The sequence below is a fragment of the Phreatobacter sp. GW821-FHT04C01 genome, from assembly GCF_059420385.1.
Map to the genome: position 1 here is coordinate 57,672 of NZ_JBWKTP010000008.1, position 56,700 is coordinate 114,371.

Here is a 56,700-nt window from a genome sequence, read left to right on the forward strand (position 1 = left end):
TTTGGAAGAGGCTGATTTACTGCTGCGCCTGCGGCTGCTGGCCGAGTGCGACCTGCGCGCCGGCACCATCGCGCTGATAGATGTCATCGCGGAACTGGACCATGCCGTCCGGGTCTGCCCAGGCGGTGATGTAGACCCAATAGACCGGCACCGGCTGAAGCGGACGGGCGTCGATGCGATCGACGGTGCGGAAGATGCGATCGATTTCCGAGCGGGTCCACTGGGTGCCCTGCAGGATCCAGGCGATCAGCTCACGGACGTTCTGGATACGCGCGCAACCCGACGAGTGAAAGCGCTGGTCTTCGCCGAACAGGCCCTTGGAGGGCGTGTCGTGCATATAGACGGCATGGGCGTTCGGAATGTTGATGCGCACATTGCCCATCGAATTGCCCTCGAACGGGTCCTGGCGGAAGCGATAGTTCATCGCGTCCATCGAGTTCCAGTTGATCGAGGTCGACGCCACTTCCTGGCCCTGGCCATTGAAGATGCGGATGCGGTTCTTGGTCAGGTAATCCGGCTCGGCCTGCATTTTCGGGATCAGGTCCTTGCGGATGATCGAAGCCGGCACCGTCCAGTAGGGATTGAAATTGATATCGGCGACGCGGGTCGAAATGACCGGCGACTGGCGGTCGGCCTTACCGACCACGGCGACATGGCGCGACACGACCGCACCATTCTCGACCGCTTCGGCCTGGGCGGCCGGAATGTTCAGGACGATATAGCGATTGCCGAGGAAACCCGAATAGGCGCGCACGCGGACCAGATTGGTCTCGAGCTGGCGCAGCCGCATCTCGGCCGGAACGTTCAGGGCCGCAAAAGTCGATTCACGCACCTGGCCGTCGGGCGAGATGCCGTGACGGACCTGGAAGCGCTTCACCGCCGTGTCGACGAAACTGTCGAACACGTCGGAGCGGCCGACATTGCCGTCGAGGTCGCCGGTCGCCATCAAACGGTCGCGCAGAAGCACCACGGCCGGACGGCGCGTGCCGATGCGCAGCCGCTCGCCGGTCGGGATGGGCCGCCAGCCACCACGCGAAACGATGTTCTGATACTGGCCGATCGCCTGTTCCAGCCCCTGCACGGTGTGCGGCCCCAGAACCGGGAAGGTGTTGCGGGTGGACCGCGAACGCGAGCCCGCATCGAAGCTGTCGCCCCACTCGGCCGTGCTGGCACCACCACGCACACCCTGCGCCAGGGCCCAGCTGTTGCCCGCGGCCAATGCGCCGATCGAGACCATCGAGCCCAGCACCAGGCGACGGCTGACCATCTCGGATCCAGGGACAGAGGATTTGTTTCGCGACACGCAGGGCTCTCCGGCTGTTCGGCTGGGGCTCTCGACCCGCCGTCGGCTTGGAATGAACACCATGTTCGTTAAGGAAAACGATATGGCGACCTTAAGGCAGCTAGTAGTGCAACCATTGTGACCAACTCAAGGCGAGCAGAGCAAAGCTGCCCCGCAAAGCCGCGGGAACAGGCAAGACTGTCGCCATTCGGCCACGCCGAAACCGCTCCGTGGCGCGCCCCCGAATGGCGCAGCCGCAGGCGACAGGCGTTCGAACCACTTGCCGCCCGCGGCCGGCTCGGCCGGGGTGGTGGGCGCGGTCAGCCGCATCGCGACCGGCCGTCGCGCGAAAACCGAGGCGAATGCGCGCAGCGGCAAGGCTTTCCGGCCAGCAAGCGTTAGCCTTCTTCGGCGGTGGCAGTTGCGCTGTCCATGGATCCCTGGTGGAAATGCCGGCTCGAAGCGCAAGCCAGCCACGACGAAGCAAAGCCGCCCATCATGCGTTGGCTCTCCGTCCCTTGACCGGAGGATCCAGTGCGGCAGTTTACCTTTGATGTGATGGACGGCCCGGCCGTCGAATTCAGCGAGACGCGAGCCTTTCCGGATATCGCCGCCGCCCGGATCTATGCGGAGCAGCTCGCACGCGGCGCTCATGCGATGCGGCGCGACGTCGAAGGCTGGCGGATCGAACTCTGCGACGCGGACGACAGGATCGTCGATACCCTGCAGGTGATGGACTATTGTTTGCCCAACCGCCCTTCCCGCCTCTCGGCCGGCGGACGCATCGTGTCGGGCCAAGGCCGGAGAGCCCAAGACCGGAAAGGCCAGGACCGGACCGACCAACATCGGGCGCGAGAGACCCAAGGACGCATCGCCTGAGCCGAACGAGGCCATAGCGGGCGCCCCCGGCGAGGGGGAGCGGCGAACCTCGGCGCGCGCGCCATTCCGCCCATGGGGGCCATCGAGACCGGACAGGTTTTTCACCCGAACGGCAAAAGGCCCGGCTCTTCAGCCGGGCCTTTTCGCATTGCGTCAACAGGGATCAGTCGCCGGGGCGATCGCCGTCACCGTCGAACCAGAGGCCGGTCCCGACGATGGAGAAAGCGTTTTCGGCGAGCATCACGACCAACGCGATGCCGGCGAGAGCCACGGGCCAATCAGGCAGAACAGACATCATGGTGAGGCGCCTCGCTCAGAGCCGATAGAGGATCTGGTCGGTCCAGAAGCGCTCGAGCCGCAGCAGCGCCTTGTTCAATCCCTTGAAATCGTCGAGCGAAATGCCGCCGACCTGTTCGACGGTGCGCACATGCTTGGCATAGAGCGCGCCGACGACATCGGCGACCTCGTGGCCCTTGTCGGTCAGGCTGATGCGGACCGACCGGCGGTCGATGCGCGAGCGCTGATGCGACAGGTAGCCCATCTCCACCAGCTTCTTCAGATTGTAGGAGACGTTGGAGCCGAGATAGTAGCCCTTGGTGCGCAATTCGCCGGCGGTCAGTTCGCGATCGCCGATATTGAACAGCAGCAGCGCCTGCACCGCGTTGATGTCGGAACGGTTGCGCCGGTCGAACTCGTCCTTGATCACGTCGAGCAAGCGGCGATGCAGCCGCTCGATCAGGGTCAGCGCCTCCAGATAGGCCGGGCTGATCGCCTCGAAGCGCTCCTGGCGCTCCGGCGAGATCGGGGGAGCCGCGATGTCGCGGGTCTTGGCAGCCGTAGTCATGTGACGCCTCTTGTCCTGTTGCGGGTGCCGGAGCGTTTTTGCCCTCGGCCGGGCGGCCCTGTTTTCCGCCCGTTGTCGACACCCAAGCTAGACCCGCGAGTTTTAAGAGCCGCCAAAAAAACAAGATGAAGACGGTTTAACCCTCTCAGGCTGAACAAGATCTTGAATTGATCTTTTGAAAATCTCTTGTTGTCTCTTCATAAACCTCATGCAATCGCAGCAAGGAACGATTCACGATCCGAACCGTGGTCTTGCGGGGCTTGGGCCGAATTGGGTCGGAAAGTGCATGGACGACGGCAAGAGACCATCAACCATCGGCCCCGGGGAGAAAGGTTCAATCGTCGCTCCGACGTTTATACTTCCTTGAGCATCCCCCAAGGGGAGCATTTTAGCGAACAGCTTCCCGTGGGGAAGATGGGTATCGGAAAAAGCCGCAGGGACAGGCGGTATCGGGATGAGGGAATGGCGAATGGGGGATGAAGCGAAACGCTCCGTGCGCGTAAACCCTGGTCCGCGTCTTCGCGGGAGAGGATAGCGCCACATAGCGAGACGCGAACGCGTCTCTCGCTCGCGTCTCGCTATGTGGCGCCGGGTGAGTGTTTGAAGCGGACCGGGCCTTCAATTCCAGGCGGGAATGCTCGGCACGAGCGGACGCAACCGCCCTTGTACCCGGGCCGCTGCCGCGGCCACCGTCTCCCACGAAGGCACGGGACAGGGTTCACGCAGCCTGTCCGGCGGGCCACGCGCTCCCTATTCGCCATTCGCTACGCGCAATTCGCCTCGTTCACTTGCCGCGCAAGAACCGCACGATGCCGGAAAAGTCGGTGGCGCCGTCACCCTGGGCGGCGAACAGGCCGTAGAGCGCGGTCGCCTCGGCGCCGAGCGGGGTCACCGCGTTGGCCGAGCGCGCGGCATCCTGAGCGAGCTTCAGGTCCTTCAGCATCATCGCCGCGGTAAAGCCCGGCTGGTAATCGCGATTGGCCGGGCTGGTCGGCACCGGGCCGGGCACCGGACAATAGCTGGTGAGCGACCAGGACTGGCCGGACGACTTGGACGCGATGTCGAACAGCTTCTGGGCGTCGAGGCCGAGCTTCTCGGCCAGCACGAAGGCTTCCGAGGTGGCGATCATGGTGATGCCGAGGATCATGTTGTTGCAGATCTTGGCGGCCTGGCCATTGCCGGGGCCGCCGGCGTGAACAATGGTCTTGCCCATCGCCTCGAGCAGCGGTTTCGCCCGCGCGAAAGTGTCGTCCTCGCCGCCGCACATGAAGGTGAGCGTGCCGCCGGCCGCGCCGCCGACACCACCGGAGACCGGCCCGTCGAGCATGGCGAAGCCCTTTTCGGCCGCCGCCTTGGCGACGGCGCGCGCCGTATCGACGTCGATGGTCGAGGAATCGATCAGCAGCGCGCCGGCCTTGGCCTTGGCGATGATGCCCTGGGGACCGAGATAGAGCGCGCTCACCTCGCGCCCCGAGGGCAGCATGGTGACCACCACGTCGGCGCCGGAGACCGCGTCGGCGATCGAAGCCGCCCGTTCACCGCCGGCCTCGACATGGCGGGCGATGGCGGCCTCGGTGACGTCGACGCCGACGACCTTGTGGCCGGCCTTGACGAGATTGGCGGCCATCGGCCCACCCATGTTGCCGAGACCGATAAACGCGATCGTGCTCATGATTTCCTCCAGTGCGATTCTTGCAGTGCGGTTCTTGCGAAGGCCTCAGTCGCCGGTTCCCTGGTCGATCTGGCGGGCGGCCATGGTTGCGGCAATGACGTAGAAGACGATCAGCGCGATATCGACGAGCGAGGCGACCAAGGGGCGACCGGCGGTCTGCACCCAGCCCTGGATGCCGATCGGCGCCGAAACATCGATCGCCAGCGCCACCAGGGCGGTGATGATCCAGACCACGCCGCCCCAGGCGGCGGTGAGCCAGAGGCCGACGCCGGCGACCAGCTGGATCACGGCGAAGAAGATGGTGGCGGTCTGCAGGCCCGGAGCCAACTCTTCGAAATCGACGCCGTCAAGGGTCTGGAAGCCGCAGATCACCGCCCATTGCGACAGGCCGCGGCCGAGCGCCAGCAGGGCCAGGGCGCGCAGGAACCAGGTGAGGATGCGGACCCAGTCCAGCCGCGCCTCGACATGGGCCTGGATCGGCGCGTCGCCGCTGAGCCGCGGCTTGGTGGTGCTCACGACGACGATCCCGCCGGCGGTACGAGTTCGCCCGACACCAGCGGCGCGAAATGGGCCTGGACCATGGCCTCCGTCACCGCCTCGAGGCTTTCCGGCTGCCAGCGTGGCCGGTTGTCCTTGTCGATGATGACGGCGCGCACGCCTTCGTAGAAATCATGGCCGCGGCAGACCCGCGAGACGATGCGGAACTCGGTGATCATGGCCGCCTCGAAGCTCATGGTCCTGCCGGCCCGCACTTGCGCCAAAGCGATCTTCAGCGAGGTCGGCGACTTCTGGCGGATGGTCGCGGCCGTCTCGGCCGCCCAGGACGGCTTCGGCGTGCCGTCGCCGGCCGATGCCTCGTGCGCCGCCTCGTCGTCGAGCGCTGCCAGAACCTGCTCGACCGTATCGAAGCGGAAGCAGCGATCGATGGCGGTGCGCCGGCTGGTGATCGATTGCGGCACGGTGGACGAGCGGGCAAAGGCTTCCAGCGTCGAATCGACCGCATCGACCCGGGTCAGCGCATCGATCAGATCGGGGAAATCGGCCGAGGCCACCGCATGGGTGGCAAGCCCGGTGGAGAGCGCATCGCCCTGTTTCATGCGCGCGCCGGTCAGCGCGAAATAGCTGCCGATCTCGCCGGGAATGCGCGGCAGGAAATAGGTGCCGCCGACATCGGGGAAGAAGCCGATGCCGACTTCGGGCATGGCGAAGGCGAATTTCTCGCCGGCGACGACATGGCTGCCGTGAACCGAAACCCCAACCCCGCCACCCATGACGATGCCGTCGACAAGCGCCAGGAACGGCTTCGGATAACGCTTGATCAGGATGTTGAGCTCGTATTCCTCGCGCCAGAACTGCAGCGCTTCGTCCTGCCGGCCGGCCTTGCCGAGGTCATGCAGCACCCGGATGTCACCGCCGGCGCAGAAGGCACGGTCTCCCGCCCCCATCAGCACGACGCGGGTGACGGCGGGGTCGGTAGCCCAGGCTTCGAGCGCCGGCCGCATGGCGCGCACCATGGCGAGCGTCAGGGCGTTCAGCGCCTGTGGCCGGTTCAGCGTGATCAATCCGGCCGTGCCACGCCGTTCGATCAGCACTTCGGTGGTGTTCGGGTCGGATTCGGATGTGGTCATGAGCCGGTTGTTATCACGTGCCGAGGATGTCGCGCGAGACGATGACGCGCATGATCTCGTTGGTTCCCTCCAGGATCTGGTGCACGCGCACGTCGCGCAGGATGCGCTCGATCGGATGATCGTTGAGATAGCCGTAGCCGCCATGCAGTTGCAGGCAGCCGTTGACCACCTCGAAACCGACATCGGTGGCGAAGCGCTTGGCCATGGCGGCGAGCGTGGTGGCGCGCGGCTCCTTGGCCCCCACCGCGACCGCCGCGCGACGGACCATCAGGCGCGCCGCCTCCAGCTCGGTGGCATAGTCGGCGATGCGGAAGCGCAGCGCCTGGAAGTCGCTCAAAGGCGAACCGAACTGCTGGCGGTCCTTCATGTAGTCGACGGTGCGATCGAGGCAGAACTGGGCGCCGCCGAGCGAACAGGCAGCGATATTCAGCCGGCCGCCGTCGAGGCCCGCCATGGCGATCCTGAAGCCCTGGCCCTCCTCGCCGACCATGTTCTCGGCGGGCACGCGGACATTGTCGAAATCGACCACCGCGGTCGGCTGGCTCTTCCAGCCGAGCTTCTTCTCCTGCGCGCCGAAGCTCAGGCCGGGCGTGTCCTTCTCGACCACGAAGCAGGACACGCCGCGCGCGCCCTCGCCGCCGGTGCGCGCCATCACGACATAGATATCGGAACGGCCGCCGCCGGAGATGAAGGCCTTGGCGCCGTTGATCACGTAGGAATTGCCGTCCTTCACCGCCCGCGTGCGCAGCGACGCGGCATCCGAGCCGGCCCCGGCCTCCGTCAGGCAATAGCTGGCGAAAGTGGTCATGGTGCAGAGGTCGGGCAAATAGCGCCGGCGCAGGTCCTCGTGACCATAGGTGTCGATCATCCAGGCGGCCATGTTGTGGATCGAGACATAGGCCGTGGTCGAGACGCAGCCCTTGGCGAGCTCCTCGAAGATCAGCGCCGCGTCGAGCCGGCTCAAGGCCGTGCCGCCGACATCGTCCCTGACATAGATGCCGGCGAAACCGAGGGCAGCCGCCTTGCGCAGCGTGTCCTCGGGAAAGATCGCGCCGGCATCCCAGTCGCGCGCATGGGGTTCGAGTTCGGCGCTGGCGAAGTCGCGCGCGACGCCCTGGAAGGCCAGCTGTTCCTCGGAAAGAGCGAAATCCATTGGCGGTCTCCTCCGCCAACGGCATAGGAGGCCTTTGCCGGTGCGGTCAATTCAGCCGCCCGGCAGAGGCTCCGATAGCGTGGAGTGCCTGGCGCTCAACGATTGCCCATGGCGTTTTTCACGGCGCCGATAATGGCCAGCAGCACGCCGCCGCCGACGCCGCCGGACACCAGGCTCGACAGGATGCCGCTCACCGACAGGCCGCCACCCGCGAGCAGCCCCGGCAGAACCGCCGAGACGATCTGGCCACCAATACCGCCGCCGAGCAGACCGCCGATCGAATTGACCAAAGTGCCCTGGTCGAGGCTCGGCGCCGACTTGCCCGCGACATTGCCGCCGATAGCCCCGGCGATAAGCTGGATCAGGATAGGAAGAAGAGTTTCCATCGCTTGTGCTCCCGTTCGCTTCGCGCGACTCGGCACCCCGGCCAAAGCCGCAGGTTGAATGAGACACAGAAACAGACAAAGTGACCAGCCCTCGCCGAATACGTATCGCAAATCAGCATTTGCGGGACTGTTCCCGCCGATACCGGAGTGATAGGGCTTTGGGATCTTGCAAGACTGTTGGGTCCTGCAAGACTCTTGGATCCTGGAGCGGGATGCGCCCCGCCGAGAGGAACAAAACCGCGCCCCGACGCGAGGAAGAAAACGATGCCGATCCGTGCGCTCCGTGGCCCGCAACCCCTGCCGGCCACCGCCACCGCCGAAAAACTTTCGCTCAGCACGCGCCTGAGGCGCAATCGCAAGGCCGATTGGTCGCGCCGGCTGGTGCGCGAGCACGTGCTGACCACCGACGACCTGATCTGGCCCCTGTTCCTGATCGACAGCCAGGATGCGCGCACGCCGATATCAAGCATGCCCGGCATCGATCGCATCACCATCGACGAGGCGGTGCGCGAGGCGGAGCTTGCGGCACGGCTCGGCATTCCCGCGCTCGCCCCCTTCCCCTATGTCGATCCGGCGCTGCGCGATCCCACCGGTTCGGAGGCCGAGAACCAGCACAACCTGATGTGCCGCGCCGTGCGCGCCATCAAGCAGGCGGTGCCCGAGATCGGCCTGATCACCGATGCCGCGCTCGACCCCTATACCTCGCATGGCCATGACGGCGTGATGACCGAGGACGGCCGCATCCTCAACGACCCGACGGTGGCGATCCTGTGCCGCCAGTCGCTGGCGCTGGCGGAAGCCGGCGCCGACTGTATCGCGCCCTCGGACATGATGGACGGCCGGATCGGCGCCATTCGCCAGGCCCTCGACGAGGCCGGTTTCGAAGACACCCAGATCATGAGCTACGCGGCGAAATTCGCCTCGGGCTTCTACGCGCCGTTCCGCGACGCGATCGGCACCAAGACGACGCTGATCGGCGACAAGCGCACCTATCAGATGGACCCGGCCAATACCGACGAGGCGCTGCGCGAGGTCGAGATCGACATCGCCGAAGGCGCCGACATGGTGATGGTGAAGCCGGGCATGCCCTATCTCGACATCTGCCGGAGAGTGAAGGACGCCTTCGGCGTGCCGACCTTCGCCTACCAGGTGTCGGGCGAATACGCGATGATCGAGGGCGCCGCGCGCGCCGGCTATATCGACGGCGAACGCGCCATGATGGAAAGCCTGATCGGCTTCAAGCGTGCGGGCTGCGACGGCATCCTGACCTATTTCGCGCCGCGCGCGGCGAAGATCCTGGGCGGCGGGTGAGCGGCGTGAGATCAGTTCGAGACTGTGGAAAGCGCCGATGAATCAACCCTCTCCCATAGGGAGAGGGTGGCAGCGTCAGCTGCCGGGTGAGGGGTCGTACCGATCCGAACTCATGCCGATGCTCGGGCCGCATGTCGCCGCATCCGGAGATGGACATCCCCTCACCCGGCGCCTGACGGCGCCCCCCTCTCCCTCTGGGAGAGGATTGGTCGAGACCTGTGCCGCCTTCCTTCGCTTACCCCTCCTCCCCCTCCTCGTCTGCCTCCTGCTCGGCGCCTGCGCCAGCATCGTCGAGCCCGATCACTTGCGCATCTGTCGCGACGTGCTGCCGGCGCTGCATGCCGAGGGCAGCCAGATCCGCGAGAGCCGCTACGGCCCGGTGGCGGCGCTGAAGAATACGGTGCGCATCGACTATCTCGTGCGCGAGCCCGGCCAGCCGAACCTCGCCCATCACGTCATCTGCGGCTTTGCCGGCGGCGGCACCGACGCCGCCCGTTTCGAGCTTGTCCGGCTCAGCACCGAACGAGGCGACCTCGGTCCGGTGCGGCTGCTGATCCTGAAGCGCTGGTGGCTCGGCGATGCCAGGATGACGGCGGAGGCGGCGGCGCGCCGCCAGAGCCAGGCGGCCGTGCCCGAAATCCCCATGGTCTTCGCCTACGCCCTGCAGCAAGGCGCCAACGGGCTGGCCCCGGCAGCGCTCTATGGGCTGCTGGCCGCGGCCTATGCGCTGGTCTATGGCCTAATCGGCCGGATCAACCTGGCTTTCGGCGAGATCGCTGTAGCCGGCTCCTATGCCGCGGTCGGCATCGTCGCCGTCGCGGCCGCCAGCTTGGGCCTCGGCGCGGCGCTCGCCCTTGCGCTCGCCGCCGGCGCGATCACCGCGGCCGCCACCAACCTCGCCATCGGCCGGGCCGTGGTCGTGCCGATCGTCGGGCAGAAGCAGAGCGGCCAGGCCGTGCTGGTGGCGACCATCGGTGTGGCGGTCGCGCTCGGCGAGGCGCTCCGGCTGACCCATGGCTCGAGCGCGCGCTGGTCGCCGCCGATCGCCTCGGATCCGATCCCGCTGGTCCGCTCGGGCGATTTCGTCACCACGGTCACGCTCAACCAGATCGGCGTGGTCGGCTTCGCGCTCACCGTCGCGCTCGGGCTGGTCTGGCTGATCGGGCGCTCGGCCTTCGGCCGGTCCTGGCGCGCCTTCGCCGACGATCCCGGCATGGCCGCGCTGTTCGGGGTCGATCCGGGCCGGCTGGTGGCCGCGACCTTCGCGCTGGCCGGTGGCGTCGCCGGGCTTGCCGGCTTCGCCCATGCGGTGCATTTCGGCTCGGCGCATTTCGCGCTCGGCACGGTGTTCGGCCTGAAGGCGCTGGTCGCAGCGATCCTCGGCGGCGTCGGGTCGGTCCCCGGCGCCTTTCTCGGCGGCATCGCGCTTGGGCTCGCCGAAACCGCCTGGTCAGGCTATCTGCCTATCGAATGGCGCGATCCGGCGGTCTATATCGCGCTCGTGCTGCTGATCGTCGTCAGGCCCAACGGCCTGTTCGACACGAATGGGAGACCGGTGTGACGCTGTCCTTTGCCGAAATCGAAGCCGCCCGCGAGACGATCAAGGGCCGCGTCATGCGCACGCCCATGCTGGCGGCGCCAGCGCTTTCGGCCCTGACCGGCGCCCAGGTCTTCATCAAATACGAGAACCTGCAGGTCACCAATTCGTTCAAGGAACGCGGCGCGCTGGTCAAGCTCGCCAGCCTGACGGAAGCCGAGCGCCAGCGCGGCGTCATTGCCATGTCGGCCGGCAACCACGCCCAGGCAGTGGCCCTGCACGCCAACCGGCTGGGCATCCCTGCGACCATCGTCATGCCGATCACCACGCCCTTCGTGAAGGTGGCGGCGACCCGCACCCACGGTGCCCGCGTCGTGCTGGACGGTGAAACGCTGGTCGAGGCGCAGGCGCGCGCCGAGGCGATCCAGGCGGCCGAAGGCCTGGTCTGGGTACATCCCTATGACGACCCGCATGTGGTGGCGGGCCAGGGCACCATTGCCTGCGAGATGCTGGAGGACATGCCCGATCTCGACATGCTGGTCATCCCGATCGGCGGCGGCGGGCTGATCGCCGGCAATGCGCTGGCGGCAAAAGCGATCAAGCCCGGCATCGACGTTGTCGGCGTCGAAGCCTCGCTCTACCCCTCGATGTGGAACGCCGTGCATGGCGAGGACCGGCCGTGCGGCGGGCCGACGCTCGCCGAGGGCATCGCGGTGAAATTCGCCGGCAAGACCACCATTCCGGTCGTCCGTGACTTGGTCTCCGACATTGTCCTGGTCAGCGAGAGCCAGCTGGAACGGGCGGTCAATCTTTGCCTGACCCGCCAGAAGACGATTGCCGAAGGCGCGGGGGCCGCAGGCATCGCCGCCCTGCTCGCCGATCCCGCCAAATTCCGCGACAAGCGCGTCGGGCTGATCCTGACCGGCGGCAATATCGACCCGCGCATCCTCGCCTCCATCATGGTGCGCGAGCTCGAACGCGAGGACCGTATCGTCGCCATCCGCATGACCATTCCCGACCGGCCCGGCGTGCTCGGCATCATCGCCACCCTGCTCGGCCGCATGGGCGCCAACATTCTCGAAGTCGAACACCGCCGGCACTTCCTCGATACGCCGGCGAAAGGCACCAAGCTCGACATCACGATCGAGACGCGCGACCACGGCCATGCCCAGGAGATCCTGGCGGCCCTGGCGGCGGAGGGCCTGCCGGCGACACGCATCGGCTCGGGCAGCGACGACGTCAGCTGATCAGCGCCCGAGCTTGCGCTGGATGCACTGCTCGACCTGCGGCAGGAGCCGCGCCGGATAGCGGTCGCGTGGCGTGGTGGGGCCAAAGCCCAGCTCCTGCCAGCAGACGGCGCGCGCCCGCTGCGGCGTCAGCGCGCCGCCACGTTGCTGCGCCTGCATCTCCTGGGGGTGCGATGGGCCGGCCATGGCAGGACCGGAAACCAACAGGCCGGCCAGACCGGTCGCCGCGAGCACTGCAAGGCGGATCATGCGAAACCTCCCACCGACTTTGGTGAGCCGAGTGTGCCGGCCGATCGCGCGAGAAAAACCCGCCAAATGGAGGGGAACCCCAAATAAGCTTGCGATGACGCCGAGGGACGGCAGCGCCTGGGGCGAGATCGAGACGACACTGGCCGCGCCCCACGCCGCATGGCGCGCCAGGCGAAACCTGGCCATCCTGTCGAGATGGCATGAGCGTGCCGCAGCCACCGTCGAAATCCGATCGTGCGATGCCGCGGGTTTTCCCATGAACGACGGTGCCCGTCGCGGCATGCCAGCCATTTTTGGCGCGCGCCTGCCCTTGTGATCGGCCCGACCATCGCTATCGTATGAAAGAGGGGCCGGATGGGTGGCGTGGCTCCGATTCCTGTGCGAGCCCGACCGTGACCCAGCAACCGCGCGATACCCCCCAGTTCTACCTGACGGCCCCGACCAACTGCCCCTATCTGCCGGGCCAGTTCGAACGCAAGGTGTTCACCCATCTGGTCGGGCCGCGCGCGCCGGGACTGAACGACATCCTGACCCAGGGCGGGTTCCGCCGGTCGCAGTCGATCGCCTACCGCCCGGCCTGCGAGAACTGCCGGGCCTGCGTGTCGGTGCGGGTGCCGGTCAAGGATTTCCGCATGACCCGCTCGTTCCGCCGGGTGATGAAGGGCAATGCCGACCTGATCGGCGAGATGCGCGCGGCGGTGCCTACCTCGGAGCAATATTCGGTGTTCCGCGCCTATCTCGACTGGCGCCACCGTTCCGGCGGCATGGCCGACATGACCGTGCTCGATTACGCGCTGATGGTCGAGGACAGCCACGTCAATACGCGCCTCGTCGAATATCGCCGACGCGATATCGACAGCGGCGTCACCGGCCGGTCAAAGGGCGATCTGATCGCCTGCGTGCTGACCGATATCCTCGCCGACGGGCTGTCGCTGGTCTATTCGTTCTTCGAGCCGGAACATCAGGCGCGCTCGCTCGGCACCCTGGTCATTCTCGATCACATCGCCCGCGCCAAGGCCATGGGCCTGCCCTATGTCTATCTCGGCTATTGGGTCGAGGGCTCGCGCAAGATGGACTACAAGGCCCGGTTCCTGCCGCAGGAGCGGCTGCATCCGGAAGGCTGGCAACGGTTCGACGGACCGGTTGCTTAGGCGAATAGCGAATAGCGAATAGCGAATAGCGATGAAGCGAAACGCGCGGTGCGCGCCAACCCTCTCCCGCGAAGGCGCGGGCGAGGGTTCGCGCGACGGCGCCGCCTATTCGCCACTCACCATTCGCCCGACTCAACGGAACGGCGGCGAATATTGCAGGCCGCCTTTGTTCCACAGCTGGTTGGCGCCGCGCGGCAGGCCGATGCGGCTGCCGGCGCCGAGGTTGCGGTCGAAGCTCTCGCCGTAATTGCCGACATGGCGGATGATCCGCACCGCCCAATCGCGCGACAGGCCGAGCGTCTCGCCGAAATTGCCGTCGACCCCGAGCAGGCGGCGGACCTCCGGGTTGGCGCTGGTCAGGTGCTCCGACACATTGGCCTTGGTGATGCCGAGCTCCTCGGCCGCCAGCATGACGAACAGGCTCCAGCGGACGATGTCGAACCATTGCGGATCGCCCTTGCGCACCCAGGGCCCGAGCGGTTCCTTGGAGATGATCTCGGGCAGGACCATGTGGTCGTCGGGATTCTGCATCAGGAAGCGGTTGGTGGCGAGCTGCGACATGTCGGTGGTGTAGGCGTCGCAACGGCCGTTCTCGTAGGCCTTCGACACCTCGTCGAGACTGCCGAAGGTGACCACCTTGTAGGTCAGGTTCTGGGCGCGGAAATAGTCGGCGAGATTGAGCTCGTTGGTGGTGCCCTGCGAGACGCAGATGGTGGCGCCGTTGAGGTCGCGCACCGAGGCGAGACCCGCCGACTTGCGCACCAGGAAGCCCTGGCCGTCGTAATAGCTGATGGCGGTGAAGGCCAGGCCCTGGCCGATCTCGCGGCCGATCGACCAGGTCGTGGTGCGCGCGAGCACGTCGATATTGCCGCCCTGCAGCGAGATCAGCCGGTCCTTCGAGGCCAGCGGCAGATAGCGCGCCTTGTCCGGATCGTCGAAGATGGTGGCGGCCAGCGCCCGGCAGAAATCGGTGTCGAAGCCTTGCCAGACGCCCTTGTCGTCGGGCTGCGAGAAGCCCGGAACGCCCTGGCTCGCGCCGCATAGAATGAAGCCGCGCTCGCGGATCTTCTGCAGCGTGTTGCCCTGGGCGGAATTCTGCGCGAGCGCCGGCACGAGGCCGAACGCGACGGCGGCGGACGCCGCCATCAAGGTCTTCAGGATCTTCATCTGGCTTCGGTTCCCGCTGGTCGCGCGGCTTAAGCTGCCGCGTCGCCAGCCATTCAACCGAACTTGTTGTTCTTGGGGAAGCCCTTCGGCGGCAGACGGCCGGCATCGGCCCGGTTGCCGACCCATTCGCCGAGATCCTTCTCGCCGACCGTCCAGGTCCGGTCGGAGGAATCCTTCCAGGTGAGGCCCTCGGCGAGCGTGAAGGTCTTCAGGTCGGCGAGGCCGCCGCCCTTGTATTTCTGCAGGCGCACGCCCTTGCCGCGGGTCATTTCCGGCACCTGGTTCAACGGGAACACCAGGAGCTTGCGGTTTTCGCCGATGACGGCGACATGCTCGCCTTCGACGAAACGAATGGCGACGAGCTCGTCGGGCGTATCGACGCCCATGACGCCCTTGCCCTTGCGGGTGTTGGCGACCAGGTCGTCCTCGGCGACGACGAAGCCGCGGCCGTCCTTGGAGGCGAGCAGCACCTTGCGGCCGCCCTTGAACTGCACGACCTCGACGATGTCGTGCTCCTGCTCGAGATCGATCATCAGGCGGATCGGCTCGCCGGCGCCGCGTCCGCCCGGCAGCTTCGAGCCCTCGAGCGTGAACACCTTGCCGTTGGTTGCGAAGACCAGGAGCTTGGAGGTGGTCTCGGCGAAGAACGAGATCTTCAGCCGGTCGTCGGTCTTGAAGGTCAGCGTCGAGAGGTCCTGGACATGGCCCTTCAGCGCCCGGATCCAGCCCTTTTCGGAGACCACGACGGTGATCGGCTCGCGCTCGACCAGAGCCTCGGCCATGGCGCCTTCGTCATGCTCTGTCGCCTCGCCGAAGGTGGTGCGGCGCTTGCCGAGCGGCGTGTCCTTGCTGAACTGCTTTTTGACCTTGCTGATTTCCCAGGTGATGGTCTTCCACTGCAGCGCTTCCGAACCGATCAGCTTGACGATGCCGTCCTTCTCCTTGGACAGCTCGTCATGCTCCTTGCGCAACTCGATCTCCTCGAGCTTGGCCAAGGACCGCAGCCGCATGTTGAGGATCGCCTCGACCTGCACCTCGGTCAGCTCGAACCGGGCGACCAGGGCCTTTTTCGGCTCATCCGCGGTGCGGATGATGCGGATCACCTCGTCGATATTGAGATAGGCGATGATCAGGCCGGCCAGCACTTCCAGGCGGCGCTCGATCTCGGCGAGGCGATGGCGCGAGCGGCGCAGCAGCACGTCGCGGCGATGGTCGACCCATTCGCGCAGCACCTCTTTCAGGCCGACGACCCGCGGCACCTTGCCCTGCATCAACACGTTCATGTTGAGCGGGATGCGGCTTTCGAGCTCGGTCAGCCGGAACAGGCTTTCCATCATCAGTCCGCCGTCGACATTGCGCGATTTCGGCTCGAAGACGAGCCGGATATCCTCGGCGCTCTCGTCCCGGAAATCGGCGATCAGCGGGAGCTTCTTGTCGATGATCAGCTCGGCGATCTTCTCGATCAGCCGGCCCTTGGTGACGCCATAGGGGATCTGGGTGACGATGATCAGATAGGTGCCGCGGCCGGTATCCTCCTGATGCCAGCGGGCCCGGGTGCGGAAGCCGCCGCGGCCGGTGGCATAGGCCTCCTCGATCGAGGCACGGCCCTCGATGATGATGCCACCGGTGGGAAAGTCCGGGCCGGGCACATGGGCGACCAGGTCGCGCGTGGTGCAGTCGGGATTGGCGATCAGGTGCAGGGCCGCGTCGCAGATCTCGGCGGCATTGTGCGGCGGGATCGAGGTGGCCATGCCGACCGCGATGCCCTGGGAGCCGTTGGCGAGCAGGTTCGGGAAGGCGCCCGGCAGGACGACCGGCTCGTCGTCCTCCTCGTTATAGGTCTTGCGGAAATCGACCGCGTCCTCGCCGATGCCCTCGAGCAGCAGCGCCGCGACCTCGGTCATGCGCGCTTCGGTATAACGATAGGCCGCGGCGTTATCGCCGTCGATATTGCCGAAATTGCCCTGGCCGTCGACCAGCGGGTAGCGCTGGGCGAAGTCCTGGGCGAGCCGGACCAGCGCGTCATAGACCGACTGGTCGCCGTGCGGATGGTATTTACCGATGACGTCGCCGACGATGCGCGCGCACTTCTTGAACGCCGTGCCCGGGTCGAGCTTCAACAGCCGCATGGCGTGCAGGATGCGCCGATGGACCGGCTTCAGGCCGTCGCGCGCGTCCGGCAGCGCCCGGCCCATGATGGTCGACAACGCATAGGAAAGATAACGATCTTCCAGCGCATCGCGCAGATTGATGTTCTCGACGCCGTCTTCGCCGCCACCGGGCGGCAGGATACGTTCGCCCATGTTCGTGCCTCGCGAATCGGGGGAAGGTCAGATCCACTGAATAGGCGGCGGAGGCAAGGGGAACAAGCGATGAACCTCCGGCGATCGCAAATGGCCGGTGGATTACCCGGCCCTTCCGGTCACGACGAAAAGCCCCCTGCCGGTCCGGCCGGAGCCGCGACAACATGACACTTCCCCCTGCCCGCCTCTTTTCACCGTTTCGCCGCAGCCTAATTGTCAAAGGAACCGCGCAGCCGAACCGACAGTGACCGAGGAGCCCCCTTGAACAGCGGCGACACCAGTTCCACCGCTTCCACCGCGCCCGGCCCGGCGCTGGACGACGTCATCCTGCTGCCCGTGGTCCTCGCGGCGGTGGTCGCCAGGCGGCTGGCGAGGGCGACGCTTTCGCTGCTGGTGCAGATGCTCGACATCCTGTTCCCGCTGCTGCTCCAGCTGATGCGCTTTCCCCTGTTCACCCTGCGGATCATCGGCGACGGGCTGGCGCGACTGGCTCAGGCCATTGTCGGGTTGCTGCCCTTGCCTGGAGACAGGAGCCGGATCTGGCGCGAGGCGCTGCGGCAGGGCTGGGCCTGGCTCAGGCAACGGATCAGCTATCATGCCTTCGAAGAAGCTGTGCATCACGCGTTCGAAGCCGGCATGGCCTGGGTGTTCAAGACCTGCAAGACGCTGTCGCCGCGCACCGCCCTGCTGGTGATCATCGCGGCGGTGCTGTGGATCCCGATTTCCTTCGGCGCGGCAACGGCCGCCCATGCGGTGCTGATCGCCAAGGCGGCGACGCTGCCGTCATGGATGCAGCTGCTGCACGGTGTCGCCACGGTTCTCGCCAAGACCAAGCTGCTCGTCCTGCCGGTCTATCCGGCGGCCTGGCCCCAGGCCCGGCGACATCCGGCCGTCGGCACGCTCCTGCGCCTTTGCCAAAGGCTCGCCGCGCTGCCGATGATGCAGAAGCTCGGGCTGCGCTACCGGCAGACGGACGGCGCCGTGACCCGGGCTTTTTTGGCCGTGCGGCGGACCGCCCGGGCGATCGGCTTGACCGGTTTCTGGAGGTCCGCGTCGCGGTTGCTGCGGGCCTCGGCCGCGGCCGTCGGCGAAATCGCGAGCCGGGCAGCGGCCGGCATGGTGGGCGTGCTGGTGCGTGCCCCGCTCGTGGGGCCGGTCGTCGCGCGCTACGTGGCGCATTACGAGAGCACCCGCAGCGCCCATCCGGAGACGATCAGCGCGCGCACGAAGTCGTTCTTCGACCACTGGTCGGTCAAGTTCACCGCCGAATATTACGAGGCCCGCGAGGCCGCCGGGGCGGCCGGCGCGCCCAATGCGGGCCATGGCGGCAGGCCGCACTGATCGGGGCCGGCGGGCGCGGGGGCCTTGCCTCGAGAGGCCTCGGGCCTTCGGGGCAAAGGCGGCTATCGGAACATCACGCCTGGGGGCTAAGTTAAAGCCTCCAGAGACACCGACGACTCGATGAGAGCCCTCCGATGATCCACCGCCTTGTCGCCGCCCTGCTCGCCCCCGCCCTCACCGCGCTCGCACTGACGCTGCCCGCCCTGGAGGCCAGGGCCGCCGGCGACCGGCCGGACCTGATCTTCCGCCGCTCCACCGTGTTCCGCCTGCTGTCGCCGAACGACAAGCTCGCCACCTATGGCATCGACGACCCGAATGTGGAGGGGGTGGCTTGCCATTTCACCGTGCCGGAAAAGGGCGGCTGGGCCGGCACTTTCGGTTTCGCCGAGCAATTGTCCGACGTTTCGCTGTCGTGCCACCAGATCGCGCCGATCCGGTTTCGCACCCGCTCGGGCCAGGGCGACGTGGTGTTCTCCGAAGGGCGCTCGTTCTTCTTCAAGCGCGTGCAGATCGTGCGCGGCTGCGATGCCGCCCGCAACGTGCTGGTCTACATGATCTATTCCGACAAGCTGATCGACGGCTCGCCGCAGAACTCGACCTCCAGCGTGCCGATCATGCCGTGGGGCGCCAATGGCGACGTCCAGCGCTGCAGCGAGTGGATCCAGTAGGGCCGCGCCGACGAGATCACCCCGGCTGCCGGCAAATGGTGCGATTGAAGCTTGCGCGCGCCGGCAGGCGCTTGCGCGTGCAGGCCTGTTCGCACAGCTTTTCGAACTCGTCTGCCTGGAACCGCTGATACAGCCCGCGCATCGCATTGACGATCCGCTGGTTCGCCATCGACAGGCCCGAGACCCCTTCCGAGCACGCGGCATCCATGCGGGTACATTCCCGCAGGGCCTGCCGATACAGACTTTCGCAATGCTCGCCAGTCAGCCGCAGCGGCCCCACCGCCGGACGCGCCTCGAAGGTCAACTCGCCATTGGCGAAGGTCATCGAGCGGATCTTGCCGTCGAAATAGGGCAAGCTGATCGAGAAGGAATCCGGACCGGTCCTGCGCGGCGTGCCGTTCGACCAGCTCGCCTCGAACGGACCCGCCTGATAGCGCACATTGCCTGCCGACTGCACGATGAAGCGGGTCGAGGGAATTCCGCAGGCGGACCCGCCGCAATCCTCATCCAGCAAGACGACCGTATGGTTCTGCAGCACGATCGGCTGACCGGCGAAGGTCAGCTGGTCCTCCTCGGTGCAATAAAGCTGCTGACCACCTGAAACCGCGCATTTTTTCCCATCGTTGCTGGTGATTTCCAGGGTTCCGAACGACGTGGTGACCCTCAAATCATCGGCACGGGCGAGGGTCATTCCGAGAAGCCCGAAGGCCATCACTGCAAAAATCGTCAAGCGCACTGGTACAAACCTTCTTGCCCGCGCGCCGCATGCCGACGAATGACCCGCGGTCCACGGGCTGATCGTACCGGGCAATTGCGCGACGCTCTAAAACGTTCTTTTTATGTTCTCAACGCGAATGCACGTCAAGATGGTCGGCGCGCTTCGCGCAAATGTGGCGGTTGCGCGAACCCTCGCCCACGTCCTCGCGGGAGAGGGTTCGTGCGCGCTGTTCTCTCTCCCGCTTGACGACATCACGCCAATCTGCGCTATCTCACCGCCATGAACGGTTTCTCGACCATTTCCGGGATTATTTGCGGCTGAGCGATAGCGCTGGCCGGCAGACGTTCTTTGCCTCTACTCTGGAAGCAAAAGATCCCTCCCCGGCCAGCGGAGCGCTCGAGCTTTGCGAGGACGGCCATGACGATCAGGCTCTACAACACGCTCACACGATCGAAGGACGTCTTCCGTCCGATCGACGAAGCGAATGTGCGCATGTATGTCTGCGGGCCGACCGTCTATGACGACGCTCATATCGGCAATGCGCGGCCGGTGATCATCTTCGACCTGTTGTTCCGGCTGCTGCGCCACACCTATGGCGCCGATCACGTCACCTATGCCCGCAACATCACGGACCTCGACGACAAGATCAACAAGCGGGCCTATGAGCGCGGCATTACCATTCGCGAGCTGACCGAGGGCACCACGGCGCGCTTTCATGCGGCCATCGATGCGCTGGGCGCGCTGCGTCCGACGGTGGAGCCGCGCGCCACCGATCACATCGCTGAAATGAAGGCGATCTGCGAGCGGCTGGTCGCATCCGGCCATGCCTATGTCGCCGAAGACCATGTGCTGTTCTCGGTGCCCTCCATGCCCGATTACGGCAAGCTGTCGAAGCGGCCGCTCGACGACATGATCGCCGGCGCGCGCGTCGATGTCGCGCCCTACAAGCGATCGGAAATGGATTTCGTGCTGTGGAAGCCGTCGCGCGAGCCGCACGAGCCGGGCTGGCCGAGCCCCTGCGGCATCGCCCAGCCGGGCCGCCCCGGCTGGCATATCGAATGCTCGGCGATGAGCTGGAAGCACCTCGGCGAGGTCTTCGACATCCATGGCGGCGGCATCGACCTGGTCTTCCCCCACCACGAGAACGAGGTCGCGCAGACCACCTGCGCCTTCGGCCATGCGGTCATGGCCAATGTCTGGATGCATAACGGCTTTCTGCAGGTGGAAGGCGACAAGATGTCGAAAAGCCTCGGCAATTTCGTCACCATCCAGGAACTGCTCGACGGCTGGGAGGGCAAGGCCTGGCCCGGCGAAGTGCTGCGCCTGACCATGATGAAGGGACACTACCGCCAGCCGATCGACTGGACGGTGCGGGCCATGGAGGAGAGCTGGAAGACGCTGGAGAACTGGTACCGGGTCACGGCGGGCGTCACGCCCGGCACCGTGCCGGCGCCCGTGCTCGAGGCGCTGGCCGACGACCTCAACACGGCCAAGACCATTGCCGAGCTGCATGGACTGGAAAAGCGTGGCGATGCCGCCGGCCTCGCCGCGGCGCTGGCGCTGATGGGCTTCGACGGCAGCCGCGCGGTCGAGCTGACCAGCGCCGAGGCCGAGGACGAGAAGGACGTGGCGCGGATCGAGGACATGGTCGCGGCCAGGCTTGCCGCCCGCAAGGCCAAGGATTTCGCCGAATCCGACCGGATCCGCGACGATCTCGCCGCCATGGGCATTCAGCTGAAGGACGGCAAGGACAAGGTCACGGGCGAGCCGATTACCACCTGGGAGGTGGCGCGCTGAGCGCCCCTCCCGCCGGCGGTCGCGCTTCCGCGTCGCCCGCATGGCTCAGCTCCCGTCCTTTCCGTTCCAGTGCTCGACCATCAACGCCCCAGGCGGGTCGATCGCCTCTCCAAGGCCGCGTCATGACCGAACGCCCGACGACCGAACGTCTCTATCTCTTCGACACCACCTTGCGCGACGGCGCGCAGACCACCGGGGTCGACTTCACCCTCGACGACAAGCTCAAGATCGCGGCGCTGCTGGATGATCTCGGCCTCGACTATATCGAGGGCGGCTATCCCGGCGCCAACCCGACCGACACCGCCCTGTTCGCCGAAAAGCGTTCGCTTCGCGCAGGCTTCACCGCCTTCGGCATGACCAAGCGGGCGGGTCGCTCGGCCGCCAACGATCCGGGCGTCGCGGCGCTCCTGGACGCCAGGGCCGACGCCATCTGTTTCGTCGCCAAGGCCTGGGATTATCATGTCCATGTCGCCCTCGGCGCGACGCTGGACGAAAACCTCGAAGGCATCCGCGACTCCGTCGAGGCGGCCAAGGCGCGCGGCTTCGAGGTAATGCTCGACTGCGAGCATTTCTTCGATGGCTTCAAGGCCAATCCCGATTATGCGCTGACCTGCGCCCGGACCGCCTATGAGGCCGGCGCGCGCTGGGTGGTGCTGTGCGACACCAATGGCGGCACGCTGCCCGAAGAGGTCTCCGAGATCGTCGCCCAGGTGATCGGCCACGTCCCCGGCGACCATCTCGGCATCCACGCCCATAACGACACCGAGCAGGCGGTGGCCAATTCGCTGGCCGCGGTGCGCGCCGGCTGCCGGCAGATCCAGGGCACGATGAACGGGCTCGGCGAGCGCTGCGGCAATGCCAATCTCGCCTCGATCATCCCGACCCTGCTCCTGAAGAAGAGTTATGCCGACCGCTTCAGCATCGGCGTCAGCGCCGACAAGCTCACCCATCTGACCAGCGCCTCGCGCAAGCTCGACGAATTGCTCAACCGCTCGCCCAACCGCCACGCGCCCTATGTCGGCGCCTCGGCCTTCGCCACCAAGGCCGGCATCCATGCCTCCGCGGTGATGAAGGAGCCGGAGACCTATGAGCACGTGCCGCCGGATCTCGTCGGCAATCGGCGCCATGTGCTGGTCTCCGAACAGGCCGGCAAGTCGAATGTGCTGGCGGAGCTGGAGCGCGTGGGCCTGACGGTGGCCAAGGACGACCCGCGGGTCGCGCGCATCCTCGACGAGGTCAAGGAACGTGAGAGCCTGGGTTACGCCTATGAGGGAGCGGACGCCTCGTTCTTCCTGCTGGCCAAGCGGATGATGGGCGAAGTGCCCGTGTTCTTCGAGGTCGAGCGTTTCCAGGTCAATGTCGAGCGGCGCTGGAACGCGCTCGGCGATCTCGTTTCCTTCTCCGAGGCGGTGGTGAAGGTGAAGGTCGGCGACGAAGAGCTGATCTCGGCGGCCGAAGGCAATGGCCCGATCAATGCGCTCGATGCCGCGCTGCGCAAGGATCTCGGCAAGTACCAGCGCTTCATCCAGGACCTGGAACTGGTCGATTTCCGTGTCCGGATCCTGAACGGCGGCACCGGCGCCGTGACACGCGTGCTGATCGAGAGCAAGGACGGCCAGGGCGAGACCTGGACGACCGTCGGCGTGTCGCCCAACATCATCGACGCGAGCTTTCAGGCCCTGACGGATTCAATCACCTACAAGCTGGTGAAGGACGGCGTCGGCGTGTGAACGAGGCTCGTTCGGCAACACCCTGGCGGGGACTTGGGCCTGGGACGCGGATGACGCCGCGTTGCGTCGCCTGCCTCGGACGCAAGAGCTTTGCCGCTGCCGATTGGCCTATTGCATCAAAGTCGGTCGTCCTTCGAGGCTCGCGTCGCTCGCGCCCCCGGGATGAGGATGCTCGACACGGACGGCGATCTGGTCGCTGCCGTTCTCATGGAGGATCAGACGTGCGGCTCGCCCGTCGTCACCGGGTTCAAAGGTGATCTGGGCGTTGATGGCCTTGTAGAAGTACCGCCACTCCGACGCGGGAAACAGCCGGGTCGGCTCGCCGGTATGACGGACGAAGAGCCGCCCCTCGGCGCTCGTCACGTCGAGCATGCGATAGGGGTTGATCCGATAGCGGCCGGTCAGCCGGCTAAAGACGGCAGGGTCGACCGGCGCCTCCGTCCTGAACCAGAGCGGCGCACACCGCGTATCGAGGATGTGAACGCCGAGGTCGACGACCGCATCGACATTGGAGTTGCTCAGCACGACGATCCCGCGTTTCCACTCCGGGATATGCCGGACGAATGATCTGGTCCCGCCGGTGCCGCCGGAATGAGCGATGGCCATGCCGCCGTCCGGGTGCGCCACGCCCAATCCCAGCCCGCCCTGTTCGCGTGGCGTGACGATGGGACCCACCATTGGCCCGATCGGCGATTTGGCATCGCCCAGCGCCTCGACGAAGACGAGCATGTCGACCGCGGTCGAGCGCAGTGCGCCGGCTCCCGCCAGGACGCCGAAGTTCCACAGCGGAAGAACGTCGAGGCTCGAATCGTGGGGACTTGCCAGCCTTTGCTCCAGACGGGGCGGCAGGCCAATGACCGTGTCGTTCATCGCGAGCGGAACGAGGATACGCTGCCGCACCAGGGCTTCATAATCCCGGACGCCGGCGCGATGCGCCAAGGCATGGCCGAGCAAGCCCACGCCAAGGTTGGAATAGGCATGGATATCGCCCGGCGTCGACAACAGCTCGCATTCGCCCAGACATGCGTAAAGCGCACTCTCGCTGTAATGCGCATAGGGATCGCCGGTTTCACGCGACTGCAGATTGGCCGGGCGCCGCGGCAGTCCGGAACGATGAGTCGCCAGGTCGCGAAGCGTTATCTCCCGGCCATTGCGGGCCGGAACGTTCACGCCGCTCGGCAGGAGACGGGCAACCGGCTCATCGAGGCCGAGCTCGCCGCGCTGCGCCATGTCGGCGAGGAGCAAGGCGGTGAACAGCTTGGTAATGGATCCGATTTCGAAAACCGTGTCTCGCGTCACGGGATCGCCGGACAGGCCGTCCCGACATCCATGCGCGACGAAAGCGCGCTCCTTCGCGTCCGAAATGCCAACGACCATGCCGCGCGACAGGCGAAGTTCGTCGACGCGCCGGGCCAGCATCCGCTGAACCGCTTCGCCGGGCGGGAGGCTCGGGGGGACGACGGGGGGCGACATGGCAAGCTCGCGAATGGCCTACGGATCAGCCGCGACACTAGCCTGCCCCAGATGGGTTCGTGAAGAAAAAGGGGCGCCGGCACGACCCGGCACCCGCCGGCCGGATCGGCTCCGAGCTGGAGGCGGCCGTCGTCGGCATCCGAGGTCGCGCAGCATCCCCCTCACCCACCTCTTCGTGGGAGAGGGTTCACGCAGCCCCTCACATCTTGCCGATCAGAACCGGCTCATGCTCCTCCGACAGCGCCTCCTCCGGCAGGTCGGCGACAGCCGCCTGCAGCGCCGGGATGATTTCGGCGGCATGCTCGACCAAGCTGTATTTCACCGCCAGTTCGGGCCGGATGAAGCCCTCTTCGCGCATATGGGCGAGCAGCACCTTCAGCGGGTCCCAGAAGCCGCCGATATTGGCGATGATCACCGGCTTGCGGTGGCGGCCGAGCTGCGCCCAGGTCAATTGCTCGACCAGTTCCTCGAGCGTGCCGATGCCGCCCGGCAAGGCGACGAAGCTGTCGGCCTTGTGGAACATCATCATCTTGCGGACATGCATGTCGGGAACCGTGATCAGCTCCTGCACGCCGTCCAGCGCCATTTCCTTGCGCTTGAGGAATTCCGGAATGATGCCGGTGACCTGACCGCCATTCTCGATGACCGCGCCGGCGAGCGCCCCCATCAGGCCGGTGCCGCCGCCGCCATAGACCAGCCGGATGCCGGCCGCGGCCATGGCGGCCCCGAACTCCTTGGCCGCCTGCAGATGGATCGCCGCATGGCCGTTGCCCGAGCCGCAATAGACGCAAATGGAACGAATGGTGGCCATGACGGGTCCCCGTGAATCTCGACCGCCATGATAGCGGGCCTCAGGCGCCGGGTCAGCCAGTCTTATCAACGCACTCTTGCACTGCGGTGGTTCTTGCGAGGGATCGGCATCGCGGCTGGCATGCGCCGCGCCCCCTGCAAAGGCGGGCGACTGTGCTTATATCGGTTCCAGACAAGAATGCTGTGGCGCCCGCCCGCCGAAAAGCCCGATACCAGCCAGCCCCGATACGCCTTCAACCTCGAGACCATTTTGTCGATATCAGACCCAGCCACGGCCAGTTCTCCCGCCGGACGCCCGCGCGTTTCCGCGGAAGGTGGCGCGCTGTCGCGCACCATCCTGCATCTGTGGCCGTTCATCTGGCCTGGCGACCGGGCCGACCTGAAGCTGCGCGTGGTCTGGGCCATGGTGATGCTGCTGGTCGCGAAGCTCGTGACCATGGTGGTGCCGTTCACCTTCAAATGGGCGACCGACGCGCTGGCCGCGCCCAGGGTCGCCGACATGTCGTGGTGGCTCTGGCTGATGGCACCGCCGGTGGCGCTGACGCTCGGCTACGGCCTGGCCCGCATCATCATGGCGCTGATCACCCAGATGCGCGACGGCCTGTTCGCCAAGGTGTCGATGCATGCGGTCAGGCGACTGGCGCTGATCACCTTCGAGCACATGCACAAGCTGTCGCTGCGCTTCCATCTGGAACGCAAGACCGGCGGCCTGACCCGCGTGCTGGAGCGCGGCCGCAACGGCATCGAGACCATCGTCCGCATGCTGATGCTGCAACTCGCCCCGACCATCATCGAACTGGTGATGATCGTCGGCGTGCTGCTGTGGATGTTCGACTGGCGCTACGTGGTGGTGATCCTGGCGACGGTGGCGCTCTATCTCTGGTTCACCTATTCGGCGACCGAGTGGCGCATCAACATCCGCCGCGACATGAACGACAGCGACAACAACGCCAATGTGAAGGCGATCGACTCGCTGCTGAACTACGAGACGGTGAAATATTTCGGCGCCGAGGCGCGCGAGAAGGCCCGCTACGACGTCTCCATGGCGAAATACGAGGCGGCCTCCACCAAGGCCTATACCTCGCTCGCCGTGCTGAACTCCGGCCAGGCGGTGATCTTTACGCTGGGCATGACCGCCTGCATGGTGATGTGCGCCATCGACATAGCCCAGGGCCGCAACACGGTCGGCGATTTCGTCATGGTCAACGCCATGATGATCCAGCTGTACCAGCCGCTCAATTTCATGGGCATGGTCTATCGCGAGATCAAGCAGGCGGTGACCGACATCGAGGCGATGTTCCAGATCCTCGACCGCAATCCGGAGATCCAGGACAAGCCGGGCGCCCTGCCCCTGGCGGTCAGCGGCGGCGCGATCCGCTTCGAGGACGTCACCTTCGCCTATGATCCGGCCCGGCCGATCCTGAAAGGCGTGAGCTTCGATGTGCCGGCCGGCAAGACGGTGGCGATCGTCGGCCCTTCGGGCGCCGGCAAATCGACCATCTCGCGCCTGCTGTTCCGCTTCTACGAGATCTCGGGCGGCCGCATCACCATTGACGGCCAGGACATCCGCGACGTCACCCAGGGCTCGCTGCGCCAGGCCATCGGCATGGTGCCGCAGGACACCGTGCTGTTCAACGACACCATCCGCTACAACATCCGCTACGGCCGCTGGGATGCCGACGACGCCGAGGTCGAGGCCGCCGCCAAGCTCGCCCAGATCCACGAATTCATCCGCCACAACCCCGACGGCTACGAGACCGAGGTCGGCGAACGCGGCCTGAAGCTCTCGGGCGGCGAGAAGCAGCGCGTGGCGATCGCCCGCACCATCCTGAAATCGCCGCCGATCCTGGTGCTGGACGAGGCGACGTCGGCGCTGGACAGCCATACCGAGCGCGAGATCCAGGGCGCGCTCGACAAGGTCGCGGAGAACCGCACGGCGATCGTCATCGCGCACCGGCTGTCGACCATTGTCGGCGCCGACGAGATCATCGTGCTGGAAGGCGGTCGGGTCGCCGAACGCGGAACCCATGGCGAGCTGCTTGCGCGTCATGGCCTCTATGCCGGATTGTGGAATCGCCAACGCGAGGCCGCCGAGGCACAGGAGAAGATTGCCGGCCTCGATCGTGGAACGCCGGCGCGGGCGCAGGAGCCCGCCTCACAATCGCAGGAATCACTCAGTGAACTGCTGAGCGAACCCTCCAGCAAGACGCCCCAAGAGGCGGCGGAATGAGACCCATGGTCGAGGCACGCGAAAGGCCCCTGTCGCTTTCCTACCGACGGCCCGCCGACAATAGCGAGCGCGCCGTGCTGGAAGGCGCGCTGGACGAGCTGCGCCTGCAGCCGCAGGCCGATCTCGCCGAGGTCGGCTCCGGCATCGGTCTCGGGCTCCTGTCGCTGATCTTCATCGGTCCCTTGGTGCTGCTCGCCGCCTGGGGCCTGCAATTCGTCACCGGCCTGTCATTCGGCACCGACCGCACCTGGACCATCGCCGCCTGCCTCTGGCTGGCCGCCTGGGGCGGCGCCGGCATGGTCCGGGTGGTCGCCAAGCGCGCCCGCATGACGGCGGCCAAGCGCGCGCTCGCCGCCGATATCGCCTCCGACGAAGTGGTCGAGGAAAGCTGGCGCTTCGTCGAGGCGATCGGCTACCAGGAGGCCGAAAAGCTGCCGCTGCTCTATGTGCTGCACGCCGACAATGGCGGCGCGGTCGCCTTCGAGGAAACCAAGCTGATCGGCCGCGAGCGGATGCCGGGCGAGGCAGTGTTCTCGGCCGCCCCCTCCGACGCCGTGCTGGTGCGCGGCGCCAAGTCCGGCCTGCTGGTCAGCGAGAACTATTCGGGGCCGCCTTTGCCGATCCTGGAGATCCACCAGCTCACCTTGCCGCGCGACGAACGGCCAGCCCATGGCACGCCGCTCGACCGGCCCTGGGGCGCGGTGTCGCCCTGGCTCACCGGCAAGGGCCGTTCGTCGGCTTGAGGGGGGCTTACCGGCCAAATTCGTCGCCACGGGAGATCCGGCACAGGACGCACCTCTTACCTCTCCCCGGCGGGGAGAGGTCGGCCGAAGGCCGGGAGCGGGGGTTTTGTCGTTTGAGAATAATGCCTTGCGCGTTTCGCATGGTGCTCGCTCGTCAAGCGCCTCGCCCCCTCTCCCGACCACTCGCTACGCTCGCGCTCGACCTCTCCCCGCCGGGGAGAGGTGAAGGTCGGTGGTTCCTGCGCGACGCAGTGATGCCCCCCGATTGGCGAGACGTCCGAACCCACCAGGCGCCAACTCTTCCGGAAGCCTGCGCCGGGGTGTCGCCTCGGTCCGGCTTCCCTAGCGCGAGCAGGCATGCCACGCTGGTGGCTGGAACATGAAAAGGATCAGCCATGGTTTGGGGCATTCTGGGCGTCGTCGCCCTCCTCGTCGTCTATGCGATCTTCACCTATAACGGCCTCGTCGGCATGCGGCAGCGGGTCAACCAGGCCTTCGCCGATATCGACGTGCAGCTGAAGCAGCGCCACGACCTGATCCCCAACCTGGTCGAGACCGTGAAGGGTTATGCCGCCCATGAGCGCGGCACGCTGGAAGCCGTCGTCCAGGCGCGCAATGCCGCGCAGGCCGCGCAAGGACCGGCCGCGCAGGCGGCGGCCGAACAGCAATTGAGCGGCGCGGTCGGCCGCCTCCTGGCGCTCGCCGAGGCCTATCCCGACCTCAAGGCCAGCGCCAATTTCCAGCAGTTGCAGACCGACCTGACCGATGTCGAGAACAAGCTCGCCGCCGCGCGGCGCTTCTTCAACAATGCGGTGAGCGAGTTCAACGCCTCGATCCAGGCCTTCCCGGCCGTGCTGTTCGCCCAGCAAATGGGCTTCACGGCGCGCGAGTTCTTCGATGTCGGAGCGGAGGCGCGCACCACGATGGACGCGGCGCCGCCGACCGTGAAGTTCTGACGGCCGCGGGCGCACGCCCATGCCGGGCCAGGCCTTCGGGCTCTACAGCCATATCCGCAACAACAAGATCCGCTCGTGGTTCCTGATCGCCGGGCTGTTCCTGCTCGCCTATCTCATGACCTTCGGCGTGATCCTGGTGTTCCATGGCCTGAACGGCCTGCCTTACGGCGCCAACGTCAAGCTCGAGACCTTCAAGACCTTTCTCGGCGCCATGCCCTTCGTGACGCTTGGCACGCTGGTGTGGGTGTTCCTCGGCTACCGCTTCAACGTGGCGCTGGTCGGCGCCATGTCGGGCGCGACCAGCGTCACCCGGGCGGACAATCCGAAGCTCTACAAGATGCTGGAAAACCTCTGCATCTCGCGCGGCCTGACCATGCCCAAACTCGCCATCGTCGAGAGCGAGGCGCTCAACGCCTTCGCCAGCGGGGTCAATGACAAGCAGTTCACGGTGACGGTGACGTCCGGCCTGATCAATACGCTCGACGATGCCGAGATCGAGGCGGTGCTGGCCCATGAACTGACCCATATCCGCAATGGCGATGTCCGGCTGATGATCATCGCGGTGGTCATTGCCGGCGTGCTCTCGCTGATCGGCGAGATCACCTTCCGCATGTTCACCAGCGGCGGCTTCCGGTCTTCATCGTCGTCGGACGACAGCCGCAAGGTCAATTTCGCGGCGGTGGCGATCGGCGTCGGCCTCATCGTCGTGTCCTGGTTCCTGGCCGTCGTGGTGCGCCTGTCGCTGTCGCGCTCGCGCGAATATCTCGCCGACGCCGGCGCGGTGGAACTGACCAAGAACCCCGACGCGATGATCTCGGCGCTGCTCAAGATCTCCGGGCGCGCCGATATCGAGGGCGTGCCCTCCGGCCTGATGGACATGTGTTTCGAGAACGATCCCGACAGTTTCAGCGATCTGTTCTCGACCCATCCCTCGATCACGAAACGAGTCCAGGCCCTGGTCCAGATGGCCGGCGGCCGGGTGCCGCAGACCATGCCGCCGCAGGCGCCGGCCATGCGCGACCGGCAGGACCTGCCGACCATGGTGCAGGATCGCGGGCCCTGGGGCGCCAGGCCCCGGCCCTGATGTTATTGAAGGGGCCAGTCCAAATGAACTTCTTTTGGGAGGCCGCGATCGGAGTTACATTGCCGCCCGCTCTTCTAAATGTCGCGACCGGATTTGACACGACATCATCTCTATATTTCGTCATTATTTGTTCAGCTGCTTCGATATTGTGCGAATATCGAAGACGACAGATTGAACGCGATTACAACATTTTAAAAGTTCGTATAACTACAACAATAATCCGAAATTCTATTGAATTGAGCATTGCGACAGCACGTATTTGCTGCCTTCTTTTTTGGCAAAATGGGAAATTGGGTACGTTTCACCGTAATTCCGGAACATGAAAAGGTCAGCCATGGTTTGGGGCATTCTGGGCGTCATCGTCCTCCTCGTCGTCTATGTGATCTTTGTCTATAACGGCCTGGTCGGCATGCGGCAGCGGGTCAACCAGGCCTTTGCCGACATTGATGTGCAGCTGAAACAGCGCCACGACCTGATCCCCAACCTGGTCGAGACGGTGAAGGGTTACGCCGCCCACGAACGCGGCACGCTGGAAGCCGTGGTCCAGGCGCGCAATGCCGCCCAGACCGCGCAAGGGCCGGCGGCGCAGGCCGCCGCCGAGCAGCAGCTGAGCGGCGCCGTCGGCCGCTTGATGGCGCTCGCCGAGGCCTATCCCGACCTCAAGGCCAGCGCCAGTTTCCAGCAGTTGCAGACCGACCTGACCGATGTCGAGAACAAGCTCGCCGCCGCCCGGCGCTTCTTCAACAACGCGGTCAGCGAGTTCAACGCCTCGATCCAGGCCTTCCCGGCCGTGCTGTTCGCCCAGCAGATGGGCTTCACGGCGCGGGAATTCTTCGACGTCGGAACGGATGCGCGCACCACGATGGATGCTGCGCCGCCGACCGTGAAGTTCTGACGACCGAGGGTTCAGCCCATGCCGGGTCAGGCCTTCGGGCTCTACAGCCATATCCGCGGCAACAAGGTTCGCTCCGGCTTTCTGATGGCCGGGCTGTTTCTGCTCGCCTATCTCGTGACCTTCGGCCTGATCCTGGTATTCCACGGGCTGTACGGCCTGCCCTATGGCGCCAACGTCAAGTTCGAGACCTTCAAGTCGTTTCTCGCCGCCACGCCCTTCGTGACTCTCGCCACGTTCGCCTGGGTGTTCATCGGCTACCGCTTCAACGTGGCGCTGATCGGCGCCATGTCGGGAGCGCGCGGCGTGGCGCGCGAGGACGATCCGAAGCTTTATCGATTGCTGGAGAACCTCTGCATCTCACGCGGCATGACCATGCCGAAGCTCGCTATTATCGAAAGCGAGGCGCTCAATGCCTTCGCGAGCGGTGTCAATGACCAGCAATTCACGATCACCGTCACATCAGGCCTGATCAATACCCTCGACGATGCCGAGATCGAGGCCGTGCTGGCCCATGAATTGACTCACATCCGCAACGACGATGTCAGGCTGATGATCGTCGCCATCGTCATTGCCGGCGTGCTCTCGCTGATCGGCGAGATCGCGTTTCGCGTCCTTGCAAGCAGCCTCCGCGACGCCTCTTCGTCGCGCGACGACCGCAAAGGCAGCAATCTCGTGTTCGCGCTGCTCGGCGTCGCCATCATCGTCGTGGCTTGGTTTCTCGCCGTGGTGATCCGGCTGTCGCTGTCGCGCTCACGCGAATATCTCGCCGACGCGGGCGCAGTGGAATTGACCAAGAACCCGGACGCCATGATCTCGGCGCTGCTGAAGATTTCCGGCCGCGCCGATATCGAGGGCGTGCCCTCCGGCCTGATGGACATGTGTTTCGAGAACGATCCCGACAGTTTCTGCGACCTGTTCTCGACTCATCCCTCGATCACCAAGCGCGTCCAGGCCCTGGTCCAGATGGCCGGCGGCCGAGTGCCGCAGGCGATGCCGCCGCATGCGCCGGCCCTGCGCGACCGGCAGGACCTGCCGTCCATGGTGCAGGACCGCGGGCCGTGGGGCACCAGGCCGAGGCTCTGAGCCCGGCGCCGAACCGCACCTTATTTGTCGCCGGGATAGGGCTGGTGGCAGCAGGCGCAGAGCTTGTTGCCGTCGGGATCGCGGACATAGGCGCCGTAATAATGCGGGTGGTAATGGGCGCGCAGGCCGGGCGGCCCCTCGTCACGGCCGCCATGGGCGAGCGCCGCGTGATAGAAGGCATCGACCGCCGCCCGGTCGGGCGCCAGGAACCCCGGCATGACGCCATTGCCGGCACGCGCCGGGCTCTCGTCGAAAGGCCGCATGATCCAATATTGCGGCCGCATCTCACCGTGAGGCGCATAACCCGACGATTCCGGAAAATTCCAGCGTCGGATGAAGCCGAGCGCGCCCAGCACCGCGTCGTAGAAAATCCGCGAGCGTTCGATGTCGTTGGTGCCGGCCGTCACGTGGCTATACATGCCTGTCCCCCTGGGATTACCGAGGCCAAGGCGTTAGCACGGCCGCCGAGGGGGCGGCACAAAAACTGCTCGAATTGACGGCCAAGGCGACTGAGAACGACCGCGCGAAGCCCCCGCCGGATCGCGGCGGAGTGAAGCACGGCATCAAGGACGGCATAGCTTTGCGCAGAGTGTTTCGGCTTGGAGCGATCACGCTCTAGCCTCTCGCAACCACCGGCCGGTTGGCCGCACGCCAAACCTTGAGCAAAGTCAGGACGGGCACCGGCCACAGCACTACCCTGACCCAATGGAAAATCCAATATCGCGTGCGATCCTTCATTTGGCCCCCGGGAGAACTGGCCGTGTCCCCTATCAGCGTAGCCCATTCCCGGCTTCGGAACAGGTCCTTGTCGAGCGGAGGCGCCATGACCGTCACGGGTCGTCAAGGTGGAGGCCCAGGCCCCTCGGACACGCGCCTGCCCGCCTGCATGACCCAGCGGATCTCGCGCGTATTGCCGATGGCGTCGAGCGGATTGGCGCCCAGCAGCACGAGATCGGCGCGGCGTCCCGCCTCGATCAGGCCTACATCGGGTGAGCGCAGCGCCCGCGCCGCGTTTTCGCCGGTCATTTTCAGCACCTCGGCGGGCGACAGGCCGGCCGCCACCAGCAGTTCGAACTCCTGGTGCAGGCTCTCGCCCGGGATGATCCATGGATTGGTCAGGTCGGTGCCGGAGACCAGGAGTACACCGGCATCGCGCATCAGGCGCACCAGCGCCTGCAGCTTCGGATAGGCCGCATTCCAGCGGCGATAGTCGTCGCCGGTCCAGTCGCCGGTCGCGCTGATATCGGGGCACTGCGTCCAGTCCCGGTGGAGTTCCGGCACGATCCGCGCGAAGCGGTTTTCGGCATAACGCCCGCCATTCGGCGCGGCGAACTTGGTATCATAGGCAATCAGCGTCAGGTCGACCGAAATGCCGCGCGCCGCCACCGCGGCAATCATCTCGCGCACGTCCGGGGACTCCAGGTCGAGCAATTCGAGCCAGTCGATCCGGGCCCTGAAGACACCGCGAATGCCGTGGCGGCGAATGGCGGCGGCGTAATGGTCGCGGGCTGCCGCGGTCAATGTCTTGGGCGACCAGTCCACCGCGTGGGCGAGGTGATCGATACCGAGCCGTGCAGCCTCCAGCCAGGAGGTGCGCCCCATATGGCCAATGACGGGGATAGCGTGTCGGTGCGCCTCGTCGATGACGCTGGCGACAGCTTCCGGCGACAGGCGGGCATAGACCTTGAAGTAATCGGGACGGTAAGGCAGCGCGTCCCGCACGACCGCGCGCAGCCCTGCGTCGGTCAGGCTCGGGTCGTTGATCAGCTCGGCCGACGCAAAGGCGCGCGGCCCGCGGACGCGGCCCGCATTGAGGTCGTCGCGCAGCTTGAGGCCGTCAATGGTCGGTGTCGCCGGGCTGCGCACGGTGGTGACGCCGAAATCGAGCAGGACCGACATCATCCTTTCCGAAACGTCTCGGCCGAACCGGACGAAGGGGATGCTGTCGACGGCGCATCGCGGCTGCAGCAAATGGGCATGCATGTCGATGAAGCCAGGCAGAAGATAGCCGTTCGCGCCGTCGATGACCGTCACGTCGCCAAGGGTCGGGCCGGTCGGCGGCAGGATCCCGGCGATGCGTTCGCCGACGACGAGGACGCGACCCGCGACCGGCGGGCCGCCATGACCGTCAAGGATATGCACGTGATCGATCAGGATGCGTTCAGGCGCGGCCTGGCCCCGCGCCGCGCCGGCCAGGCCAATCGCTGCGATGGCCGTGACGGCAGCCGTCGCGATCGCGCGCGCGATCCCGTTACGGCCGAGCCCCCGCACGCGCGGCCAGGTCGCTGCCGGATGCACCGGCCGGCCGGCCCCATATCCGCGCGATCGGCAGTTCAGCATGGGCCACAGGCTTCATTCGCGCGGAGCATCAGGCATGCTCGCCACGCTACCCGCTCCGGCGGCGCCGGGGAAGCCAGGCACCATCACCACCGCGCGCCTCGCCTGCCTGATCTCACCTGTCGTCCCAGCGCAACCCGATCCGCTCGCGCGCGATGCGTTCCTTGAGCCAGGAGGCCGCGCGGCCCGCCTTGCGCTGCTTGTGCCAGATCAGCTCCAGCGCGACCGGCCAGTCGCTGTTGTCGAACTGCAGTTCGGGCGTCACCAGATGCGGGCGGGTGGAAGATGCGGCGAGCACATGATCGGAGACGAAGGCCCAGCCGATGCCGTGCTTGACCAGCTCCAGGATCACCCAGTGGCTCTCCACCCACCAGACCTCGGCGGCGATGCGCAAGCGCATCTTCTCCTGGCTGTCGGAACGGGTTGCCAGCATCAGCTGGCGATGGCGCTTCAACTCCTCCCAGGCGATGGGCTGGCGGGCGAGCGGGTGGTCACGCGCGCAGACCAGTTGCAGCGGCACCCAGCCGATGGTGTGAAAGCCGAGCGCCGGCGGCAACACCTCCTGGCGCCACATGATGCCGAGGTCGGCGCTGCCATTCAGCACCATGCGGCTGACGTCCTCCATCAGCGGAAACAGGAGCTCCAGCTCAACCGAGGGGAACTCCGCGGCGAAGGAGGCCATCAGCTCGCCGATCTTGCTTTCCGGGTAGAGCTCGTCGAGCGCCAGCACCAGCCTGGCCTCGACGCCCTCTTCGAGGCTTGCCGCGACGCCGATGAAGTGCTCGCGCCGCTCGAGCACGACGCGCGCTTCCGCCAGCATCCGCTCTCCGGCGGCGGTGAGCTTCGGGTAGCGGCCGACGCGATCGAACAGCTTGACGCCGAGATCGACCTCGAGATTTGCGACCTGCGTGCTGACGGCGGACTGGACCCGGCCGAGACGGCGCCCGGCGGCCGAGAACGAGCCGGCCTCGGCCGCCGCGACGAAAGCCTCCATCTGCTCCAGGGATATGCTCATCTATCTCTCATTCAGATAGGATCTAACTTGATACCGGCTCATGGCGAGATAGAAGACGCCACATCAATTGTCCCTGCAAGAGCCCTGTCGTCTTATGCGCACGTCATCGGATCGTATCCGCCACACCGTCCTGTTCGAACTCGTCAGCCTCGCCATGGTGCTGCCGGCCGGAAGCTGGGTGTTCGGCATCGGCCTGGAGCAGATGGGCGTCATCGGCATCGGCAGCTCGATCGCGGCGACCGTCTGGAACTATGTCTACAATCTCGGCTTCGATCATTCGCTGCTGCGGCTGACCGGCAGCGTCGCCAAGAGCTGGCCGGTGCGTGTCGCCCACGCCCTCCTGTTCGAGGCCGGGCTGCTCATCGTCCTGCTGCCGGCAATCGCCTGGTATCTCGGCATCGGCCTGATCGACGCCTTCATCATGGATATCGCGATCGCCGGCTTCTACGTGGTCTATGCCTTCGTCTTCAACCTGGCCTATGACCGCATCTTCCCCCTGCCGACCCAGGCCCCGACCTTGGCCGCGGCCTGACGCCGGGCCTAATGTGCCGGCCGTCGGAGGGCGGAGACTTCCGACGGCGCGACATCGGGCGGCCGGCCGCCCCATTGGGCGCGCATCCAGCTGGCGAGATCGGCCAGCGTCCGGTCGTCGAGCTTGTCGGCAAAGCCCGGCATGGGCTGCATCCGCTCCAGGCCCGGGAAGCTCTGCGCGGGAATGCCGTGCAGCGTAGTGTGAATGAAATTGCGCGCGCTGTTCAGCCGGAGCGAAGCGTTGGTCGCCATCGGCACCGCGACATGGGGAATGCCCTGCCCGGCCACGCCGTGGCAGCCCGAGCACAGGTTGAGATAGGTGGCGCGCGCCGAGGCGGCGAGTGGAGCGGGAACCGCGACCGGCGGCGGCGCGGGCGGTGGCGTCGCCACATCCGGGACGGCATCGAGATCGAAGAGATAGGCCGACATGGCCTTCAGGTCGTCGTCGCCGAGATATTGCGTCGAAAGATGCACCACCTCGAACATCGCGCCGGTCATGCCGCCTTGTGCCGACAGGCCGGACTTCATGAAACGCGCCAGCGTGACGGGGTCGAAGCCCATCGCTTGCAAGCCGGCCTTGGTGATGTCGGGCGCCTCGACCCCCTCGATGACAGCGCCGCGCAAATAGGCCGAGGCGTCCATGCCCTGGGCGAGATTGCGCGGCGTGTGGCACTCGCCGCAATGGCCGAGGGCATCGACGACATAACGGCCGCGGTTCCAAGCGGCCGACCGCGCGGGATTGCCGCCATCGACCTGGCGCGGCAGGTTGACCAGGTTCCAGAAGGTCAGTGACTGCCTGATGTTGAAGGGAAAACCCAGCGTGTTGCTGCGGTTCGGGACGGCGATCGGCTCGCGGGTCATGAGATAGGCATAGACCGCGTCGACATCGTCTGATGTCATCATGCGATAGGACGCATAGGGCATGGCGGGGTAGAGATGGACGCCGCCCTTGCCAATGCCGTCGCGCACGGCGCGGTGGAACTCCGCCCGGGTCCAGGTGCCGATCCCCCTTTGCCGGTCGGGCGAGATATTGGTCGAATAGATGGTGCCGAAGGGCAAATCGAACGGGAGGCCACCGGCCCAGGGCGCCCCGTCCTTGGCGGTGTGGCAGGCGTAGCAGTCCGCCGCCTTCGCGACATAGGCGCCGCGCACCGCCAGCCGCTTCATCTCGTCGGCCGAAAGGGGCGTCTCCAGCGTGGTCGCCACCACGCTCTTCTCGAAGGCGCCAAAGAAGATGCTGGCCGCGGCGAGACCGCCCAGCACAACGAGCACAGCCAGGACTTGCAGGATCCGGCGCAAGGTCATCGTGGCCGCCCCCTCACCCGAGAACCAGTCCGGGGGTCTTCAGCACGACCTCCCGCACCGCCTCGAAGTAGCGCACGTAGCCGGTACATCGGCAGATATGGACATCCAGCGCTTCGGTGATCGTCCGCTCGAGATCGGCCCGCGGCACCGGCCGGCGCTTCAGCCGATCGATCAGGACGGTGGCCCCGGTAACGAAACCAGGCGTGCAGTAACCACACTGGAACGAGAAATGCTCGATGAAGGCCTGCTGAACCGACGTCAGCTCGACGCTGCCGTCGCTGCGCCGGCCGGCGTGCCCCTCGATGGTGCGCACCCGCCGGCCGGCGAACCAATGCGCGCCGGTAATGCAGGTGCGAACCTCGTCGAGCGTGCCGTCGGCCTGTTCGATGATGACGGTGCAGGCGTGGCAGATGCCCTGGCCGCAGCCCATGCGCGCGCCGGTCAGGTTGAGATATTCGTGCAGGAAATCCTGCATCATCATATCTTCGGGAACCGTGACGGGGCCGACCCTCTCATTGTTGACGGTCAGCGACAGCGGCTTTTCGGTCAGGGTCATGACAGCGCCTCCCGGATCCTGGTGGCGGTGATCGGCAATTCGTAGAAGCGCTTGCCGATGGCATGTGTGATGGCGTTGGCGATGGCCGGCACGACCGCGATCATCACCACCTCGGCCATGCCCTTGGGCGGATCGGTGTCCGACAAGGGCGGCAGGACCTCGGCGGTCTGCGTCCACACCGCGACATCCTTGGAATGCGGCAGCTCATAGCGGTTCCAGTTCCAGGTGCCATCGCCCGGACCGTCCTCGTAGAGCGGCAGATATTCCATGAGGGCGTGGCCGATGCCCATGGCGATGCCGCCCTGGATCTGGCCGGAGACCAGCTCCGGCACGACCTGCCGGCCGCATTCGAGATAGGAGTGATGCGACAGCAAGGCGACCTTGCCGGTGCCGGTGTCGACCACGACCTCGGCAAGCGTCGCCATGGGCGCGTAATAGGTCACGCCGGCATTGTTGCGCTGGACCGGCGGATAATAGACCGCCGCCCGCTCGATGAAATGCCAGCCGCCCGTGGTCATCAGCGCCTTGCGGTCGGCGCCCGCGCCTTCGCCATAACGCAACGCCAGGGCATCGAGCGACAAGCGCTGCCGGCCTTCGCCGGGGATGTCGAATTCGGCTTCAGTCCATTGCCAGCGGTTGAAGCTATGGACGGTGACGCCGGTGACGAGGCCGAGACGATGGGCCTCGGCCGCCACCTGCTCGAAGCTGAGCGGCGGCAGGCCCCCGGCCTGCACCATGCCGCGGGCGAGGCGCAGGTCCTCGCGCCTCACCGCATAGGGCGCCATGGCACCGCCGCCGATGCCACGCGTCCAGAGCGACCGGGCCGCCGGCCAGACCGCATAGGACATGAGCGCGCGGGCCGCCTCGCGGGTCGCGTGGCCGAGATAATAGGCGCTGTTGGTGGCGCTCATCGGCGAGGTGAAGCGCGGCGTCCAGCGCGGGTTCTGCTTCAGCCGATCTTCGTCGGCCTGGCTCGTCGTATAGGGCTGGTCCGTCGTTTCCAGCGGCATTTGCGGCCAGCGGGTGACGCCATATTCGGTATCGTCGGGGACCCGGCCAAGAATCTCGCCGACCATGATCGCCTGGGAGGTGGTCACCCCCGGCCCCATTTCATGGGCGACGTGGCAAAGCTTCAACCGGCCGCGCGGATCGATCTCCAGCGACACGACGGCCGCCTCCGCGCCGGTGCCGTAATCCTTCTGCACATGGGCATAACCGACGCCGTATTTCTTGCCGGGGTTGGCCGCCTCGAAAGCCCGCTTCTTCTGATCCTTGCCGGCCCAGAGCGGATGGGCCCTGGCGCGCAGCAGGATCTCCTCGTTGCGCAGGGCACCGGCGGGGATGGCGCCCTGGGTGTTCTTCATGCCCGACTTAAAGACGTTACGCAGGCGCAGTTCGATCGCATCGATACCGAGCAGGCCGGCGGCCTCGTCGACCATCATCTCGGTCGCAGACATGGATTGCAGCGTGCCGTAACCGCGCGTCGAACCGGCCTCGACCGCGCGCGAGGCGAGCGCCACCGCCGACAGGTCGCTCTTCGGCAGGTAGTAGATCGACTGGGCCGCCGTCGCGCCGACGAAGGTCACCGAGAAGGAATAGTTCGGGCGACCGCCGCCGTCGGTCTGGTAACGGCCGACGAACGCCCGGAACAGCCCGGTCTTGCGGTCGACCAGCAGCGTCTTGTCCATCCAGAAGGCGTGGCGCTTCAGCCCCATCTGAAACTGCTCGAACCGGTCATTGGCCAGCCGCACCGGCCGGCCCTCGCCATAGAGGCCGGCGACGACGCAGAAAAACGGAAAGATGCAGTGGTCCTTGGTGCCGTAGCCGACGGTATAGCCGACCTTGAGATCGACCTCCTTCAGCGGAAATTTCGAGTGGTGGACGATCTCCGCCGACACCGCGGCAACCTCCTGGGGCGACTGCGTCGCCATCATCAGGTGCAGCCTGGCATTGGCGGCGTCGTACCAGACGTTGCCATTGTCAGCCTCCATGGCGGAGGCATCGATCGACTGCGAGAAATAGTTGCGCTTGACCACCAGCACGTCATTGCCGGCAGCCTCGACCTCCGCGGCGATCTCGGCGGCCGCGGCCATGCCGCGCGCCATGCCGTCGCCCTCCCCCGGCGCCGGCCAGGCCGGCTGATCGCCGGAAAACTTGGCGAAGATGACGGTGTCCTTGAGCGGCGAGAAACGATCGTCCGCTTCCGGGCTGCCCCCGTCGATCCGCACATAACGCGAGGCGCCGTAATGCGGCGGCGGGTTATGGGCCGTCTTCTCGCCATAACGGACGACCGTGTCGTCGAAATGGATCTGCCGCTTGGCCGCCGCATAGCGGGCGAAATCGCGATAGATCAGCAGCGCCACCGGCTGGCCGAGCAGCCGGGGGGTCTGGCCCTTGGGCACCAGGAAAACGTCGCCGAAGAAGTCCTGGTCGGGCACCACGATGCCGTCGGCCACGAGGGTCTCGTGCAGCACGACACGGTCCGGCTTCAGATCGTCGCCGAGCGCGCTGAGATCGATCCCCTCGAAGCTGCGGTCGGCCTTGGTGGCATGGATCATGAAGGCGTGAGCCTGCTCGCGCGGCCAGCCGTCGAGATCGCGGGCACGGTAGTCACGCGAAAAGGTCTTGGCTCCGGTCACCTTGGCAATGGCGTCGAGCCGGTATTTCGGCCGGCCGTCGGCCTTGAGCCAGTCCGGACCCGGACGTGGTGGGGTTTGGACCAGCAGCGCTTCAGCCGGCGCGGCGAGGAACGACACCTTGACCGCAACGCCGGCGACCAGCGTCGTGTTCAGGAAGCGCCGGCGCGAGATCACGGCCGTCATCGGGCAGCTCCATCTTGTCGTTCACCGCGCCCGGAATCGCGTTACGCCACGATGCTGCTATCGGGCTCGGTCCAGCGCAAGGCCGAAGCGCCCGGATACCTAAGAAACCTCACCGCCTTGAGGGGCGGAGCTTTGCGGGATGTGCCTGCTGACAGGCAATGGCCGTCGCTCGGCCGGCCCGTCCTCATGACCTGCCGGCGGCACCGGGTTGTCCCCGCCTCTCCGTCGCGACGGCGATGGCCGCGGCAAGCACCTCGGCATCGCCGATATGGTTGGCGAGCAGCAGCACGAGGCGGGCGTTGAGATCGGCGCTTTCGGTCTCGGACAGGCCGCGATGAGCCTCCACCAGCAGCCGGAACGCGGCGTCGGGGTCGGCGAAACGGGAGGCGGTGACAAGCTCGGTCATGGCTTGTTCCCTGGTCAAAAGCCTAGCGCACGACGGCGCGCGGCAAGAATCGTCGCACCGTCGAAACGGCGCCAGCGAGCGGCCAAATGGCCATCGGGCCGAAGCAGGAAGGTCGAGCCCGGGCGTGCGTCGAAACGGCTGGCGAACAGGCCGTCGATATCGATCGCGTCGTCACCGATCGCGATCAGGGTCATTCCCTCTGGGACGGCCGGTCGTGGCCCGTCCGGAGCGCAGAGCACCATGAAACCGCCGCCGACCACTTCCGACAGGAAACCACGCCGGCCGTCGGCAAAGACCAGCGGCACGTCGGGCACAGGCGCGCCGAGCTCTGCCGTACCGCCCCAGGGGTCCGCGTCGGGCGTCGACAGCGCCGTGTCATAGGTCGTGGCGGTCGACAGCCGGCCGGAATTGACCATGCGCTTGGCGAAGGCGGTGGTGCGCGCCAAGGCCAGCACCGCATCGCGCAGGCGTCGCTCGCCCGAACTCGGCGGCGCGATGAAATCGGTCGCCCGGGTTGAATTCATGATGTTTTCGTCGGCGGCCGCTCCGCGTTCGGCGTCATAGCTTCCGACGAGGCCGGGTCCGGCTTCGCCGCGGATGACGGCGCCGAGTTTCCAGGCCAGGTTCTCGGCGTCCTGCACACCGGAATTGGCGCCGCGCGCGCCGAAGGGCGAGACCTGGTGGGCGCTGTCGCCGGCGAAGATCACCCGATCATGGACGAAATGCGCGAGCCGGCGACACTGGAACGTGTAGATCGAAACCCATTCCAGGGTGAAATCACCATGGCCGAGCATGCGCTCGATGCGTGGAACGACATGATCCGGCTGACGCTCGGTTTCGATATCGGCGTCGCGGCCGAGCTGCAGATCGATCCGCCAGACGTCGTCAGGTTGCTTGTGCAGCAGCGCCGACTGGCCGGAATGGAACGGTGGCTGGAACCAGAACCAGCGTTCCGTCGGAAAGGCTGCCGTCATTTTCACATCGGCGATGAGAAAGCGATCATCGAACACCTCGCCGGCGAAATCGAGCCCCATCAAGGCCCGGGCCGGCGAGCGCGAACCGTCGCAGGCAACCACCCAGCCGGCGACGAGCCGGTAGTCACCGTCGGGCGTCGCGATGGTCAGCGTGACGCCGTCGGCGTCCTGGCGGAGCCCGACGACGCGGTTGCGCCAGCGCAGGTCGACGACATCATCAAGCTCGGCCACGCGGGCGGCGAGCGCCGCCTCGACATAATATTGCTGGATGTTGATGAAGGCCGGCATCTTGTGGCCGCCCTCGGGCAAGAGATCAAAGTCGTAGAGTTCGCCCTCGCCGAGAAAGACCCGGCCGCGCTGCCAGGTGACGCCCTTTTCGACAAGCCTTTCGCCAATGCCGAGCCGGTCGAAGATTTCCAGGGTGCGCTTGGCGAAGCAGATGGCACGGCTGCCCTCGCCGATCCGGTCGGAATCGTCGAGCAGGACCACCGCGATGCCCTGAAGCGCCAGGTCAGTCGCAAGCGTCAGACCGACCGGACCCGCGCCAATGATCACGACAGGATGGCGCGCCGGCATGGCCACGTCCTGGTCGCCGGAGCGCCGATAGGCGAATTGATAGGCGTCCGTGGCCGGCTCGCCGGCAGTCTTCTGGCTCATGAGCGCCCGCGGATGGTTACAAATGCAACGACCACCATTCCTCATGCACCATGGCGCGGCCGTCCGTCCACTGTCCAGATGGCGCGCGGCCGCCTCAGCCCTGGCCGCGCACGAGCGCCCCGGCGGTCTTCAGGAAGACGCTCAGGGCCCGTGACACCATGACGAAGGCAATAACGGCCAGAATCATTTCAAGCACATGGCCGCGCCGGATCAGAAAACGGTAGAATCCATAGGATATGAAGGGCCAGTGGTCGCGATAGGGCTGGAGCCCCCTCGCCCAGGGCTTCATCATGAAGGTCTTGGCGGCAATGCCGAGCTCGCTCGCGACATAACGCGGCCAGAACGACAGCAGCCAGAGCGTCGCGGCGACCAGCGCGACCCAGGCGAAGGCATGGGTCACGGCGTCCATGGCAGAGCCCTCTTTGGTGCGAAACGGCTCATCCGCCGCTGGGGGAGCGCGGCGCTTCGGCACGCGGCGATGGTGCCGGCGTGATGACCCGGACCGGACGGCGCTCGGTCTCGGTCGCCGTCTCGGCGTTCATCGGCGGTTCGGCGGATGACGCCGCGTTCGCATCGCTGCCGCGAATCTCGACGGGCCGCGGCTCCGATGGCGCCCTCACGGTGCCGTCGAGCCCGATTGTCGCCGGCAGCGAACCGTCACGCCCGCGGCTGCGTTCGGTGCGGGTCTGCCGCTCGGCGTCGCGGCGGGCGCGCTGTTCCGCCGCCATCTCCTCGCGCACCGTGGCGCGCTGCGCCGCCGGCAGCGACAGGAGCCGGGCCTGCTCGGCCGAGACCACCTGGTCCCCAGAACGCAGCGTCGGATCGACCCGATTGGCGAAAGTGTCGGCCCAGGAGCCATTGGGCGGCCGGCAGGTGCAGGCCGCGTCGAAGCGGGTCCGGAAGCGCAAGGCATTGGGCAGCGACGAATAGGAACGGCCGGTGGAAGAGACGGCATTCTCGATGCGGTCATCGCGCATGCGGAACAGCGCCACCTCCGTGCCCGGGCACTGCATCTGGCACATTTCCTCGTCGTCGAGATTGGCGCCCGGCCGGGTCGACGAGGTCATCGGGAAGAAGGCGCCGTCGCACAGGCGCACGCAGACCGCACGGTAGCCGACGCCCCGCGGACGCTGCTCGCCATCCTCGCCGAGCGGCCCTAGCGGTCGGTCGGACGGCGGCGCTTCCGTCATCGCCGGTTCGTCGCGCTGCGGTTCGCGTCGGCCGCCGCCGAACAAATGCTCGATGAAACCGCCGAAGCCGCCTTGGCTTGGGGCCTGATAGGCGGTCTGCGGCCGGTCGACATCGGGGGTTTGCGCGCGCCGATAGACCTGCTGCTCCTGCGCGCCGTCGGAAAAGAAACCGCCACGCGACGGCACGGCCGCCTGACGCGTACCGCCTCCACGGCAGCCATTGGCGTCATAGGCCGCCATCAGCCGGGCGCGCTGCTGCGGATTGCCGCCACCGCCGCCGGCCTGTGCCTCCAGCTGGGCGAGATTGGCCTGCATCCGGCCGATATGCTGGCCGAGCGCCGCACATTGACCGCTTTGGAAGAAGCCGCCACAGCCCGACGCCTGATATTGCCGCTGGGCCGTGGCGAGTTCGCCACGCTGACGGCCGGCGAGCGCGCCGAAACGGCGGTTGCCGCCGCCCGACGGAGCGCTGTCGAGGCGTGCGAGCTGGGCCTGGATCTGCTGGCAGACAGCCGGCGCCTGTGCCCGCGCCGGCGCGGCCCAACAGATCAGCGCTGCGACGCCGAGCGTCGCGAGCCAACGGCCCGCCGACCTTCTCAATCCCGCCTCGCCCGACACTTTCGGCACCCTAAGCATGCTCGCCCGATGAAATCTAAGCCCGCAGGCGGTCTACCCGCTTCATCAAGCCCTGTCATGGTCAACAGAGGGTAAAAACTAAGGCAATTTCATGTGATGCGGAAGGACAACATTTCGAATTGACTGTTGCTTCGCGTCGCAACGCAGCATTGCCTTGACTTCGGGGAAACCTGGCTGGAGCATCCGGGCAGATCCCGATATCGAGGCCATCATGACGACATTGCCGACCAAAAAGCTCACCGGTTCCTTCGTGGCCCTGGTCACGCCCTTCGACAAGGCCGGCAAGGTCGATTTCGGGGCGTTTCGGGAGCTTCTGGGCTTTCACGAACGCAATGGCACCGGCGCCATCCTGATCATGGGCTCGACCGGCGAGACCTCGCTGCTGTCGCCGGAAGAAAAGAAAGCGATCATCGTCGAGACGGCGAAGATGAAGACGGCGGCCATGCCGCTGTTCTACGGCTGCACCGGCAACAATACCGACACCACCATCGCCAATGTTAATTTCGCCCGCGACAATGGCGCGGACGGCGCGATCCTGGCCGCGCCCGCCTATATCTGCGCCGCGGAAGGCGATATCGAAGGCTTCTTCCTCGAGGTTGCCGACGCGACCACCTTGCCGCTCGGGATCTACAACAATCCGCCGCGGGTGAAGACCGACCTGCACTGGGACAACCTGATCCGTATCTTCAAGCACCCGAACTATGTGGTTCACAAGGAATCGACCACCCGCGTCGGTCAGGTGGCGCAGGTGCTGGCGGCCCGCACCGACGTTTCCGTCATGTGCTGCGACAGCCCGAATCTCGGCCTCGTCGTGCCGACCATGAGCCTCGGCGGCCACGGCACGGCCAACATGACCGGCAATCTGGCGCCGGCCGAGCTTGCCACTATTTCCAAGCCCTGGACCAGCTATGCCGAGGCGGAGGGCTTCAAGAACGCCTATCTCGGCCTGCTGCCCTTGCTCCACTACACCTATTCAGCGATCAATCCGGTGGCGGTGAAGTCGTTGATGAAGGCGGTCGGCCTGCCGGTCGGCGATCTCCGGCGGCCGCTGACCAACCTGGAAGGCGAAGCGCTCGCCAAGGGCGTCCGCATCATCCAGGAGCTCGGGCTCGACAAGCGCTACGGCTACAAGCTGCAGCCGCTCTCGGCGATCGCGGCCTGAGGACTGTTGGACCGATGGATCGTCGTGATTTCCTGAAGATCGCCGGCGCAGGTGCGCTCACCCTGCCCGGTCCCGCACTGGCCCAGGCCTATCCGTCGCGCGGCGTTACCATGGTGGTGCCGCATGCCGCGGGCGGGCCGGTCGACGTGGTCGCCCGGCTGCTCGCCCAAGGCCTGGACAGCGAACTGAAGCAGAGCTTCGTGGTGGAGAACCGCGCCGGCGCGTCGGGCGTGGTCGGAGCCAATTACGTCACCAAGCAACCGGCCGACGGCTATGCGCTTTATTTCAACGCATCGATCCACATCGTGAACCCCTTGACCCGCAAGGAGCCGGCCGGCTTCGACGCGATCAAGGACTTTACGCCGATCTACAAGGTGGCGCGCGGCCCGGTGGTGTTCTCGGTGCCGCCGTCGCTCGGCGTCGACACGCTCGCCCAGTTCATCGCCAAGGCCAAGGCCGATCCCGCCAAGATGAACTTCGCCATCTCCGGCTTCGGAGCCGCCGGGCACATGATGACCGAGCTGTTCCGCCTGCGCTCGGGCGTGCAATTGCCCTTCGTGCTCTATCGCGGCGGCGGACCGGCGGTGAACGACCTGATCGCCGGTCATGTCTCGGCCTTCATCGATCCAATCCTGTCGGCGCTGCCGCAGATCCGCGGCGGCCGTGTCAAGGCGCTGGCGATCGGCGCCAAGACGCGCTCGCCGCACCTGCCGGACGTGCCGACCTTCGCCGAACTCGGCTATCCCGGCCTGGATCTCGAGACCTGGTACGGTGTCTGGGGACCGGCCGGCCTGCCGGCGCCGGTCGTGACGACGCTCGAAGGCGGCATCGCCAAGGTGGTGGCGAGCGAGGCCTTCAGGTCGCGGCTCGGCGAACTCGGCTTCGAACCGGAAAACCTGGGATCGCAGGCCTTCGCCTCGTTCATCACCGCCGAATATGCGCGTTATGTCGCGCTGGTCGCGGAGGCCAAGATCGAACCGCAATAGGACAGATACATTCGGTTCAAATTACGTGAGATGAAACACTTGTTTCGCGATGAGTGGTGCTGCTAGGCTGCGCCGCCATGGACGAGGCGCAACTCACCGCCGATTTGATCGAAAGTTTTGACGACCTGCCGCCGCAGTTGCAGTCGGCGGCGCGCTGGGTGCTGGATCACCCGGCCGATGTGGCCTTGCTGACCACCCGTGAACAGGCCAAACGAGCCGGACTGACGCCGGCGACGCTCACCAGGCTCGCCCAGCGCCTCGGGCTTTCGGGCTATGATGCCCTCAGGCAGGCCTTCGCGGCATCGATCCGCCAACGCCCCGACAGCTTTCATGGGCGCGCCGCCGAACTGATCTCGCGTCATGACGACACCGGCGACGCCGCGCTCGTGGCCGACATGTTCGGCGCGCTCGAGGCTCATCTGGCGGCACTGGCGAGCCCGGATTCGGCGGCACGTCTCATCGCCGCCGCCGACCTGATCGCCGGTGCCGAGCGGGTGTTCTGCTTCGGCCTGAGATCGGCTTTCCCGGCCGCCTTCATGTTCGATTACATCCGGGCGCTGGTGGGTTCGGTCTCGGTGCTCGCGGACGGCGCCGGGGGACGTGGTATCGATGCACTCCGCGGCATCGGGCCGGGCGACATTCTGTTCGCCGTGACGGTGAAACCCTATACCCGGCTGACGCTGCAGGCCGCCGAATTCGCCAAGGCCTGCGGCGCCGTCATCGTCGCCCTCACCGACAGCATGCTGTCGCCGCTGGCCAAGCTCGCCGAGGCCGTGGTGTTGGTGCGCACCGAGACGCCGAGCTTCTTCCACACCATGACGCCGGCCTTTGCGGCGGTCGAATGCCTGGCGGCCCTGGTCGCGACGCGCCAGGGTGGCGGGGCGCTTCGGGCGCTGGCCGACAGCGAGAACCAGCTCGCCGCCTTCGACACCTATCTCAACCCCCGTCAGCAGAGGCCAAGCCGCCGATGACCAAGGTTTTGCATCGCACGATCGCGCAGGATTATCCGGTGGCCGCCAGCGGCCGCGGCGTGACCATCACCGACGCGCAGGGGCGCGACTATGTCGACGCCTCCGGCGGCGCCGCGGTGTCCTGCCTTGGCCATTCGCACCCCGACGTACTGGCCGCCATGCATGCCCAGCTCGACCGGCTCGCCTATGCCCATACCAGCTTCTTCACCACCGAGGTGGCCGAGGAACTGGGTGCGACGCTGGTGACGGACGCGCCGCCCGGCATCAGCCATGTCTATTTCGTCTCCGGTGGCTCGGAGGCGATCGAGGCGGCGATGAAGATGGCGCGGCAATATTTCGTCGAGCGCGGCGAGCCTAAGCGCACCCGTTTCATCGCGCGCAAACAGAGCTATCACGGCAATACGCTGGGGGCGCTCGCCATCGGCGGCAATGAGTGGCGGCGCCAGCAGTTCAAGCCGTTGCTGATCGAGACCTACCATGTCTCCGCCTGTTTCGATTATCATGGCCGGCGCGCCGACGAGGACCCCGAGGCCTATGGCCAGAGGTTGGCCGGCGAACTCGAGACGGAGATCGGCCGGCTCGGCCCGGACACCGTCATTGCCTTCGTCGCCGAGACGGTGGGCGGCGCAACCTCCGGCGCGATCACGCCGGTACCGGGCTATTTCAAGCAAGTCCGCGAGATCTGCGACCGCCACGGCATCCTGCTGATCCTGGACGAGGTCATGTGTGGCATGGGCCGCACCGGCACCTTACACGCCTGCGAGCAAGAGGGCATAGCGCCCGACCTGATGACCATCGCCAAGGGGCTGGGCGGCGGTTATGCGCCGATCGGCGCGGTGCTGGTCGCCGGCCATGTCTATGAGACCTTCGCCAAAGGATCCGGCCTGTTCCAGCATGGCCATACCTATCTCGGCCATCCCCTCGCGGCCGCCGCCGCCCTTGCCGTGCAGAAGGTGATCAGGCGCGACAATCTCCTGGACAATGTGAAGGCGCAGGGAGAGCACCTCGCCCGCCGGCTCGGCGAACGTTTCGGCAACCACCACCATGTCGGCGACATCAGGGGCCGCGGCCTGTTTCAGGCGATCGAACTGGTGGCCGATCGCGGCGTCAAGGAGCCGTTCGACCCGCAACTGAAACTCAACGCCCGGATCAAGCGCGAGGCCATGGCGCGTGGCCTGCTGGTCTATCCCATGGGCGGCACCATTGATGGCGCGCGCGGCGATCACGTGCTGATCGCGCCCCCCTTCATCGTCGACAACAACACTGTCGACGTGATCGTCGAGCGGCTCGCAGAAGCCGTCGACGCGGCCCTGACCGGCCTCGGCTGATAAACTTCCAGAGGAGAACACCGATGATATCGATCAAGAACACATGCCGCATCGCGGCGCTGACGCTCGGGCTCGGGGGCCTGCTTTCCGGCGCTGTCCAGGCGCAGACCGTCAACGTTCTGGAACGGGCGAAGCAGCGGGGCTATCTGACCTGCGGCATCCATACCGGCCTGCCCGGCTTCGGTTACCAGGATGACCAGCAGCAATGGCGCGGCCTGGATGTCGATCTCTGCCGGGCCGTGGCCGCGGCGATCTTCGACGACCCGACCAAGATCCGTTTCGTGCAGACCACGACCCAGACCCGCTTCATCGTGGTGCAGACCGGCGATGTCGACATGCTGTCGCGCAACGCCACCTATACGATGGCGCGCGACACGGCGATGGGCATGGCCTGGCCGGTGATCAACTTCTTCGACGGCCAGGGTTTCATGGTGCGCCGGTCGCTGAACGTCACCAGCGTCAAGGGCCTGTCGGGCGCGACCATCTGCGTCACCCAGGGCACCACGACCGAGCTCAATCTCGCCGACTATTTCCGCGCCAACAATCTTCGCTACGAGGTGGTCAGCTTCAAGACCAATGAGGAAGGCGTGAAGGCCTTCGAGGCCGGCCGTTGCGACAGCTTCACGACCGATTCGTCCGGCCTTGCCGCCGAACGGCTGAAGTTCACCAATCCGAACGACTTCATCATCCTGCCCGAGCTGATTTCACGCGAGCCGCTCGGGCCGGCGGTGCGCCGCGGCGACGAAAATTTCGTCGCCATCGTCCGCTGGGCGCATTACGCCATGCTCAATGCCGAAGATCTCGGCGTGACGCAGGCCAATGCCGCCGACCTCGCGAAATCCACCCAGAACCCGGAAATCCGCCGCCTGCTCGGCCTCGACGGCAAATATGGCGAAGCGCTTGGCCTCAGCAACGACTGGGCCCTGCGGATCATCCGCCATGTCGGCAATTACGGCGAGGCCTTCGAGCGCAATGTCGGCGCGGGCTCCCGTCTCGGCCTGCCGCGCGGCCTGAACGCGCTCTGGTCCAAGGGCGGCCAGCAATATCCCTACCCCGTCCGGTGACGACACCATGGCGGCGATGCGGATAAGTCGCTTCCGCCGCCTCTCCATTCTTGACACCCCGGCCCGGGAGCCGCTAGGAACGCGGCTCCCCACGGTGGGGCGCGTAGCTCAGCGGGAGAGCACTCCCTTCACACGGGAGGGGTCACAGGTTCAATCCCTGTCGCGCCCACCATCTTTCTCAACAACGCATTTGCTGAACGGATGCCTCGGCGCTGGACCTTGGCTACACCCATGTGTGGTGTCTCCACGTCCCCTCCTGGCGGCAATGGCTCGACCGCTCGTTCCTTATCCGCCCGCCGGACCATAAAAGAACCGCCACGCGCCCCGGAGGGCACGCGGCGGCAGTCAGGGGAGGAAACGCACAAAGGGCATGCACTGCACTGAAGCTCACGGAGCCCTCGGCCGGCCATTGCCCTCCAGGATCTGCCTGATCACCCGGATGTCACCCTTGATGGTCGCGACATCCTCTGTGGTGCGGTCGAGCCGGCCTTCGACGGCATCGAGGCGGCGGGTGACCCGCCCTTCACGGTCGCGGATGTCGGCCTGGATGCGTGCGTCCTCCGCCTTCAGGTCGCGGACATCGGCCTGGAGCCAGATCCCCGTCGCGCCGACCATGCAAAGGGTGGCCAGGATCGACCAGATATTGATTTCCGGGTTGATCCACACCGGCCTCACCGCCCCCTCCCGAATTTCAGCGCCGGCAGCACCTCCTTCACGGTGTGGCCGCCGTGAAAGACGATCAGCCAGACCGTGGTGACGGTGCCCCAGGCGCCGATCAGCTCGGTCAGCGGCACCAAGGTCTTCACCCCCCAATTGCCGCCAAAGATGCCGGTCAGCCCGATCACCGACCAGCCGCCCCAGACGATGACCTGAATGGCGATGCGCATGGCCTGCCACGCGGTGAACCCGCGGGCGATCTCGGCGGCCTGGGCCTCGCTCACCCGCTGGGCCTCGATCTGCCAGAGCCGGACGATCTCGCCGGCGCGGGCCTCGGCCGCGGCGATCCTGGCCGCGGCATCCGGATCGGTGTCGATCGCCGCCCCGACGGCGGCCGGCGTCGCGTCGGTGCCGAGCGTCTCCGCGACCGCCTCCAGGGCCTTGCCGGCGAGCGAGCCGGCAAGGGACCCGGCCGGACCGCCAATGGCCGTTCCGATCAACCCGCCGATGACGGGCGCGCCGGCGGCGACGATCTTTTTGGCGATAGCGTCGAGCGTGCTCATTCGCCGGCTCCCTGGGCTGCGCTGACGGCAAAGGCCTTGGCGGCGCGGTTCTGCGACCAGGCGCGCCAGGCAAGGAAGGCGAAGGCCCCGCCGAAGACGAGGGCGATGACAAAGGCGGCCGTTTTGGCGCGAATCAGTTTGGCCTGCCGATCGGCAAGACCGTCGTAGCCACCATCGAGGCGCTCGGGGAAGGTCGTCGCGGTCGGCATATAGGTATTAAGACCTCAACCGCCCCAATCGGCCAAAGGCGCCCTGGTTGAATGGGCCGTCAAGGCAGTCACCTCCAGCCCCTTCGATATCGACCCTACCCTTTCCGTCGACAAGGCTATCGTTCGCGCCACCAGCGCTAGAAGATGAGACGATCGCGATAGTGCGCCGTCGCCGGGCTGGCTTTCGCGTTGACCGGGGCGGCAGTTATCCCGACTGGAATAGGCCATGTCACCAGATTCGATGGGAATACGGAAACCATCGCCCCACTACTGGCCTGCTTCGGGGAAATGCGGCCCTGCGGCGCTGCTTCGATCGTAAGTGTTATTTCTTTCCCCTGGAGGAAAAATCGCCTGAAAGCGACTGGCAGCAGTGTGAAGCAGTGGCGCGACGATTTGGCCGGCTCAATAACGTGTGCCTCTCAAGAGGACCTTGCCGCTGATAGTACCACTCCCAGGGAGAATGCGGACGGCATTGTTTACTTCTGCTAAGAGCCGCCGCCCATACGCCAAGGCCGGATTATAAGCGACACCGATCTGTTCGAAATCGAAATACGAATTCATATGTGTCATAATTGACGGGTTAAACGGGGAGTAAATCTTTATGGTCCCGCCTGCATTCATGGCATTGCCAAGCCCCGATCCGAGGACGACTTCGGCTCCTCCGCTTGCACCGCCGCCAACAGAGGCATTGCTGGTCAGCGCTATCGTGCCGCGGCCATATGCATTGGCGGAACTGATGAAAGTCGCGCCATTGTCCGTCGATAGGCGCAGGAGAATAGCGGTTGAGTTGTTACCGACCGTGAGATCTTGCACCACCAGCTCGAACATTTCATAACCAGGTGAGAACACTAGATCGATGCTCGATCCGCCTGAGACGGTGACGGCGCTGAGAATGACCTCGTTTTCGTAACCTCGAACGTAAAAGGTCGATGACCCGTCGCAAATCAGCTCGCACTCCTGTCCTTTCGCGAGGGTCATGGCCAGAACGAGCCCGCCATTCACGAAGACCGTCTCCGAGCCGCTAGGATCAATCGTCACAATGCCTGTGCCGGTACCGACCAGCTTCACGAACCAGCCGTTACCCAGGGTCACGGCCGCGGCAAGATTGACGGTGAAGGCCGAGCCGCCGCTCAGGACAACCACCTTCCCTACATCCGCTGCGCCGAGGGTGCCGGTCGAGCTCATCGCAAGCACCGCCCCGGCATTTGGCGCTGCAAATACACCATCTGCCCGAAGAAACGCAGTCGACCCGCCGCCCGAGGCCGGCACCAGTCCTTTTGTCGCGCTGGTGAAAACGTTCAGCGCAGCAGTCGCACCCGCCACGGTATTGGCGCCCGTTCCACCCTGGGCGACGGCCAAAGGCGTGGTCAATCCGCCGAGAGAGGTGATGTCGGTGTTGGCGCCCGACGCCGCGGCGCCGATACCGGCGCGAGCGGTCGGTGCATTGGTGCCCGCCGTGCCGCCTTGGCCCAGCGACAAGGGGGTCGTCAGCCCGGACAGCGACGTGATGTCGCTGTTTGCCCCCGAAGCCGCCGCTGCGATCCCGGCACGGGCCGTGGCGGCGGTATTGCCGGCGGTGCCGCCCTGGGCGACCGATAGCGGGGTGGTCAGGCCCGACAGGGAACTGATGTTGCTGTTGGCTCCCGCCAAGGCGTTGCCAGCCTGCCAGACGCCCGAGGCATCATAGATGAAGCTCTGGCGCGTCGCGACGACGATAGCCGTGTCGCCGGGCAACGGATCAAAGAAGGTCCAGGACGCCGCGAGGTAGACCGCATATTTCCGATCCTTGCCGGCGAATGCGCCGGTGCCGCCGGTCGCAACAAGCCAGACCTGGCCGTCCGCGGGGGAAACGGGCGGCGTTGCGGCACTGGCCTGAATGCCCATCACGCGCCGCTGGCCTTCGATCGGCGCGAAATCCAGCGCGGTGTCGAGGGCCGTGGCGAGATCCGCATGGGCGGCGTTGGCGTCAGCCGGGGAAATCACCGTGCCCGATGCGGCATTGGTGAAGCTGTTGACGAGCATGGAATAGGAGCGGCCCGCGCCGGTGATGTTGATCGGCATGGCGAAACCTCAAGTCTTGATGATCTTGGAGAGGAACAGGGTCGGCTGCACGTTGTTGTGCGCGCCGCCGCCACCGGTCGAGCCGGTCGTGAACGGGTGGGCGTGGGCCGCAGCACCCGAGGACGTCTGGGTGCCCCCGGCCGACAGCGAGGGAACGCCGCCCGAGCCGCCACCGCCCATTGGACTGCCCGGCACCGTGTGGTCATGGGCGCCGGCGTTATCAGTCGTGCCGGTATGGGTATGCCCCGGCATCTGCGGCGTGGTCAGGGTGTGCGTGTCGGTGCCGTAGCGGCCGCCGACCGTCGTTGCCGCAGCCCCTGCCGACGCCATGCGCCCCGCATTCGTGCCCCCCATATTGTCGGGCGCGGCGACCACGCAGCCGCGGGCATCCGGCAGCCGGAATTCGGTACCGAGTTCGCCGCCTGTGTTGTGCAGCGTGCCGATCGCCGTGAAGAGGGCAGGATAGGTCGCGCGCAGCAGCACCTGGCCGGCGGCGAAGACCCAGCCGGCCGGCGCGATCGCTCCGGCCCAGTCCATCATCATGCCGGCGACAAGCGTGCCCGGTGCGGCGAAAGTACCGGTGACGGTGAGATCGCCAGCGGTCAGCGGCAGATGCACCTGCACGTCGGCGGCCGAGGACGAGATGCCGGCGACGCCGCCTTTGACCAGCGCGGTGCGGCCGCCGGCCTGCGCCAGCCCGCTCGAGGTGTCGCCCGCGAAAGCCAGACCAGGGGCCGCCGTCGACCCGGGCACCGCCAGGAGCGGCCCGGTCATCGGCCGGACACCGGTCAGCGGCATCGACGCGGAGATCTCCGCGCCAAGGTCCGACAGGCGCGTCTCCATCGCCGTGGCATCGGCCAGCGTGTTCGGCACCACAGTGGTGCCAGGTGGCGGCGAATAGACGCCGGATCCGTTGCGGGGCATGAGGTTCCTCCAAAAGAAAACGGCCCCGCCATGAAGGCGAGGCCGAAGCTGATTTGCCCTGGACGCGCCATCGGCCGGGCGGCGTCAACCCTTTGCCCCGACGCAATTGCCGGGAGCATCGGAGCTGTCGTGTCGATCGTGGCGGTCGAGCAACCCCCTTCTAATAGAGGTCGTACGGCGACATCTGGCGGCGCTGCCACTCCTCTTCCGGCGTCAGGCCAGACTGCTCCTGCCAGCCTCCGCCGGACGGAGCCGGCGCCGACGGTCCCGGGTTTTGGGCGCGCAGCTCGAGCGGCGGGCCGACTGTCTCCTGGGGCGCGGGTGCGGCAGCGTGTTGCGGCCAGGACCCGAGCTGTCCCAGGCCACCTTGCGAGGGGTTGCCCCACTGGGGCCATCCCAGGCCGGGCGCGGGACGCTGGCGCATCCGCTCGACATCGGCGAAGGCCGCTCCGATATCCGATCCGGGAAGATCTCCGGGCCGCGGCCCCATCTGTGCCGGTATCGACGAGTCGTCTTGCTGCAGCGGAGCGCCAAGCTGGCCAGGGTAGCGCCACATGGCTCCGCGCCGAATCTGCTCGAATTCCGGGCGCTGCTGCATGCGCTGGGTATCGGCGAAAGCGGCGTCGATATCGGGGGCAGGCAGGCCCGACTGAGGTCTCAGCGTGGCTCCGTCCGGGCGAGGTGGTCGCACAGGCTCGCTCGTGGGTTCATTCGGAATCTGGACGCCCGCCGCGATTTCACGCAGCTTGCGGCCGTAATGCGGATCGGTCGCATAGCCGGACGCAGCCATCGCCGCGATCTGAGCGTCCAGTCCGCGGGCTCCCAACACCCCTCGATAGCGCCGATTTGATTGAAGAAAACGCCCGTAGTCGTCGACACTCTCGCCCAAGTCGCCATAGGCTCGGAAATTCGCTCGCGTCCGAATAGGCTGTCCGTTGATGACCTCCGTGGTTGAGAGGTCGTTGCCCCCATTTCGGCCATGGCTCTTTATGCCGAAATAATTGTTGCCTGGCGCTCGACGCCCATAACTACTTTCCAACGCCGCCTGCGCGATAATGAGCCTTGGATCGAGTCCTGTTGCGGCAGCCACCCGCTGGGCATGAGGAAGTATCGTTGCGATGAAGCGCGCACTAGGCCCGGATGGTTGGTTTGCCGGTGAAGGGCGCGTAGCACCCGCAGTCGGATTGGCCTCCTGCATGTTCATAATGTCGCCTGGCCCGACCGACTGCATGCGATCCAGCTCCGCTGGGCGCCGCCGCGGCAGCGGTGCATAGGCCTGCGCGACCGGCGCCTCGCCTGGGTTCGCGCCGGCCCGCAGCAGCGGCGATGCCGCAGGCGCGGCCTGCGACGACGTCATCGCCGCGTTCTGCAAATGGGCCAACGGATTGCCGCCCTTGGATCGCGCCTCTTCGTCACGATAGAGGTCACGCAAGCCGACAGCGCCCTGGGCAAACCGTGCCAGGCCCTGAGTCCAGTGGCCAACCGGCTGAGTGCTCATGGCGTTGCGCATCAGGAGCTCGGCCAGAGCCCGCCGCTTGGTCCTGACGCCGTCGCTCGCCTGGGAATTGCCGTCGTTGATGAATCGCTCAGCCATGATCCTGTTCCTTCATGGGATAACGCTTGTTGGCGCGCCGGCCCGCCCGCCTCGCGGGCGTCGGCCTGGTGGCGCTCTGGTAGTCGACGACCATCAGGCCGCTTTCCATGGTCGCGACGGCGTCCGGATTGAGTTTGCGCACATCCTCGGCCATCAGGCCGATCTCCGGCGGGCCGCCGTCCTGGTAGCGGTAGCGGTAGACCGGCAATCCGTTGTCGAGTTCACCGACCCGCGCCACATCGCGCTTCATCCGGCGATCCGACGGCTTGAACATGCCGAGCCCTGCGCCGGCCAAGCCGAACAGGCCGCCCATCATGGCGTTGTTCGATTGCACCTGCGAATTGTAGATGCCCATCTGATTCTGGAAGTTCTGGTTCACGATGCCCGCATAGTCGGTGTTGGCGACATTGGTCTG

General features: G+C 66.2%; 52 protein-coding genes and 1 tRNA gene (1 of these 53 cut by a window edge). 22 read left to right on the top strand and 31 right to left on the bottom strand.

Features of this window, described 5'->3' with window-relative positions; genetic code table 11:
* Nucleotides 1–16: 16 nt before the first annotated feature.
* Nucleotides 17–1,267: a L,D-transpeptidase family protein gene (locus AC07WJ_RS26065; RefSeq protein ID WP_494937602.1), complete on the bottom strand. Its 1,251-nt coding sequence runs from the start codon at nt 1,265–1,267 to the stop codon at nt 17–19.
* 549 nt (nt 1,268–1,816) lie between these two features.
* On the opposite strand from AC07WJ_RS26065, the gene AC07WJ_RS26070 reads away from it, so the two are divergent.
* On the top strand, nt 1,817–2,161 hold the full coding sequence (locus AC07WJ_RS26070) for a DUF6894 family protein (protein ID WP_494937603.1): 345 nt from the start codon (nt 1,817–1,819) through the stop codon (nt 2,159–2,161).
* Nucleotides 2,162–2,324: 163 nt separating this feature from the next.
* On the opposite strand, the gene AC07WJ_RS26075 is transcribed toward AC07WJ_RS26070, so the two are convergent.
* The 7 genes from AC07WJ_RS26075 to AC07WJ_RS26105 all read right to left on the bottom strand — a co-directional run bounded on the left by AC07WJ_RS26075 (nt 2,325) and on the right by AC07WJ_RS26105 (nt 7,844).
* Complete coding sequence (locus tag AC07WJ_RS26075) at nt 2,325–2,459, bottom strand: hypothetical protein (protein WP_494937604.1); 135 nt, start codon at nt 2,457–2,459, stop codon at nt 2,325–2,327.
* A 15-nt stretch (nt 2,460–2,474) separates the two neighbouring features.
* Entirely contained in the window at nt 2,475–3,005 is a 531-nt protein-coding gene (gene ldtR, locus AC07WJ_RS26080; RefSeq protein ID WP_136962998.1) for a transcriptional regulator LdtR, read from the bottom strand.
* A 784-nt stretch (nt 3,006–3,789) separates the two neighbouring features.
* A complete protein-coding gene (gene mmsB / locus AC07WJ_RS26085; RefSeq protein ID WP_494937605.1) occupies nt 3,790–4,677 on the bottom strand; it encodes a 3-hydroxyisobutyrate dehydrogenase in 888 nt (295 codons plus the stop codon).
* Nucleotides 4,678–4,722: 45 nt separating this feature from the next.
* On the bottom strand, nt 4,723–5,193 hold the full coding sequence (locus AC07WJ_RS26090) for a DUF6163 family protein (RefSeq protein WP_494937606.1): 471 nt from the start codon (nt 5,191–5,193) through the stop codon (nt 4,723–4,725).
* Nucleotides 5,190–6,305 carry an enoyl-CoA hydratase/isomerase family protein gene (locus AC07WJ_RS26095; RefSeq protein WP_494937607.1) on the bottom strand — a complete coding sequence of 372 codons (1,116 nt, stop codon included), beginning with the start codon at nt 6,303–6,305 and terminating at the stop codon, nt 5,190–5,192. The genes AC07WJ_RS26090 and AC07WJ_RS26095 overlap by 4 nt, the downstream gene beginning before the upstream one ends.
* 13 nt (nt 6,306–6,318) lie before the next feature.
* Nucleotides 6,319–7,458, bottom strand: a complete 1,140-nt coding sequence (locus AC07WJ_RS26100) for an acyl-CoA dehydrogenase family protein (protein ID WP_494937608.1) — start codon at nt 7,456–7,458, stop codon at nt 6,319–6,321.
* A gap of 95 nt (nt 7,459–7,553) precedes the next feature.
* Nucleotides 7,554–7,844 (bottom strand): hypothetical protein, encoded by a 291-nt coding sequence (locus tag AC07WJ_RS26105; protein WP_494937609.1) that lies wholly within the window; start codon nt 7,842–7,844, stop codon nt 7,554–7,556.
* A 264-nt stretch (nt 7,845–8,108) separates the two neighbouring features.
* Here AC07WJ_RS26105 and hemB point away from each other — a divergent pair, with 264 nt between their 5' ends.
* The 3 genes from hemB to AC07WJ_RS26120 all read left to right on the top strand — a co-directional run bounded on the left by hemB (nt 8,109) and on the right by AC07WJ_RS26120 (nt 11,939).
* A complete protein-coding gene (gene hemB, locus AC07WJ_RS26110; RefSeq protein WP_494937610.1) occupies nt 8,109–9,155 on the top strand; it encodes a porphobilinogen synthase in 1,047 nt (348 codons plus the stop codon).
* Nucleotides 9,156–9,459: 304 nt separating this feature from the next.
* Complete coding sequence (locus tag AC07WJ_RS26115) at nt 9,460–10,716, top strand: branched-chain amino acid ABC transporter permease (protein ID WP_494937611.1); 1,257 nt, start codon at nt 9,460–9,462, stop codon at nt 10,714–10,716.
* A 53-nt stretch (nt 10,717–10,769) separates the two neighbouring features.
* Nucleotides 10,770–11,939 (top strand): threonine ammonia-lyase, encoded by a 1,170-nt coding sequence (locus AC07WJ_RS26120; RefSeq protein WP_494937889.1) that lies wholly within the window; start codon nt 10,770–10,772, stop codon nt 11,937–11,939.
* On the opposite strand, the gene AC07WJ_RS26125 is transcribed toward AC07WJ_RS26120, so the two are convergent.
* Nucleotides 11,940–12,188: a hypothetical protein gene (locus AC07WJ_RS26125; protein WP_494937612.1), complete on the bottom strand. Its 249-nt coding sequence runs from the start codon at nt 12,186–12,188 to the stop codon at nt 11,940–11,942.
* A gap of 392 nt (nt 12,189–12,580) precedes the next feature.
* On the opposite strand from AC07WJ_RS26125, the gene AC07WJ_RS26130 reads away from it, so the two are divergent.
* Nucleotides 12,581–13,339 (top strand): arginyltransferase, encoded by a 759-nt coding sequence (locus AC07WJ_RS26130; protein ID WP_494937613.1) that lies wholly within the window; start codon nt 12,581–12,583, stop codon nt 13,337–13,339.
* Between the two features lie 132 nt (nt 13,340–13,471).
* On the opposite strand, the gene AC07WJ_RS26135 is transcribed toward AC07WJ_RS26130, so the two are convergent.
* Nucleotides 13,472–14,488: an amino acid ABC transporter substrate-binding protein gene (locus tag AC07WJ_RS26135; RefSeq protein ID WP_494937890.1), complete on the bottom strand. Its 1,017-nt coding sequence runs from the start codon at nt 14,486–14,488 to the stop codon at nt 13,472–13,474.
* 71 nt (nt 14,489–14,559) lie between these two features.
* The gene (parC, locus tag AC07WJ_RS26140) at nt 14,560–16,809 is read right to left on the bottom strand and encodes a DNA topoisomerase IV subunit A (RefSeq protein ID WP_494937614.1); all 2,250 of its coding nucleotides are present in this window, start codon (nt 16,807–16,809) and stop codon (nt 14,560–14,562) included.
* A gap of 261 nt (nt 16,810–17,070) precedes the next feature.
* Between parC and AC07WJ_RS26145 the strand changes: the two genes are divergently transcribed.
* On the top strand, nt 17,071–18,150 hold the full coding sequence (locus AC07WJ_RS26145; protein ID WP_494937615.1) for a hypothetical protein: 1,080 nt from the start codon (nt 17,071–17,073) through the stop codon (nt 18,148–18,150).
* Between the two features lie 134 nt (nt 18,151–18,284).
* A complete protein-coding gene (locus AC07WJ_RS26150; protein ID WP_494937616.1) occupies nt 18,285–18,818 on the top strand; it encodes a CreA family protein in 534 nt (177 codons plus the stop codon).
* A 16-nt stretch (nt 18,819–18,834) separates the two neighbouring features.
* Here the strand turns inward: AC07WJ_RS26150 and AC07WJ_RS26155 are convergent, their stop codons facing one another.
* Entirely contained in the window at nt 18,835–19,554 is a 720-nt protein-coding gene (locus AC07WJ_RS26155) for a hypothetical protein (RefSeq protein ID WP_494937617.1), read from the bottom strand.
* Nucleotides 19,555–19,953: 399 nt separating this feature from the next.
* On the opposite strand from AC07WJ_RS26155, the gene cysS reads away from it, so the two are divergent.
* Nucleotides 19,954–21,333, top strand: coding sequence for a cysteine--tRNA ligase (cysS, locus tag AC07WJ_RS26160; RefSeq protein ID WP_494937618.1), 1,380 nt, complete (start codon nt 19,954–19,956; stop codon nt 21,331–21,333).
* Between the two features lie 122 nt (nt 21,334–21,455).
* Nucleotides 21,456–23,063: a citramalate synthase gene (gene cimA / locus AC07WJ_RS26165; RefSeq protein ID WP_494937619.1), complete on the top strand. Its 1,608-nt coding sequence runs from the start codon at nt 21,456–21,458 to the stop codon at nt 23,061–23,063.
* Nucleotides 23,064–23,171: 108 nt separating this feature from the next.
* Here the strand turns inward: cimA and AC07WJ_RS26170 are convergent, their stop codons facing one another.
* Nucleotides 23,172–24,536 (bottom strand): serine hydrolase, encoded by a 1,365-nt coding sequence (locus tag AC07WJ_RS26170; protein WP_494937620.1) that lies wholly within the window; start codon nt 24,534–24,536, stop codon nt 23,172–23,174.
* A gap of 199 nt (nt 24,537–24,735) precedes the next feature.
* Entirely contained in the window at nt 24,736–25,347 is a 612-nt protein-coding gene (locus AC07WJ_RS26175; RefSeq protein ID WP_494937621.1) for an LOG family protein, read from the bottom strand.
* Between the two features lie 321 nt (nt 25,348–25,668).
* Here AC07WJ_RS26175 and AC07WJ_RS26180 point away from each other — a divergent pair, with 321 nt between their 5' ends.
* The 6 genes from AC07WJ_RS26180 to AC07WJ_RS26205 all read left to right on the top strand — a co-directional run bounded on the left by AC07WJ_RS26180 (nt 25,669) and on the right by AC07WJ_RS26205 (nt 32,337).
* Nucleotides 25,669–27,576, top strand: coding sequence for an ABCB family ABC transporter ATP-binding protein/permease (locus AC07WJ_RS26180; RefSeq protein ID WP_494937891.1), 1,908 nt, complete (start codon nt 25,669–25,671; stop codon nt 27,574–27,576).
* On the top strand, nt 27,573–28,319 hold the full coding sequence (locus AC07WJ_RS26185; protein WP_494937622.1) for a hypothetical protein: 747 nt from the start codon (nt 27,573–27,575) through the stop codon (nt 28,317–28,319). The genes AC07WJ_RS26180 and AC07WJ_RS26185 overlap by 4 nt, the downstream gene beginning before the upstream one ends.
* A gap of 395 nt (nt 28,320–28,714) precedes the next feature.
* Entirely contained in the window at nt 28,715–29,275 is a 561-nt protein-coding gene (locus AC07WJ_RS26190) for a LemA family protein (protein ID WP_494937623.1), read from the top strand.
* 19 nt (nt 29,276–29,294) lie between these two features.
* Nucleotides 29,295–30,359: a M48 family metallopeptidase gene (locus AC07WJ_RS26195; RefSeq protein WP_494937624.1), complete on the top strand. Its 1,065-nt coding sequence runs from the start codon at nt 29,295–29,297 to the stop codon at nt 30,357–30,359.
* Nucleotides 30,360–30,693: 334 nt separating this feature from the next.
* The gene (locus AC07WJ_RS26200) at nt 30,694–31,254 is read left to right on the top strand and encodes a LemA family protein (protein ID WP_494937625.1); all 561 of its coding nucleotides are present in this window, start codon (nt 30,694–30,696) and stop codon (nt 31,252–31,254) included.
* Nucleotides 31,255–31,272: 18 nt separating this feature from the next.
* Entirely contained in the window at nt 31,273–32,337 is a 1,065-nt protein-coding gene (locus AC07WJ_RS26205; RefSeq protein ID WP_494937626.1) for a M48 family metallopeptidase, read from the top strand.
* 20 nt (nt 32,338–32,357) lie between these two features.
* On the opposite strand, the gene AC07WJ_RS26210 is transcribed toward AC07WJ_RS26205, so the two are convergent.
* The 3 genes from AC07WJ_RS26210 to AC07WJ_RS26220 all read right to left on the bottom strand — a co-directional run bounded on the left by AC07WJ_RS26210 (nt 32,358) and on the right by AC07WJ_RS26220 (nt 35,689).
* Entirely contained in the window at nt 32,358–32,756 is a 399-nt protein-coding gene (locus tag AC07WJ_RS26210; protein ID WP_494937627.1) for a VOC family protein, read from the bottom strand.
* Nucleotides 32,757–33,177: 421 nt separating this feature from the next.
* Entirely contained in the window at nt 33,178–34,677 is a 1,500-nt protein-coding gene (locus tag AC07WJ_RS26215; protein ID WP_494937628.1) for an amidohydrolase family protein, read from the bottom strand.
* Between the two features lie 112 nt (nt 34,678–34,789).
* Nucleotides 34,790–35,689: a LysR family transcriptional regulator gene (locus tag AC07WJ_RS26220; RefSeq protein ID WP_494937629.1), complete on the bottom strand. Its 900-nt coding sequence runs from the start codon at nt 35,687–35,689 to the stop codon at nt 34,790–34,792.
* Nucleotides 35,690–35,783: 94 nt separating this feature from the next.
* Between AC07WJ_RS26220 and AC07WJ_RS26225 the strand changes: the two genes are divergently transcribed.
* Nucleotides 35,784–36,221, top strand: a complete 438-nt coding sequence (locus AC07WJ_RS26225; RefSeq protein ID WP_494937630.1) for a PACE efflux transporter — start codon at nt 35,784–35,786, stop codon at nt 36,219–36,221.
* Nucleotides 36,222–36,229: 8 nt separating this feature from the next.
* Here the strand turns inward: AC07WJ_RS26225 and AC07WJ_RS26230 are convergent, their stop codons facing one another.
* The 7 genes from AC07WJ_RS26230 to AC07WJ_RS26260 all read right to left on the bottom strand — a co-directional run bounded on the left by AC07WJ_RS26230 (nt 36,230) and on the right by AC07WJ_RS26260 (nt 44,730).
* Complete coding sequence (locus AC07WJ_RS26230) at nt 36,230–37,525, bottom strand: c-type cytochrome (RefSeq protein WP_494937631.1); 1,296 nt, start codon at nt 37,523–37,525, stop codon at nt 36,230–36,232.
* Nucleotides 37,526–37,538: 13 nt separating this feature from the next.
* Nucleotides 37,539–38,081, bottom strand: a complete 543-nt coding sequence (locus AC07WJ_RS26235; protein ID WP_494937632.1) for a (2Fe-2S)-binding protein — start codon at nt 38,079–38,081, stop codon at nt 37,539–37,541.
* Nucleotides 38,078–40,903: a xanthine dehydrogenase family protein molybdopterin-binding subunit gene (locus tag AC07WJ_RS26240; RefSeq protein WP_494937633.1), complete on the bottom strand. Its 2,826-nt coding sequence runs from the start codon at nt 40,901–40,903 to the stop codon at nt 38,078–38,080. The genes AC07WJ_RS26235 and AC07WJ_RS26240 overlap by 4 nt, the downstream gene beginning before the upstream one ends.
* Before the next feature lie 184 nt (nt 40,904–41,087).
* Nucleotides 41,088–41,309: a DUF2783 domain-containing protein gene (locus AC07WJ_RS26245; protein WP_494937634.1), complete on the bottom strand. Its 222-nt coding sequence runs from the start codon at nt 41,307–41,309 to the stop codon at nt 41,088–41,090.
* 14 nt (nt 41,310–41,323) lie between these two features.
* Nucleotides 41,324–42,940, bottom strand: coding sequence for an FAD-dependent oxidoreductase (locus AC07WJ_RS26250; RefSeq protein WP_494937892.1), 1,617 nt, complete (start codon nt 42,938–42,940; stop codon nt 41,324–41,326).
* 94 nt (nt 42,941–43,034) lie between these two features.
* Nucleotides 43,035–43,349, bottom strand: a complete 315-nt coding sequence (locus AC07WJ_RS26255) for a hypothetical protein (RefSeq protein ID WP_494937635.1) — start codon at nt 43,347–43,349, stop codon at nt 43,035–43,037.
* Nucleotides 43,350–43,377: 28 nt separating this feature from the next.
* Complete coding sequence (locus AC07WJ_RS26260; protein WP_494937636.1) at nt 43,378–44,730, bottom strand: DUF2865 domain-containing protein; 1,353 nt, start codon at nt 44,728–44,730, stop codon at nt 43,378–43,380.
* Between the two features lie 247 nt (nt 44,731–44,977).
* Between AC07WJ_RS26260 and AC07WJ_RS26265 the strand changes: the two genes are divergently transcribed.
* The 6 genes from AC07WJ_RS26265 to AC07WJ_RS26290 all read left to right on the top strand — a co-directional run bounded on the left by AC07WJ_RS26265 (nt 44,978) and on the right by AC07WJ_RS26290 (nt 50,449).
* Nucleotides 44,978–45,928 carry a dihydrodipicolinate synthase family protein gene (locus AC07WJ_RS26265; protein ID WP_494937637.1) on the top strand — a complete coding sequence of 317 codons (951 nt, stop codon included), beginning with the start codon at nt 44,978–44,980 and terminating at the stop codon, nt 45,926–45,928.
* A 14-nt stretch (nt 45,929–45,942) separates the two neighbouring features.
* Entirely contained in the window at nt 45,943–46,914 is a 972-nt protein-coding gene (locus AC07WJ_RS26270; protein ID WP_494937638.1) for a Bug family tripartite tricarboxylate transporter substrate binding protein, read from the top strand.
* A gap of 77 nt (nt 46,915–46,991) precedes the next feature.
* Complete coding sequence (locus AC07WJ_RS26275) at nt 46,992–47,885, top strand: MurR/RpiR family transcriptional regulator (protein WP_494937639.1); 894 nt, start codon at nt 46,992–46,994, stop codon at nt 47,883–47,885.
* The gene (locus AC07WJ_RS26280; protein ID WP_494937640.1) at nt 47,882–49,213 is read left to right on the top strand and encodes an aspartate aminotransferase family protein; all 1,332 of its coding nucleotides are present in this window, start codon (nt 47,882–47,884) and stop codon (nt 49,211–49,213) included. The genes AC07WJ_RS26275 and AC07WJ_RS26280 overlap by 4 nt, the downstream gene beginning before the upstream one ends.
* Nucleotides 49,214–49,236: 23 nt before the next feature.
* The gene (locus AC07WJ_RS26285) at nt 49,237–50,277 is read left to right on the top strand and encodes an amino acid ABC transporter substrate-binding protein (protein ID WP_494937641.1); all 1,041 of its coding nucleotides are present in this window, start codon (nt 49,237–49,239) and stop codon (nt 50,275–50,277) included.
* 97 nt (nt 50,278–50,374) lie between these two features.
* Nucleotides 50,375–50,449: transfer RNA gene (locus AC07WJ_RS26290), tRNA-Val, on the top strand.
* 215 nt (nt 50,450–50,664) lie between these two features.
* On the opposite strand, the gene AC07WJ_RS26295 is transcribed toward AC07WJ_RS26290, so the two are convergent.
* The 7 genes from AC07WJ_RS26295 to AC07WJ_RS26325 all read right to left on the bottom strand — a co-directional run.
* Entirely contained in the window at nt 50,665–50,952 is a 288-nt protein-coding gene (locus AC07WJ_RS26295) for a hypothetical protein (protein WP_494937642.1), read from the bottom strand.
* Entirely contained in the window at nt 50,949–51,497 is a 549-nt protein-coding gene (locus AC07WJ_RS26300) for a hypothetical protein (protein ID WP_494937643.1), read from the bottom strand. The genes AC07WJ_RS26295 and AC07WJ_RS26300 overlap by 4 nt, the downstream gene beginning before the upstream one ends.
* Nucleotides 51,494–51,706 carry a hypothetical protein gene (locus AC07WJ_RS26305; RefSeq protein ID WP_494937644.1) on the bottom strand — a complete coding sequence of 71 codons (213 nt, stop codon included), beginning with the start codon at nt 51,704–51,706 and terminating at the stop codon, nt 51,494–51,496. The genes AC07WJ_RS26300 and AC07WJ_RS26305 overlap by 4 nt, the downstream gene beginning before the upstream one ends.
* A 402-nt stretch (nt 51,707–52,108) precedes the next feature.
* Complete coding sequence (locus AC07WJ_RS26310) at nt 52,109–53,767, bottom strand: DUF2793 domain-containing protein (protein ID WP_494937645.1); 1,659 nt, start codon at nt 53,765–53,767, stop codon at nt 52,109–52,111.
* A 9-nt stretch (nt 53,768–53,776) separates the two neighbouring features.
* Complete coding sequence (locus AC07WJ_RS26315) at nt 53,777–54,691, bottom strand: phage tail protein (RefSeq protein WP_494937646.1); 915 nt, start codon at nt 54,689–54,691, stop codon at nt 53,777–53,779.
* A 160-nt stretch (nt 54,692–54,851) separates the two neighbouring features.
* Entirely contained in the window at nt 54,852–56,285 is a 1,434-nt protein-coding gene (locus AC07WJ_RS26320) for a glycoside hydrolase family 73 protein (RefSeq protein ID WP_494937647.1), read from the bottom strand.
* A protein-coding gene (locus tag AC07WJ_RS26325; protein WP_494937648.1) for a tail fiber domain-containing protein crosses the window boundary here: on the bottom strand, nt 56,278–56,700 show its final stretch. The gene runs 561 nt beyond the window's last position; the window shows 423 of its 984 coding nt (coding positions 562–984); its start codon lies beyond the right edge, outside the window — the gene reads right to left on this strand; its stop codon occupies nt 56,278–56,280. The genes AC07WJ_RS26320 and AC07WJ_RS26325 overlap by 8 nt, the downstream gene beginning before the upstream one ends.

Excerpts from the sequence above, each read along its gene's own strand:
- AC07WJ_RS26095 (WP_494937607.1), bottom strand. The coding sequence starts at position 6,305 with ATGACCACATCCGAATCCGACCCGAACACCACCGAAGTGCTGATCGAA.
- AC07WJ_RS26205 (WP_494937626.1), top strand. The coding sequence starts at position 31,273 with ATGCCGGGTCAGGCCTTCGGGCTCTACAGCCATATCCGCGGCAACAAG.
- AC07WJ_RS26220 (WP_494937629.1), bottom strand. The coding sequence starts at position 35,689 with ATGAGCATATCCCTGGAGCAGATGGAGGCTTTCGTCGCGGCGGCCGAG.
- AC07WJ_RS26100 (WP_494937608.1), bottom strand. The coding sequence starts at position 7,458 with ATGGATTTCGCTCTTTCCGAGGAACAGCTGGCCTTCCAGGGCGTCGCG.
- AC07WJ_RS26185 (WP_494937622.1), top strand. The coding sequence starts at position 27,573 with ATGAGACCCATGGTCGAGGCACGCGAAAGGCCCCTGTCGCTTTCCTAC.
- AC07WJ_RS26270 (WP_494937638.1), top strand. The coding sequence starts at position 45,943 with ATGGATCGTCGTGATTTCCTGAAGATCGCCGGCGCAGGTGCGCTCACC.
- AC07WJ_RS26075 (WP_494937604.1), bottom strand. The coding sequence starts at position 2,459 with ATGATGTCTGTTCTGCCTGATTGGCCCGTGGCTCTCGCCGGCATCGCG.
- mmsB (WP_494937605.1), bottom strand. The coding sequence starts at position 4,677 with ATGAGCACGATCGCGTTTATCGGTCTCGGCAACATGGGTGGGCCGATG.
- AC07WJ_RS26310 (WP_494937645.1), bottom strand. The coding sequence starts at position 53,767 with ATGCCGATCAACATCACCGGCGCGGGCCGCTCCTATTCCATGCTCGTC.
- AC07WJ_RS26195 (WP_494937624.1), top strand. The coding sequence starts at position 29,295 with ATGCCGGGCCAGGCCTTCGGGCTCTACAGCCATATCCGCAACAACAAG.
- AC07WJ_RS26255 (WP_494937635.1), bottom strand. The coding sequence starts at position 43,349 with ATGGACGCCGTGACCCATGCCTTCGCCTGGGTCGCGCTGGTCGCCGCG.
- AC07WJ_RS26175 (WP_494937621.1), bottom strand. The coding sequence starts at position 25,347 with ATGGCCACCATTCGTTCCATTTGCGTCTATTGCGGCTCGGGCAACGGC.
- AC07WJ_RS26240 (WP_494937633.1), bottom strand. The coding sequence starts at position 40,903 with ATGACGGCCGTGATCTCGCGCCGGCGCTTCCTGAACACGACGCTGGTC.
- cimA (WP_494937619.1), top strand. The coding sequence starts at position 21,456 with ATGACCGAACGCCCGACGACCGAACGTCTCTATCTCTTCGACACCACC.
- AC07WJ_RS26210 (WP_494937627.1), bottom strand. The coding sequence starts at position 32,756 with ATGTATAGCCACGTGACGGCCGGCACCAACGACATCGAACGCTCGCGG.
- AC07WJ_RS26245 (WP_494937634.1), bottom strand. The coding sequence starts at position 41,309 with ATGACCGAGCTTGTCACCGCCTCCCGTTTCGCCGACCCCGACGCCGCG.
- AC07WJ_RS26265 (WP_494937637.1), top strand. The coding sequence starts at position 44,978 with ATGACGACATTGCCGACCAAAAAGCTCACCGGTTCCTTCGTGGCCCTG.
- AC07WJ_RS26275 (WP_494937639.1), top strand. The coding sequence starts at position 46,992 with ATGGACGAGGCGCAACTCACCGCCGATTTGATCGAAAGTTTTGACGAC.
- AC07WJ_RS26105 (WP_494937609.1), bottom strand. The coding sequence starts at position 7,844 with ATGGAAACTCTTCTTCCTATCCTGATCCAGCTTATCGCCGGGGCTATC.
- AC07WJ_RS26280 (WP_494937640.1), top strand. The coding sequence starts at position 47,882 with ATGACCAAGGTTTTGCATCGCACGATCGCGCAGGATTATCCGGTGGCC.
- AC07WJ_RS26315 (WP_494937646.1), bottom strand. The coding sequence starts at position 54,691 with ATGCCCCGCAACGGATCCGGCGTCTATTCGCCGCCACCTGGCACCACT.
- AC07WJ_RS26285 (WP_494937641.1), top strand. The coding sequence starts at position 49,237 with ATGATATCGATCAAGAACACATGCCGCATCGCGGCGCTGACGCTCGGG.
- AC07WJ_RS26200 (WP_494937625.1), top strand. The coding sequence starts at position 30,694 with ATGGTTTGGGGCATTCTGGGCGTCATCGTCCTCCTCGTCGTCTATGTG.
- AC07WJ_RS26065 (WP_494937602.1), bottom strand. The coding sequence starts at position 1,267 with ATGGTCAGCCGTCGCCTGGTGCTGGGCTCGATGGTCTCGATCGGCGCA.
- AC07WJ_RS26125 (WP_494937612.1), bottom strand. The coding sequence starts at position 12,188 with ATGATCCGCCTTGCAGTGCTCGCGGCGACCGGTCTGGCCGGCCTGTTG.
- AC07WJ_RS26215 (WP_494937628.1), bottom strand. The coding sequence starts at position 34,677 with ATGCTGAACTGCCGATCGCGCGGATATGGGGCCGGCCGGCCGGTGCAT.
- cysS (WP_494937618.1), top strand. The coding sequence starts at position 19,954 with ATGACGATCAGGCTCTACAACACGCTCACACGATCGAAGGACGTCTTC.
- AC07WJ_RS26190 (WP_494937623.1), top strand. The coding sequence starts at position 28,715 with ATGGTTTGGGGCATTCTGGGCGTCGTCGCCCTCCTCGTCGTCTATGCG.
- AC07WJ_RS26150 (WP_494937616.1), top strand. The coding sequence starts at position 18,285 with ATGATCCACCGCCTTGTCGCCGCCCTGCTCGCCCCCGCCCTCACCGCG.
- AC07WJ_RS26225 (WP_494937630.1), top strand. The coding sequence starts at position 35,784 with ATGCGCACGTCATCGGATCGTATCCGCCACACCGTCCTGTTCGAACTC.
- parC (WP_494937614.1), bottom strand. The coding sequence starts at position 16,809 with ATGGGCGAACGTATCCTGCCGCCCGGTGGCGGCGAAGACGGCGTCGAG.
- AC07WJ_RS26320 (WP_494937647.1), bottom strand. The coding sequence starts at position 56,285 with ATGGCTGAGCGATTCATCAACGACGGCAATTCCCAGGCGAGCGACGGC.
- AC07WJ_RS26170 (WP_494937620.1), bottom strand. The coding sequence starts at position 24,536 with ATGTCGCCCCCCGTCGTCCCCCCGAGCCTCCCGCCCGGCGAAGCGGTT.
- AC07WJ_RS26300 (WP_494937643.1), bottom strand. The coding sequence starts at position 51,497 with ATGAGCACGCTCGACGCTATCGCCAAAAAGATCGTCGCCGCCGGCGCG.
- AC07WJ_RS26120 (WP_494937889.1), top strand. The coding sequence starts at position 10,770 with ATGCGCACGCCCATGCTGGCGGCGCCAGCGCTTTCGGCCCTGACCGGC.
- hemB (WP_494937610.1), top strand. The coding sequence starts at position 8,109 with ATGCCGATCCGTGCGCTCCGTGGCCCGCAACCCCTGCCGGCCACCGCC.
- AC07WJ_RS26250 (WP_494937892.1), bottom strand. The coding sequence starts at position 42,940 with ATGAGCCAGAAGACTGCCGGCGAGCCGGCCACGGACGCCTATCAATTC.
- AC07WJ_RS26305 (WP_494937644.1), bottom strand. The coding sequence starts at position 51,706 with ATGCCGACCGCGACGACCTTCCCCGAGCGCCTCGATGGTGGCTACGAC.
- ldtR (WP_136962998.1), bottom strand. The coding sequence starts at position 3,005 with ATGACTACGGCTGCCAAGACCCGCGACATCGCGGCTCCCCCGATCTCG.
- AC07WJ_RS26235 (WP_494937632.1), bottom strand. The coding sequence starts at position 38,081 with ATGACCCTGACCGAAAAGCCGCTGTCGCTGACCGTCAACAATGAGAGG.
- AC07WJ_RS26230 (WP_494937631.1), bottom strand. The coding sequence starts at position 37,525 with ATGACCTTGCGCCGGATCCTGCAAGTCCTGGCTGTGCTCGTTGTGCTG.